General features: G+C 75.1%; 50 protein-coding genes, 3 tRNA genes and 1 riboswitch. Of the genes, 31 read left to right on the top strand and 22 right to left on the bottom strand.

The genetic code is table 11. From position 1 onward, the window contains the following. Positions 1-688: 688 nt before the first annotated feature. The 7 genes from SM793_RS23945 to SM793_RS23915 all read left to right on the top strand — a co-directional run bounded on the left by SM793_RS23945 (position 689) and on the right by SM793_RS23915 (position 8,930). Positions 689-2,116, top strand: coding sequence for an MFS transporter (locus tag SM793_RS23945; protein WP_320440339.1), 1,428 nt, complete (start codon positions 689-691; stop codon positions 2,114-2,116). Positions 2,117-2,254: 138 nt separating this feature from the next. Further along, complete coding sequence (lhgO, locus tag SM793_RS23940) at positions 2,255-3,493, top strand: L-2-hydroxyglutarate oxidase (protein WP_320440338.1); 1,239 nt, start codon at positions 2,255-2,257, stop codon at positions 3,491-3,493. Between the two features lie 112 nt (positions 3,494-3,605). After that, positions 3,606-4,436, top strand: a complete 831-nt coding sequence (gene trmB / locus SM793_RS23935) for a tRNA (guanosine(46)-N7)-methyltransferase TrmB (RefSeq protein WP_320440337.1) — start codon at positions 3,606-3,608, stop codon at positions 4,434-4,436. A 126-nt stretch (positions 4,437-4,562) separates the two neighbouring features. Continuing rightward, positions 4,563-5,999, top strand: coding sequence for a PrsW family intramembrane metalloprotease (locus tag SM793_RS23930; protein WP_320440336.1), 1,437 nt, complete (start codon positions 4,563-4,565; stop codon positions 5,997-5,999). A 50-nt stretch (positions 6,000-6,049) separates the two neighbouring features. Beyond that, a tRNA-Met gene (locus SM793_RS23925) sits at positions 6,050-6,123 on the top strand. A 202-nt stretch (positions 6,124-6,325) separates the two neighbouring features. After that, positions 6,326-7,123, top strand: coding sequence for a hypothetical protein (locus tag SM793_RS23920; RefSeq protein ID WP_320440335.1), 798 nt, complete (start codon positions 6,326-6,328; stop codon positions 7,121-7,123). Between the two features lie 625 nt (positions 7,124-7,748). Then, the gene (locus SM793_RS23915; protein WP_320440334.1) at positions 7,749-8,930 is read left to right on the top strand and encodes a hypothetical protein; all 1,182 of its coding nucleotides are present in this window, start codon (positions 7,749-7,751) and stop codon (positions 8,928-8,930) included. Positions 8,931-8,945: 15 nt separating this feature from the next. On the opposite strand, the gene SM793_RS23910 is transcribed toward SM793_RS23915, so the two are convergent. From SM793_RS23910 to SM793_RS23900, 3 genes are all read right to left on the bottom strand, one after another. Continuing rightward, entirely contained in the window at positions 8,946-9,722 is a 777-nt protein-coding gene (locus SM793_RS23910) for a hypothetical protein (protein WP_320440333.1), read from the bottom strand. A gap of 116 nt (positions 9,723-9,838) precedes the next feature. Then, on the bottom strand, positions 9,839-10,591 hold the full coding sequence (locus SM793_RS23905) for a sensor domain-containing protein (protein WP_320440332.1): 753 nt from the start codon (positions 10,589-10,591) through the stop codon (positions 9,839-9,841). A gap of 125 nt (positions 10,592-10,716) precedes the next feature. Then, complete coding sequence (locus tag SM793_RS23900; protein ID WP_320440331.1) at positions 10,717-11,301, bottom strand: GNAT family protein; 585 nt, start codon at positions 11,299-11,301, stop codon at positions 10,717-10,719. A gap of 43 nt (positions 11,302-11,344) precedes the next feature. Between SM793_RS23900 and SM793_RS23895 the strand changes: the two genes are divergently transcribed. Further along, entirely contained in the window at positions 11,345-12,316 is a 972-nt protein-coding gene (locus SM793_RS23895) for a hypothetical protein (RefSeq protein ID WP_320440330.1), read from the top strand. Positions 12,317-12,386: 70 nt separating this feature from the next. On the opposite strand, the gene SM793_RS23890 is transcribed toward SM793_RS23895, so the two are convergent. Next, positions 12,387-13,256, bottom strand: coding sequence for a M23 family metallopeptidase (locus SM793_RS23890; RefSeq protein WP_320440329.1), 870 nt, complete (start codon positions 13,254-13,256; stop codon positions 12,387-12,389). 12 nt (positions 13,257-13,268) lie between these two features. Beyond that, a riboswitch (cyclic di-AMP (ydaO/yuaA leader) is annotated at positions 13,269-13,439 on the bottom strand. A gap of 245 nt (positions 13,440-13,684) precedes the next feature. On the opposite strand from SM793_RS23890, the gene SM793_RS23885 reads away from it, so the two are divergent. The 3 genes from SM793_RS23885 (at position 13,685) to SM793_RS23875 (ending at position 15,660) form a co-directional block, all read left to right on the top strand. Next, complete coding sequence (locus tag SM793_RS23885) at positions 13,685-13,975, top strand: YiaA/YiaB family inner membrane protein (RefSeq protein ID WP_320440328.1); 291 nt, start codon at positions 13,685-13,687, stop codon at positions 13,973-13,975. Positions 13,976-14,165: 190 nt separating this feature from the next. Then, positions 14,166-14,993, top strand: a complete 828-nt coding sequence (locus SM793_RS23880) for an alpha/beta hydrolase (RefSeq protein WP_320440327.1) — start codon at positions 14,166-14,168, stop codon at positions 14,991-14,993. Positions 14,994-15,093: 100 nt separating this feature from the next. Next, a complete protein-coding gene (locus tag SM793_RS23875; protein ID WP_320440326.1) occupies positions 15,094-15,660 on the top strand; it encodes a TetR-like C-terminal domain-containing protein in 567 nt (188 codons plus the stop codon). 148 nt (positions 15,661-15,808) lie between these two features. Here the strand turns inward: SM793_RS23875 and SM793_RS23870 are convergent. Beyond that, positions 15,809-15,882 (bottom strand) — tRNA-Ile (locus SM793_RS23870). Positions 15,883-16,109: 227 nt separating this feature from the next. Between SM793_RS23870 and SM793_RS23865 the strand changes: the two genes are divergently transcribed. The 9 genes from SM793_RS23865 (at position 16,110) to SM793_RS23825 (ending at position 24,866) form a co-directional block, all read left to right on the top strand. Further along, positions 16,110-18,491, top strand: coding sequence for a SpoIIE family protein phosphatase (locus SM793_RS23865; RefSeq protein WP_320440325.1), 2,382 nt, complete (start codon positions 16,110-16,112; stop codon positions 18,489-18,491). A 153-nt stretch (positions 18,492-18,644) separates the two neighbouring features. Further along, positions 18,645-20,237 carry a sensor histidine kinase gene (locus SM793_RS23860; RefSeq protein WP_320440348.1) on the top strand — a complete coding sequence of 531 codons (1,593 nt, stop codon included), beginning with the start codon at positions 18,645-18,647 and terminating at the stop codon, positions 20,235-20,237. Next, complete coding sequence (locus SM793_RS23855) at positions 20,221-20,634, top strand: roadblock/LC7 domain-containing protein (protein ID WP_320440324.1); 414 nt, start codon at positions 20,221-20,223, stop codon at positions 20,632-20,634. The genes SM793_RS23860 and SM793_RS23855 overlap by 17 nt, the downstream gene beginning before the upstream one ends. After that, the gene (locus SM793_RS23850) at positions 20,631-20,981 is read left to right on the top strand and encodes a DUF742 domain-containing protein (RefSeq protein WP_320440323.1); all 351 of its coding nucleotides are present in this window, start codon (positions 20,631-20,633) and stop codon (positions 20,979-20,981) included. The genes SM793_RS23855 and SM793_RS23850 overlap by 4 nt, the downstream gene beginning before the upstream one ends. After that, the gene (locus tag SM793_RS23845; RefSeq protein WP_320440322.1) at positions 20,959-21,585 is read left to right on the top strand and encodes a GTP-binding protein; all 627 of its coding nucleotides are present in this window, start codon (positions 20,959-20,961) and stop codon (positions 21,583-21,585) included. The genes SM793_RS23850 and SM793_RS23845 overlap by 23 nt, the downstream gene beginning before the upstream one ends. Next, the gene (locus SM793_RS23840; RefSeq protein WP_320440321.1) at positions 21,582-23,129 is read left to right on the top strand and encodes a cytochrome P450; all 1,548 of its coding nucleotides are present in this window, start codon (positions 21,582-21,584) and stop codon (positions 23,127-23,129) included. Before SM793_RS23845 ends, SM793_RS23840 begins: the two co-directional genes overlap by 4 nt. Further along, positions 23,093-24,199, top strand: coding sequence for a cytochrome P450 (locus SM793_RS23835; RefSeq protein ID WP_320440320.1), 1,107 nt, complete (start codon positions 23,093-23,095; stop codon positions 24,197-24,199). Before SM793_RS23840 ends, SM793_RS23835 begins: the two co-directional genes overlap by 37 nt. Before the next feature lie 59 nt (positions 24,200-24,258). Continuing rightward, positions 24,259-24,525, top strand: coding sequence for a hypothetical protein (locus tag SM793_RS23830; RefSeq protein ID WP_320440319.1), 267 nt, complete (start codon positions 24,259-24,261; stop codon positions 24,523-24,525). Then, on the top strand, positions 24,522-24,866 hold the full coding sequence (locus tag SM793_RS23825; protein ID WP_320440318.1) for a hypothetical protein: 345 nt from the start codon (positions 24,522-24,524) through the stop codon (positions 24,864-24,866). The genes SM793_RS23830 and SM793_RS23825 overlap by 4 nt, the downstream gene beginning before the upstream one ends. Here SM793_RS23825 and SM793_RS23820 read toward each other — a convergent pair. Then, positions 24,856-25,677: an isocitrate lyase/phosphoenolpyruvate mutase family protein gene (locus SM793_RS23820; protein ID WP_320440317.1), complete on the bottom strand. Its 822-nt coding sequence runs from the start codon at positions 25,675-25,677 to the stop codon at positions 24,856-24,858. The two genes, SM793_RS23825 and SM793_RS23820, sit on opposite strands and share 11 nt — an antisense overlap. A 14-nt stretch (positions 25,678-25,691) precedes the next feature. After that, positions 25,692-26,198 (bottom strand): carboxymuconolactone decarboxylase family protein, encoded by a 507-nt coding sequence (locus SM793_RS23815; protein ID WP_320440316.1) that lies wholly within the window; start codon positions 26,196-26,198, stop codon positions 25,692-25,694. Positions 26,199-26,458: 260 nt separating this feature from the next. Here SM793_RS23815 and SM793_RS23810 point away from each other — a divergent pair, with 260 nt between their 5' ends. Beyond that, entirely contained in the window at positions 26,459-27,265 is an 807-nt protein-coding gene (locus tag SM793_RS23810) for an NRDE family protein (RefSeq protein WP_320440315.1), read from the top strand. Between the two features lie 102 nt (positions 27,266-27,367). On the opposite strand, the gene SM793_RS23805 is transcribed toward SM793_RS23810, so the two are convergent. Next, positions 27,368-27,868, bottom strand: coding sequence for a hypothetical protein (locus SM793_RS23805; RefSeq protein ID WP_320440314.1), 501 nt, complete (start codon positions 27,866-27,868; stop codon positions 27,368-27,370). Positions 27,869-27,983: 115 nt separating this feature from the next. Then, a complete protein-coding gene (locus tag SM793_RS23800) occupies positions 27,984-29,861 on the bottom strand; it encodes a serine/threonine-protein kinase (RefSeq protein WP_320440313.1) in 1,878 nt (625 codons plus the stop codon). Positions 29,862-30,004: 143 nt separating this feature from the next. Between SM793_RS23800 and SM793_RS23795 the strand changes: the two genes are divergently transcribed. Then, positions 30,005-30,586 carry a GNAT family N-acetyltransferase gene (locus tag SM793_RS23795; protein ID WP_320440312.1) on the top strand — a complete coding sequence of 194 codons (582 nt, stop codon included), beginning with the start codon at positions 30,005-30,007 and terminating at the stop codon, positions 30,584-30,586. A 121-nt stretch (positions 30,587-30,707) separates the two neighbouring features. Here the strand turns inward: SM793_RS23795 and SM793_RS23790 are convergent, their stop codons facing one another. From SM793_RS23790 to SM793_RS23775, 4 genes are all read right to left on the bottom strand, one after another. Then, positions 30,708-31,511, bottom strand: coding sequence for an alpha/beta fold hydrolase (locus SM793_RS23790; RefSeq protein ID WP_320440311.1), 804 nt, complete (start codon positions 31,509-31,511; stop codon positions 30,708-30,710). Further along, positions 31,508-32,848 (bottom strand): RNA polymerase sigma factor, encoded by a 1,341-nt coding sequence (locus SM793_RS23785; RefSeq protein ID WP_320440347.1) that lies wholly within the window; start codon positions 32,846-32,848, stop codon positions 31,508-31,510. Before SM793_RS23785 ends, SM793_RS23790 begins: the two co-directional genes overlap by 4 nt. Before the next feature lie 104 nt (positions 32,849-32,952). After that, positions 32,953-33,327 (bottom strand): YciI family protein, encoded by a 375-nt coding sequence (locus tag SM793_RS23780; RefSeq protein ID WP_320440310.1) that lies wholly within the window; start codon positions 33,325-33,327, stop codon positions 32,953-32,955. 219 nt (positions 33,328-33,546) lie between these two features. Then, on the bottom strand, positions 33,547-34,440 hold the full coding sequence (locus SM793_RS23775) for a sigma-70 family RNA polymerase sigma factor (protein WP_320440309.1): 894 nt from the start codon (positions 34,438-34,440) through the stop codon (positions 33,547-33,549). Positions 34,441-34,562: 122 nt separating this feature from the next. On the opposite strand from SM793_RS23775, the gene SM793_RS23770 reads away from it, so the two are divergent. After that, entirely contained in the window at positions 34,563-35,033 is a 471-nt protein-coding gene (locus SM793_RS23770; RefSeq protein WP_320440308.1) for a carboxymuconolactone decarboxylase family protein, read from the top strand. A gap of 6 nt (positions 35,034-35,039) precedes the next feature. Here SM793_RS23770 and SM793_RS23765 read toward each other — a convergent pair whose 3' ends face one another. Then, positions 35,040-35,918 (bottom strand): hypothetical protein, encoded by an 879-nt coding sequence (locus SM793_RS23765; protein WP_320440307.1) that lies wholly within the window; start codon positions 35,916-35,918, stop codon positions 35,040-35,042. A 165-nt stretch (positions 35,919-36,083) separates the two neighbouring features. Here SM793_RS23765 and SM793_RS23760 point away from each other — a divergent pair, with 165 nt between their 5' ends. After that, positions 36,084-37,853 carry a PLP-dependent aminotransferase family protein gene (locus tag SM793_RS23760; protein WP_320440306.1) on the top strand — a complete coding sequence of 590 codons (1,770 nt, stop codon included), beginning with the start codon at positions 36,084-36,086 and terminating at the stop codon, positions 37,851-37,853. A gap of 18 nt (positions 37,854-37,871) precedes the next feature. Here the strand turns inward: SM793_RS23760 and SM793_RS23755 are convergent, their stop codons facing one another. The 8 genes from SM793_RS23755 to SM793_RS23720 form a co-directional block, all read right to left on the bottom strand. Beyond that, positions 37,872-38,075 (bottom strand): DUF6126 family protein, encoded by a 204-nt coding sequence (locus tag SM793_RS23755; protein WP_320440305.1) that lies wholly within the window; start codon positions 38,073-38,075, stop codon positions 37,872-37,874. A 31-nt stretch (positions 38,076-38,106) separates the two neighbouring features. Next, positions 38,107-38,817 (bottom strand): XRE family transcriptional regulator, encoded by a 711-nt coding sequence (locus SM793_RS23750; protein ID WP_320440304.1) that lies wholly within the window; start codon positions 38,815-38,817, stop codon positions 38,107-38,109. Between the two features lie 85 nt (positions 38,818-38,902). Next, complete coding sequence (locus tag SM793_RS23745) at positions 38,903-40,615, bottom strand: pyruvate dehydrogenase (protein ID WP_413816023.1); 1,713 nt, start codon at positions 40,613-40,615, stop codon at positions 38,903-38,905. 171 nt (positions 40,616-40,786) lie between these two features. Then, positions 40,787-43,198 carry a glycoside hydrolase family 65 protein gene (locus SM793_RS23740; protein WP_320440303.1) on the bottom strand — a complete coding sequence of 804 codons (2,412 nt, stop codon included), beginning with the start codon at positions 43,196-43,198 and terminating at the stop codon, positions 40,787-40,789. Next, on the bottom strand, positions 43,195-43,977 hold the full coding sequence (locus SM793_RS23735; RefSeq protein WP_320440302.1) for an HAD-IA family hydrolase: 783 nt from the start codon (positions 43,975-43,977) through the stop codon (positions 43,195-43,197). Before SM793_RS23735 ends, SM793_RS23740 begins: the two co-directional genes overlap by 4 nt. A gap of 144 nt (positions 43,978-44,121) precedes the next feature. Continuing rightward, positions 44,122-44,907: a VOC family protein gene (locus SM793_RS23730; protein ID WP_320440301.1), complete on the bottom strand. Its 786-nt coding sequence runs from the start codon at positions 44,905-44,907 to the stop codon at positions 44,122-44,124. 262 nt (positions 44,908-45,169) lie between these two features. After that, positions 45,170-47,002, bottom strand: a complete 1,833-nt coding sequence (locus SM793_RS23725) for an LCP family protein (RefSeq protein WP_320440300.1) — start codon at positions 47,000-47,002, stop codon at positions 45,170-45,172. A 356-nt stretch (positions 47,003-47,358) separates the two neighbouring features. Further along, a tRNA-Lys gene (locus SM793_RS23720) sits at positions 47,359-47,431 on the bottom strand. Between the two features lie 430 nt (positions 47,432-47,861). Between SM793_RS23720 and SM793_RS23715 the strand changes: the two genes are divergently transcribed. From SM793_RS23715 to SM793_RS23685, 7 genes are all read left to right on the top strand, one after another. Continuing rightward, positions 47,862-48,773 (top strand): aromatic prenyltransferase, encoded by a 912-nt coding sequence (locus SM793_RS23715; protein WP_320440299.1) that lies wholly within the window; start codon positions 47,862-47,864, stop codon positions 48,771-48,773. A 173-nt stretch (positions 48,774-48,946) separates the two neighbouring features. Continuing rightward, positions 48,947-49,984: a mevalonate kinase gene (mvk, locus tag SM793_RS23710; protein WP_320440298.1), complete on the top strand. Its 1,038-nt coding sequence runs from the start codon at positions 48,947-48,949 to the stop codon at positions 49,982-49,984. After that, complete coding sequence (gene mvaD, locus SM793_RS23705) at positions 49,974-51,035, top strand: diphosphomevalonate decarboxylase (RefSeq protein ID WP_320440297.1); 1,062 nt, start codon at positions 49,974-49,976, stop codon at positions 51,033-51,035. The genes mvk and mvaD overlap by 11 nt, the downstream gene beginning before the upstream one ends. Then, a complete protein-coding gene (locus SM793_RS23700) occupies positions 51,032-52,264 on the top strand; it encodes a phosphomevalonate kinase (protein WP_320440296.1) in 1,233 nt (410 codons plus the stop codon). Before mvaD ends, SM793_RS23700 begins: the two co-directional genes overlap by 4 nt. Next, positions 52,261-53,343, top strand: coding sequence for a type 2 isopentenyl-diphosphate Delta-isomerase (fni, locus tag SM793_RS23695; RefSeq protein ID WP_320440295.1), 1,083 nt, complete (start codon positions 52,261-52,263; stop codon positions 53,341-53,343). Before SM793_RS23700 ends, fni begins: the two co-directional genes overlap by 4 nt. Next, positions 53,340-54,398 carry a hydroxymethylglutaryl-CoA reductase gene (locus tag SM793_RS23690; RefSeq protein ID WP_320440294.1) on the top strand — a complete coding sequence of 353 codons (1,059 nt, stop codon included), beginning with the start codon at positions 53,340-53,342 and terminating at the stop codon, positions 54,396-54,398. Before fni ends, SM793_RS23690 begins: the two co-directional genes overlap by 4 nt. A gap of 2 nt (positions 54,399-54,400) precedes the next feature. Continuing rightward, entirely contained in the window at positions 54,401-55,576 is a 1,176-nt protein-coding gene (locus SM793_RS23685) for a hydroxymethylglutaryl-CoA synthase (RefSeq protein WP_320440293.1), read from the top strand. Positions 55,577-55,790: the final 214 nt, after the last annotated feature.

The following is a 55,790-nucleotide window of genomic DNA, read 5'->3' as shown; positions in this document are numbered from 1 at the left end:
CCCGCGTCCGGCGCGCCGTCAGAGGACATGGTGCCACCGGTTGTGCGTCCGGTGACCGGAGTTGTCGTTTCCGGTGCGCGCGCGGGGCTGTTGCCGTAGGGGCCGGTCCTTCGGTCCGCCTCGGGCGGGGTCGGCGGTCGGCGGTCGGCGGTGACGGTACGGGGTTTCGAACGCCCGGACGAGCTTCTCCACCGGAGCGGCCCGGGCCTTCCCCTCCTCGGCCCGGACCGCCCCGCGGGTCGCCCTGTCATGGCCATCGCGAGATGGCCGAAAGGCGTCGCTCGGCCCGGGAGGGCATCCGCATGCCCTCCCGGACGTCGCCACCGCCCGCGGGGATGAAGGCGGCGGCATCCCCCGGCCCGCCGGGTCCTCGACGGCGGGCCGACCCACGACCACCAGCGAATCGCCGACCAGCCGGTCGGGCCAGGGGGCACGGCCGGGCGCACATCGACACGGGACCGGAGCACGACGCTCCGGCGCGCGGCCGGGAGACCGCCGGGCGGCCGGATCCCGGCGGTCCTGGCCAACTTCGCGACCCGCCCGCCGTCCGGCGCCGGGCGCGCGATCCCGCCATCCGGAATGCGGCCTCTTAACCCTCGGAACGCGTCCGACTACTCTAGGTACAGCAGCTTCGGCCCGGTGCCGCCCGGGCCCCGCGCACAAGGCCGCAGGAGGTGCCGCCGCCACCATGACCGTCAGCCCACGAGGACCGAACGAACGGCTCGGCACGCTCCTGACCCTGGCGCAGATCAGCAACGCGGGTCTGGCCCGCCGGGTCAACGACCTCGGCGCCCAACGCGGGTTGACGCTCCGCTACGACAAGACCTCGGTGGCCCGCTGGGTCAGCAAGGGCATGGTGCCGCAGGGCCCCGTGCCGCACCTGATCGCCACCGCGATCGGCGGCAAGCTCGGCCGGCCCGTCCCGCTGGAGGAGATCGGCCTCGGCGACACCGACCCGGCGCCCGAACTCGGCCTGGCCTTCCCGCGCGAGGTCCCCGACGCGGTCCGGTCCGCCACCGACCTCTGGCGGGTCGACCTCGACCTGCGCCGCGGCCCCGGCGGCGGGCGCTGGAGCGACAGCCTGGCCGGCACCTTCTCGGTCGCCGCGTACGCGACCCCGGTCTCGCGCTGGCTGATCAACCCCGCCGACGGCTCGGTGGCGCGTGAACCGCCGCGCGCCCCGGCCGAGTCGGGCTCGTACCGGGTCGGCCACTCGGACGCCGCCAAACTCCGCGAGGCCGCCCAGGAGGCCCGCCGCTGGGACTCCAAGTACGGCGGCGGGGACTGGCGTTCGTCGATGGTGCCGGAGTGCCTGCGGGTCGAGGCGGCGCCGCTGCTGCTCGCCTCGTACAGCGACGCGGTGGGCCGGGCGCTGTTCGGCGCGACGGCCGAACTCACCCGGCTGGCCGGGTGGATGGCCTTCGACACCGGCCAGCACGAGGCCGCCCAGCGCTACTACATCCAGGCCCTGCGGCTCGCCCGGGCCGCCGCGGACGTCCCGCTCGGGGGCTATGTGCTGGCCTCGATGAGCCTGCAGGCCGGCTACCGGGGCTTCGCCGAGGAGGCCGTGGACCTCGCCCAGGCCGCGCTGGAGCGCAACCGGGGCCTGGCCACCGCCCGGACGATGAGCTTCTTCCACCTGGTCGAGGCCCGGGCCCAGGCCAAGGCCCGGAACGCGGCAGCGTGCGCGACGGCGCTCGGGGCGGCGGAGAGCGCGCTCGAGCGGGCGCGCGCCGGGGATCCCGATCCGGCGTGGATCGACTTCTACGCCTACGACCGGCTCGCCGCGGACGCCGCCGAGTGCTTCCGCGACCTCGGGGTGCCCGCCAAGGTCCGCCAGTTCACCCGCGAGGCGCTGGCCCGCCCCACCGAGGGGTTCGTGCGCTCCCACGGCCTGCGGCTGGTGGTCTCCGCGATGGCCGAGGCCGAGGCGGGCAACCTGGACGCGGCGGTCGCGGCCGGCGAGCGCGCCGTCGACGTGGCCGGGCGGATCTCCTCCCAGCGCAGCCGCGAGTACGTGGTGGAGATGCTGCGCCGGCTGGAGCCCTTCCAGGGCGAGCGCCGGGTCCGCGACCTCACCGAACGCGCCCGCGCGGTGATCGTCGCCCCGGCCTGACCGGCGGCGCCCCGCGGGACCTTGCGCGGGTGCCGCCCGGGCCCGGCCGAAACGCCCCCGGGCCCCCTCGACCGGCCCCCGCCGCCGTGGCAGCATCGCGGACGGACGGGGGCGGTCGGACGAGGCGAGGAGCGGGCCGTGCGGTACGACGTCGACGTGCTGGTGGTGGGGGGCGGGATCGTCGGGCTGGCCACGGCCCACGCGCTGACCGGGGCCCGCCCCGGACTCCGGCTCACCGTGCTCGAGAAGGAACCCGGCCTGGCCGCCCACCAGACCGGCCGCAACAGCGGGGTGATCCACAGCGGCGTCTACTACCGGCCGGGTTCGCTCAAGGCCAGGTACGCGGTGGCCGGCGCCGCCGAGATGGTGGAGTTCTGCCGCGCCCACGGCATCCCGCACGAGATCACCGGCAAGCTGATCGTCGCCACCGGACCGGCCGAACTCGACCGGCTGCGCACCCTGGCCGAGCGCGGCCGGGCCAACGGCATCCCGGTCACCGAACTGGACCGCCGGGGCATCGCCGAGTACGAGCCGCAGGTCACCGGTGTCGCCGGCCTGCACATCGGGAGCACCGGCATCTGCGACTTCCCCGCCGTCGCCGCCGCCTACGCGCGCCTCGCCCGCGAGGCCGGGGCGGAGATCCGCACCGGCACCGAGCTGCGCGCGGTCGCCCGACGGGCCGACGGCGTCACCGTGCAGACCTCGGCCGGGGAGCTCCGCTGCCAGGTCCTGGTGAACTGCGCCGGCCTGCACAGCGACCGGATCGCCCGGCTGGCGGGCGACGACCCGGACCTGCGGATCGTGCCCTTCCGCGGCGAGTACTACGAACTGGTCAAGGAGCGCCGGGACCTGGTCCGCGGACTGGTCTACCCCGTGCCCGACCCGGCGTTCCCGTTCCTGGGCGTCCATCTGACCCGGGGCGTGCACGGCGACGTGCACGTCGGCCCGAACGCGGTGCCCGCGCTGGCCCGCGAGGGCTACGACTGGCGCACCGTCCGCGCCCGCGACCTGGCCGGCACCGCGGCCTTCCCCGGCACCTGGCGGATCGCCCGCCGGCACTGGCGCTACGAGGTGGGCGAGTTGCACCGCTCGCTGTCCAAGCGGGCGTTCACCTCGGCCGTCCAACGACTGCTGCCGGCCGTCGCCCCGGCCGACCTGGTCCGCGCCACCGCCGGGGTGCGCGCCCAGGCGGTCGCCCGGGACGGCTCGCTGCTGGACGACTTCGCCTTCGCCGGGTTCGACCCCGACGACCCGCGCTCCACCCGCCGCCTGGTACACGTGCTGAACGCGCCCTCCCCGGCGGCGACGGCCTCGCTGCCGATCGGCCGGGAGGTGGCCCGCCGGGCGCTCGCCGCGCTGGAGGCGGGCGGGCGGTGAGAGCGGGCGCGGGCGGGCGGTGAGAGCGGGCGCGGCCGGTCGCGGTGGCGGACGCGGGGCCCGTCACAGCGCCCTCGGCCCCCGCCCGGCGGCCCCGTAGACTCGGTTGATTGTGACTGCCACCGCCCCGATCCCCCAGCCCTCGCCCTCCGCCCGGCTCTCCGCGGCCCCCGCCGCCTACCCGGCGCCGATGTACCCGCACAAGGCCACCGAGGCCCAGCACAGCGAGCGGCGCATCCGCAGCTTCCAGCCGCGCCGGGGCCGGATGACCAACGCCCAGGCGGGCGCGCTGGACCGGAGCTGGGAGACCTACGGCATCGCGATCGACGGCACCCCGCTCGACCTGCCCGCGCTCTTCGACGGCCTGCCGGTCACCCTGGAGATCGGCTTCGGCATGGGCGAGACCACCGCCGCGATGGCCGCCGCCGACCCCGCCATGGGCATCCTGGCCGCCGACGTCCACACCCCCGGCCACGGCAACCTGCTCGGACTGCTGGAACGCGACGGCAGCACCAACGTCCGGCCCGCCGCCGGTGACGCCGTGATCCTGCTGCGCGACATGCTCCAGGACGCCTCGCTGGCCGGTCTGCGGGTCTACTTCGCCGACCCGTGGCCCAAGCCGAAGCACCACAAGCGGCGGCTGGTCCAGCCGTCCTTCCTGGAGCTGGTCCTCCCCCGGCTGGCACCCGGCGCGCTGGTGCACTGCGCCACCGACTGGGAGCCCTACGCCGAGCAGATGCTCGCCGTGCTGTCCGCCTCCCCGGAGCTGGAGAACCTCCACCCCGAGGGTGACGGCACCGGCTGGACGGAACCGGCGGACCACCCGGACGGCTCCGTCCCGGGTTACGCGCCGCGACCGGACTGGCGGCCGGTCACCAAGTTCGAACGGGCCGGCATCGCCAAGGGCCACGTGGTGCACGACCTGCTGTTCCGCCGGCGCTGACGCCGCGCCGGGCGTTCGACCCGGCGCGCCCGCGCGGGCCCCGACACCGCCGGCGGGCGCGTCCGGGGCGGACGGTTCCCCCCGACTCCGCCCGGCCGCCCGGCGGCTTGGCCTACCCTGTGCCGGGTGAGCACCCCGTCCGGCGATGGGTACCACCTCACCGTGCGGGCCGCCGACGACCGAGAGACGCCCACGCCCACCGCCGACACCCGGACCATCCCGGGGCCGCGGGGGCGCCGGGCCCAGCGGCTCGTGCCCCGGCCGGGCCGCACCGACCCGCAGGACCCCGGCACGCGCCCGGACGGCCCGACGGCGCCCGGACCGGCCCCCGGCAGCCGCCGCCCACTGCGCCCGGCCGCCTTCTCCGCGGTCACCGCGACGGCCGTACTGGCCCTGGCCGGCTGCGGGGTGCTGATCCTCCAGCTGGTCCGCCGCCAGACCGGCACCGCCGGACTGCTGGTCGGCCTCGGGCTGGCGACGGTCCCGCTGCCCTTCGTGCTCGGCGGGCTCGCCTGGCTCAACCGGACCGCCCGGGTGCCGCTGCGGCACACCGTGTTCTGCCTCGGCTGGGGCGCCTGCGCCGCCACCACCGTGGCCATCCTCGCCAACGGCTGGACCAGCACCTACCTGAGCGCCCACCAGGGCAGCCTCGGCGAGGCACTGGCCGCCGACCTGATCACCCCGGTGATCGAGGAGAGCGCCAAGGGCGCCGCCCTGCTCGTCCTGCTGCTGCCGATCGGCCGGCGGCCGCGCTGCGCGGCCGGGCCCGGCGGCCGCCCCCGCGCCGACGTGCCGCACCGGCTGCCGGGCCCCCGGCAGCCGCGCGGGTACGAGCGCCGGCTCACCGGGCCGCACGCGCGCGGCCGGCTGCGGCTGCGCCCCTACCCGCGCCCGCTGCCGCACCCGCCGGCCGCACCGGCCGCACCCGCCCTGGTGGCCGGTGGGCGGCCGTCGCCCACCGGCCACCGGCGGGCCCGGTCCCGGCCGCGCACCCTGGCGGCCGGGGTGGTCCTCGGCGGGATCACCGCCTGCGGCTTCGCCTTCACCGAGAACGCGCTCTACCTGGGGCGGGCGTTCACCGACGACCAGCAGCAGCGGCTGGACAGCATCGGCCTCGGCGAGTCGCCCAGCCTGCGGGACTTCGACAGCACCGTGCAGACCTTCGTCCTGCGCGGGCTGCTCTCGCCGTTCGCCCATCCGCTGTTCACCGCGCTGACCGGGCTCGGCCTGGCGGTCACCCTCACCACCGGGCGCCGCCTGCTGGCCCGGCTGGCGGCGCCGACCGGGCTGGTCCTGGCGATGACCCTGCACGGGACCTGGAACGCCGCCGCCGACCTCGGCACCCACGGCTTCCTGCTGGTGTACGCGGTGCTGATGGTGCCCTGCTTCGCGGCGCTGGTCTGCTTCTCCGCCTGGGCCCGATCACGGGCCGCCCGGCACCCCGGGCGGGCCGGGCCGCCGGCGCCGCGGGCCCGGGCCGGCGTGCGGACCGCCGCCCGCCTCGGACGGCGGTTCGCCGCCCGGCTCGAAGGGTGGCTCGGGGGGCCGGCCGGGGGCCCGTGAGGAACGGATTTCCCATCCGGGCGATCTCCCCGTATTGTTGGGTTCACCGACGCGGGGTGGAGCAGCTCGGTAGCTCGCTGGGCTCATAACCCAGAGGTCGCAGGTTCAAATCCTGTCCCCGCTACTCAGTAGCAACGAAGGCCCGGAGGATCCGTCCTCCGGGCCTTCGTCGTTCCCCGGCGGGCGTCCGCTCCGCGCCACGGTCCTGCCACGGAGCGGTAACAGCACCCCGGGTCAAGATCGACCCGCCGAGGTCGACGATCATACTGAGTGAAAAGACGACTCCTTTGGACGCGGACCGTCGCGCCGAGTTAGGACACACACTCATGCTGTCGAAGCGCCTTGCCAGCACCACCGCGATCGGCCTGCTGCTCGTGGCCGGGGCGACCGCCTGCGGCGACAACGACAAGCCCGCCGCCGCCGACAAGCCCGCTGCCGCCGGCAAGGCCGCCGCCGCGCCGGGGCTGGACACCGAGAAGCTCACTGCCGAGGAGATCCAGAAGCAGGCCAAGGACGCCCTGGCCGGCGCCACCTCGGTCAAGGTCGTGGGCAACGTCAACAAGGACACCGACGAGATCGCCGTGGACCTGGCGGTGGACACCAAGGGCCAGTGCAAGGGCACCCTGACCCTGCCGGGGGCCGGCAAGTTCGAGCTCCTCGGCGACGGCAAGCAGGTCTACCTGAAGCCCGACGCGGCGTTCCTGACCAGCGTCACCGAGGGGAAGAACCCCCAGGCCGTCGAACTCCTCAAGGGCCGCTGGATCGGCGGCGCGCAGGACGACCCGGACATGAAGGAAATCACCACCGCCTGCAACCTGAAGGAACTCACCAAGACCTTCGGCACCGGTGACGAGAGCAAGGCCACCAACATCACCAAGGGCTCGGCCGGCACCGTCAACGGCGCGAAGACCTTCAGCGTCAAGTCGAAGGACAGCTCCGGCGGCGAGGCCACCCTGCACGTGGCCACCGAGGGCAAGCCGTACCCGCTGCGGATCGAGAAGAGCGGCAAGGGCGGCGGCCAGATGGACTTCACCGACATCGACAAGGCGCTGACCGTCCAGGCCCCGCCGGCCGATCAGGTGATCGACTACTCGCTGTTCAAGGACAAGGTGCAGGCCGCCTGATCCGACGGCGATAAATCCGTTGCCCTCCCTCCGGGACGCTGCCTACAGTGGCGGCACACTGAAAGGAGGTGATCCTGAGTTGAGTTCCATCAGGATGTGTGAGGTGGCTGCTCGCTAGAGCCGCCCTTGCCTGCGCAGGGTGGGGCCCATGGTCCCCGGCAGGCGAATTCCCAGCAGTCACCCGGCCCGCGGGCTCACCGGTACATCCACGGTGCCTCGGCGCCCGGCCCCTCGCGGGTCCGGCCCCGAGGAGCAGCCCGCGGGCCGTCTGCGTTCCCGGGCGGGTTTCCACGACCGCCCGGGGGGCATCCCGGCTACGAGTCGGCTGGCCCCGGCAAGGAGCCGGCGCCCAGGTCGTCTCTTTCGGATCACGTCGGATCAGCGGGCGGCGTTGGAGTGCGTGCATCGGCGGTGCGGAGGACGGAGTCCATGCGGTGGGGGCACCTCCCGGCCGAAGGCCGGGGGCCATCGGCGACCGACGACAAGCCGGCGAGGGGGTACCTCCCGGCCGAAGGCTGGGGGCGTATGTGCTCCGGCGGCGACCGCCTGGCGTGATCCGAAAGAGACGGCCTAGAGTCGGCGCGCGCTCCGCAGGGGCGGGGTGCGGGCACTGGGGGTGTGGGCGATGGCGACACGGCGGACCGGCGGTACGGCGGCGGGGCGGACGGCTCGACGGGCGGCGGCGGGAGCGCTGCCGGGGGTGGGCCTGCTGGGGCTGGCGCTGTTCGCGCTGGGCCGGCCGCACCCGTGGCAGGCGCTGGGCGGCGGACTGGTGGTGGCCTGCGCGGCGGCCCTGGTCGGCGGGGCGCTGGGGTTCCTGTTCGGGGTGCCCCGGGTGCGCGGCGGCGCGGCGGGCGCCGAACCGCACGGCTCCTACGTGCCCAACACCAATCTCGAACAGGTCTCGGACTGGCTCACCAAGGTGCTGCTGGGCGTGGGCCTGACCCAGCTCGGCTCGATCGGCGAACGGCTCGACCGGCTCGGCTCGACCCTCGCCCCGGTCCTGGGCGGGGGCGCGGACGCCTCGCCGTTCGCCGCCGCGCTCGTCCTCTACTTCGTGCTGCTCGGCTTCCTGACCGGCTGGCTGCTGACCCGGCTGACGCTGCCCCGGGTGCTCTCGGACGCGGACCGGGCGCTGGACCTCTTCCTGGCCGGACAGGACCGGGACCGCAAGGGCGACCGGGTCGGCGCGGACGACCTGCGGATGCGGGCGATGCAGCGCCTGGGCCTGGTGGGCACCAGCACCGGCAAGCCTGGCGACCTGCCCGGGTCGATGCTGCCGGCCGACCCCGCGGGCGGGTCGGAGGGGCTGGTGGCCGAGGTCCGGTCGACGGCCCGGCGTTCGGCTCTGACGGCCGCGCAGGTGCGGGACCTGTTCGCGGACGGCTCGGAGGGGCGGCGGGTCCAGGCGCTGGCGCTGATGCAGGGCGATCCGGCGCTGGGCGACCTGCCGAGCGTGCTGGAGGCGATCGAGCACCCGCGCTCCGGGTTCGAGCAGTACCACGCGCTGCTGGCGGCGCGCGGGCTGCTGTCCCGGCTGCCGGCCGAGGAGACCCAGCGGCTGCGGGAGGCGGTGGCGGGCCGGCTGATGGCGCCGGACGGGATCCCCTACGGCTCGGACCGCAGCTGGCTGGCGGAGAAGATCCTCTCGCGGCTGGAGCCGGTGGTGTTCCTGCCGCAGCAGCAGGGCGGGCCGACGGTCGGCACGGGCGCACCGGCCTCGCCCGGGGTCGGCACCGACGCCGGTGCCGGTGCTGGTGCCGGTGCTGGTACTGGTGCCGGTGCTCCGGGGCCGGGCGCCGGATAGCCACGGGCCCGGTGGTCACCGGCGCGGACGACGCCCCGCGGTGGGCGGCGCGGGGGTGGAACGGGGGCAGCGCTCCCGGTGGTCCGCCCGGCGCAGCACGAGCATCCGGCGGGGGCGGCCGCCCTCGGTGGCCGGCGGGAGGATCCGGATCTCGCTGGCGATCCGGCGCTCGCCGAGCAGGTGCCGGACGGGGTCGAGGTGGTCGGCCCGGCGGCCCGTGCCGTCGAACAGCGGATGGACCCGGACCTCGCCGGCGGGCGCGGTGACCCGGACCAGCTCGGTCAGCGCGGCCAGTTGCCGCTCGGGCCCGAAGAGCGCGGGATAGGCGAACACCAGGTAGCCGCTGAGGGTGAGGGCGAAGGTGCCGTCCGCGAACGGGAGCCGGGGCAGCGCGGCGGCGACGTACTGCCCGGGGTGGGCCACGCGGTCGGCCGCGAAGAGCCGGCGGGCCCGGTCCCAGCTGCGCAGGTAGCGCTCGGGCGGGCGGTGGCGGCAGGACGGGTAGAGCTCGGGACGGGCGTCCATCGCGGCGGCCATGGCCGCCCGGGCGGCCAGCGCGCGGGCGGCGATCTCCTCGGGGGGCCGGGCGTACACCGGGTCGGTGGCGATGACCCGGCAGCCGAGCGGACGGGCCTCGGCGGCCAGGGCGGCGGCGCCGCCGGGGCAGTCGAGCAGCGGGCCCCGGAGGGCGGCGAGCGCGGCCCGGGTGAGGCCGAAGAGGCCGCAGTACTCGTCCAGTGGACGGGAGGTCACCAGGGCGGCGGCCGGGGCGGGGGAGGTTCGGTCGGCCATCGCGGCCATCCGAACACGGAGCGGCGGGGGCCGCATCCGCAGACGGCCGGCCGAGGATCGGCCGGCCGTGGACGGGGCGGGGACGGGCAGTGGGACCGGTTCAGCGGGTCGGCGGTTCAGCGGCCGAGCAGGCCGCGGGCGGCGAGGCGGCTGACGTTGGTCAGACCGCGCACCAGCTGCGGGGTGACGAAGACGAACAGCAGGCCGACCAGGCAGACGCCCGCGATCTGCAGCGGCGACTCGATGTAGTAGACGTGGTGGCCGGAGCCGTTGGTGTAGTCGAAGAGCCGGTAGCCGGGCCAGTCCGTCCAGCGCGGGAACACCCAGTGGTAGACGGGGTAGAGCGCGAGCGTCCAGCCGACGCAGAGGAAGACCAGCGACAGCGTCATGCTGAGGATCGCCCACGGGAACATCACCACCTGGTACAGCACGGCCTTCCAGCCGGCCGCGTCCGTCAGCCGGGCGGTGATGCCGCCCCAGAAGCCGGGCCGGGGCCGGACCGGCGCCGGACCGGGAACGTCCAGGGCCAGCAGGCCGCGGACCCGGGCCCGCTCCAGCCGGCCGAGGCCCCGGGCCACGGTGGTCAGACCGGCCAGGACCGGCAGGCCGAGCACCGTCACGAAGGTGCCGAGGCCCAGGGAGAACAGCGTCACGGCGGTGACGAAGCCGACGATCGCCACCGGCAGACCGGTCAGCGCGTAACCGACCTCGCGGTAGAAGTAGGAGCTGAACGGGGCCCGCCAGGCGTACGGCGGCTCCTCGGTGCGGTGGGCGGCGCCGGACCGGCGGTCGTCGGTGTCGTCCTTGGCGTACCCGGTGCGGCCGTCGTACGCCTCGTACTCGCTGCGCTGCATGGTGTGGGTGCTCATGGCCGGGTCACGGTCCCTCGGGTCGGTCCTGGTTCGGGCTCGTCGGGCGTCTCCTGCCGACCTCTGAAGCCTGTCAGAGCGCCCGTCCGCCGGACATCCGGTTCCCCGGCGAACCCGGGGTGGGGTTATCCCCCCTGCCCGGCGCCCCCGGCCGGCGGGTCGTCGGCGAGCAGGGCGTACTGCTGGGCGTCGCGCCAGCCGTCCGGGCCCCGGTAGTCGTGCCGGACCCGCCCCTCCAGCCGGAACCCCGCCCGCTCCAGCACCCGGATCGAGGCGGCGTTGTCGACGTCCACCCGGGCCTCCAGCCGGTGCACGCCGAGCGGGCCGAAGGCGAAGTCGCGCAGCAGGGCGACCAGCTCGCCCGCGTAGCCGGAACCCCACAGGTCGCGGCGCAGCGCGTAGCCGATCGTGGCGGCGCCGTAGGGGACGAGGCCGAGCGCGGCGGTGCCGATCGGGTCGGCGCGGGCCGGGTCGTCGGCGTCGGCACGGCGGGTGACGGCGAGCCGGTAGACCTCTCGGTGCTCCTTCTCGGCCTCCTCGACGAACTGGGCGACCTGGTCGGCGCAGGTGTCCAGGTCGCGCGGGGCGAACGGGAGGTAGCGGGTGGCCTCCGGGTCGCCGAACACGGCGTGCAGGGCGGCCACGTCCTCGGGGGTGTGGTGGAACTCGCGAACGGCAAGCCGGGGGCCGGTGAGTCGGACGGGGACCATGGCTCCCGACCCTACCCGCGACCAGCGGTTACGGTTCGTGGTTATGGAAGACGAAGACCTGCGGCTCGCCCCGCGCACCAAGGCCGCCGAGCTGCTCGCATGGGCGGAGGCGGAGGGCCGCGAGCCGGTCGCCGAGGGCCCGCTGCGAGCGGTGCTGGCGCTGTTGGAGCTGGGCGAGGGCAGGATGCACGACGGCTGGCCCGAACTCACCTCCGCCGCGGTGGAGCACCTGCTGTACGAGCGCCTGTACCTGTACGTCCAGCCGGAGCCGGAGCAGGACCCGCTGGCGTACGGCGCGGCGGTGCGGCTGCTCATCGACCACCGGCGGGCGGCGAAGCGGCTGAACGCCAAGCGGCAGGAGCGGCTGCACGCGGAGGCCGAGTGGCAGGGCGAGGTGGCGGCCGGGCTGCTGCGCCGGGCGGACCTGGTGACCTGGCCCCGGCTGTACACGCTGCTGCTGCGCGCGGCCGGGGTGGACACCGCGGACAGGGAGGCGGTACGGACCTGGCTGGAGGGGTTCCGGGAGCTGCCGGAGGAGGAGCGGTCGGCGGCGTTCGCGGCGCTGGAGGCGGACGGCGTGCTGGACCCGGTGGACGACGGGGGCTGGGAGGCCGGCGGCCGGATGCTGGCGGTCGGGATGGCCACGGACGGCGCGCGGCGGCTGCTGGAGCAGGGGCTGATGCGGCGCAGCTACCGGAACCTGGCCGAGCTGACGGCGCTGGGCCGGCCGATGCCGGAGGAGCTGGCCGGGGACTTCGGGGCGTTCGAGGAGGCGGCGGCGCTGGCGGCGCTGGAGCTGGCCGGCAGCTGGACGGTGCCGGGGCTGCCGGAGCTGCTGGTGACGGAGTTCCCGGAGCTGGCGCCGGAGCCGGGGCCGGCGGAGATCGAGACCTATCTGGCCGGGCTGGAGGCCGCGGACGGCGACGTACCGGCGGACGATCACGTACCGGCGGACGGGGACGCACCGGCGGACGGGAACGAGTGGGCGGACGGGGACGAGCGGGCGCCGGAGTAGGCGCGGAGGACGGCGAGGGACCCCGGCCGGTGCGGCCGGGGTCCCTCGTCCTGCTCGGGGGGAGGCGGGGTCAGGGGCTGACGCCGCGCTGCTCGAACCAGGTCTCCGGGTCGACCGGGGCGCCGCCGCCGGGGCGGACCTCGACGTGCAGGTGGGCGCCGGTGACGTTGCCGGTCGCGCCGACCTTGCCGATCTGCTGGCCGGGCAGGACCTTGCCGGAGCCCTTGATGATCGAGGAGAGGTGGCAGTACCAGATCTCGGTGCCGTCGGGCAGGGTCTCGACGATCCGGTAGCCGTAGGCGCCGGCCCAGCCGGCCGAGGTGATGGTGCCCTGGCCGACCGCGTAGACGGCTTCGCCCTGGTCGGCCGCGAAGTCGAGGCCGGTGTGCAGGTGGGCCCAGTAACGCGCGCTCTGGCCGTAGTGGGCGGAGAGCCGGTAGTCGCGCACCGGCAGCTTGATGGCCGCGAGCTTGGCCTTCTCGGCCTCCTCGGCGGTGCGCCTGGCCTGCTCCTGCTGGGCGACCTGGGCGGCGCGCTTGGCCTCGGCCTCCTGGGCGGCCTGGACCCGGGCGGTCTCCTCGGCCGCGGTGCGCTGGCTGTCGGCCTGCTGCTGGATCCGGGCGGCGAGCGCGAGGCCGGGGTCGGCGGAGAGCGCGACCGGGGTCTCGTCGGGGGTCTCCACGGCGGGCGCGGCGGCCGGGGTGGCGGAGGCGAAGCCGGTCGCGCCCAGGGTGGCGGCGACGGCGGTGACGCCGAGCAGCGGCGCCGTGCCGCGGGTCTGACGGGGCATCCGGTGCCGGCTGGTGTCGGCGGCCGGCGGGGCGCTCTCGTCGGCGGGGCCGCCGTAGGGGCCGTGGCCGGCGAACGGGCCCGGATGGTCGAGCAGCTGGGTGCCGGTGGAGGACCCGGCCGGGTGTGCCTGGGTGTGCGTCGACGCCACGGAGGCGCGCTCCTTTCCTTCCTTCGCGCCTACCGGGTTAGCTGACGGGTTCGGAGCAGGAAGGTCTCCTACGGCTGAGCCTGGGCGGTGCCCTGGCCCGGCCGATTCACCCCAGAGGAACGTGGTTCCCCGGCTCCCTGGCCTGCCCGAAGGCCGGCCGGCGGGATTAGGCGACGGCGCACGGTGCCGTCTGGGTACGGCGTTGCGGACCGCGCTGCGTTATCAAACGTTAATCCGAGAGTCTCCCGATTCCAAGCCATCCGTGGGTGACGACCGGACACGGACCGGACGCTACGGGGCCGGATGGGCGTTTTGTGACGTTTGATGACAACTGACACTACCGAACGTGAGAGGACGTCAACGAACGGCCTCCCATCTGAGTACGACTACTCATGTGCGGCCGGAGCCGCGCGGCCATTCTGGGCGCCATGAGCGCACCGATGCAGTCACGCACCACGGCCGCCTACTACATCCAGGCCGTCCTGTCCTTCGCCCTCTCCGGCACCGCCCTCGGCGCCGGGATCGCCTACCTCCCGGTCGAACCGTGGACCAGGGCCTTCCTCGCCGTCGGGCTGCTCTGGACGGTCACCTCCGCGTTCACCCTGGCCAAGGTGGTCCGGGACCGGCAGGAGACCACCGACCTCGTCGGCCGGGTCGACCAGGCCCGGCTGGACAAGCTGCTGACCGAGCACGATCCGTTCCGGGTGGAGGGGGTCTGACCGGCCCGGGCACGGCGCGTCGGCCATGGCGCGTCGGGGCACGGCGCGTCGGGGCACGGCGCGTCGGTCATGGCGGTCGGTCATGGCGGTCGTCATGGCGGGTCGCTCGGGAGGGCTTGACGGCTAAGGCTATTAGCCTTAGCTTTATGGCTATCGGCACTCGCCGACGACCCGCCCCGAGGAGGCACCCATGAACGGCACCATCGCCCCCGCCACCCGCTACCTCGACCTCCCCGGTGGCCGGATCGCCTTCGACGACACCGGGCACGGCGAGGGCGCCCCCGTCGTCCTGCTCCCCGGGATGCTCGACAGCCGGGCCGCGTACCGGCACCTGCGCCCGCTGCTGACCGCCGCCGGCCGCCGGGTGATCACCATGGACCTGCGCGGCTTCGGCGAGTCCTCGATCCTCTGGGAGGACTACTCCCCCGCCGCGATCGCCGGCGACGTCCTCGCCCTGCTGGACCACCTGGGCATCGACCGGGCCGTGCTGGCGGGCAGCTCCTACACCGGCGCCAGCGTGGTCAGGGCCGCCGCGGACGCCCCCGGCCGGGTCGCCGGGATCGTCCTGCTGGACGCCTTCGTCGAGAACGTGCCGCCCACCGCCCTGCAGCGGGCGATGGTCCGCGCGATGGGCGCGCTGCTGGTGCGCTCGCCCGGGTTCTGGGGGCTCTACCTGCGCAAGGCCGCCTTCCCCGGCCCCAAGCCCGCCGACCACGAGGAGTACGTGGCCGGACTGGTCTCCGCGCTGCGCACCCCGGGCCGGCGGGCCGCCACCCGCGGCTATGTGCGCGGGGACTCCTCGCCCGTCGGCTGGACCTCGGCCGTGCGCTGCCCGGCGCTGGTGGTGATGGGCTCCAAGGACCCCGACTTCGGCGACCCGGAGCTGGTCGCCGACCGGCAGGCCGCCGCGCTCGGGGCGCGCAAGGTGATGGTCGAGGGCGCCGGGCACTACCCGATGGCCGACCACCCGGAGGCCACCGCGGACGCCCTGCTGGGCTTCCTCGCCGAGCTGGCCTGACGCCGCGCGCGCCGTCCGCGCCGTCCCGCCCGGCACCCGCCGCTCGCCCGGCCGCCGCTCCCCCGCCCGCCGATCCGCCACACCCCCCAGGAGACCCACGATGCCCCGAGTCGGACTCACGCCCGAGCAGGTCGTGGACCACGCGCTCGCCCTCATCGACGAGCAGGGGCCCGAGGCCCTCACCCTGGCCGCCGTCGCCGCCCGCGCCAAGGTCGCCACCCCCTCGCTCTACAAGCACGTCAGCGGCGGACTGGCCGAACTGCGCCGGCTGATCGCCGTCCGGGTCACCGAGGAGCTGGCCGACCGGCTCGCCGGGGCGGCGCTCGGCCGGAGCGGGGACGAGGCGGTCGCCGCCGTCCTGCGGGCCTACCACGCGTACGCCACCGAGCACCCGTACCGGTACGCCGCGCTGCCGCAGGCCCCGCGGCCGGAGGACGACCTGGCGACCGCGGCCGCCCGGCTGGTCGGGGTGATCGTCGCGGTGCTCCGCGGGTACGGGCTGGAGGGCTCCGAGGCGATCCACGCGGCCCGCACCTTCCGCTCGCTGGCCCACGGCTTCGCCGCGCTGTCGACGGCCGGCGCCTTCCAGCTCGCCGTGAACCTCGGGGAGACCCAGGAGCGGATGATCACCGTACTGACCGCCGGGCTGCGCGGCTGGCCCCGCTGAGCCCGGACGGACACGGACGGGGCGGCGGGGCTCGGAGGGAGCGACAGCGGCGGGGCGGCAGCGGCAGGGCCCGACGAGCGGGAGGGCGCGGGGCGGCGGGAACGCCGAAGGGCCCGGAGCGTGCTGCTCCGGGCCCTTCGGACTGGTGTGGGGCTAACAGGACTTGAACCTGTGGCCTCTTCCTTATCAGGGAAGCGCTCTAACCGTCTGAGCTATAGCCCCGCGCCGTCACGACCCGCCACCGCGGGGGCGGCATGTCGTACGGAGAAGGGTACCGGACCCCGCGGGGACTCACACACATCAGGCGGCCCGGCCGCCCCGGGGCACACCGTTCGACTCTCCCCTCACCGGATTAAGAAATAAGGTATTAAGAATTAACTGCCCCATAAGGCGCCCGAGAGGCCGGCCACCCCATGGACCCGCGCAGCAGCCCCTCCGCGCGTAGTGCCATGCGCTGCGTCCGCTTACTGCTGGGCTGCGCCGGCGCCGCCGAACTGCTCGGTACCGTCCTCGCCGAGGGCCCGAGCTGGATCACCGGTGAGGGCTCGGCGCTGTACCTGCTGGACTCCACCGGCATGCTCCGGCTCACGGCCTCCCACGGCCTGCCCGACTGGGCCCACGAGCGCTACAGCGTGGTCGATCCGGCCGGGGACCTGCCCGCCGCGATGGCCCTGCGACTGCGCCGCCCCTATCTGCTGAGCCCCGAACGCACCAGCACCGACTACCCGAACCGGAACGCCGGGATGGGCACCGGGATGGTCGCCGTCGCCACCCTGCCGATGGTCGTCGACACCCGGCCGCTGGGCGTCCTCGCCCTCGCGCTCGCCCACCGGGGGACCGTCCCCCGGCGCGACCTGGACGTGCTGGAGACCCTCGCGGACGCCTGCGGGCACCGTCTCGGATACCTGTTGGAGCACGCCAGAGCCGGCACCGGGGCACTCGGCGGACCGGACGGGACCGGGGAGCGCTCGGGGCACGAGGGGCGCTCCGACCGGGGTGCGGCGAACGGGGTGCGCCCCGGCCCGTGCGCCGGTGCCGGTGCCGGTGCCGGTGATCCGGCCACCGCGACGGCCCACTCGATGCTCTCGCTCGCCGTCCGGGCCTCCGGGCACGGGGCCTTCGAGCGCGACCTGGTCACCGGCGAGACCCACTGGGACGCCCAGGCGCTGCGGCTGGTCGGCCGGTCGGCGCCGGAGGGCGGCGGCACCTCCCCCGCGCCCAGCCTGGACCTCGTGGTGCACCCCGAGGACCTCCCGGACGTCCAGGCCGCCATGGCCGAGGCGCTCGCCAACGGCGGCCCGTACCGGCTCCGCTACCGGGTGCCGCGCCGGGGCGGCGGGGTGATCCGGATCGAGGAGACCGGCGAGGTGATGCTGGACGTGCACCGTCGGCCGGTGCGGATCGCCGGCCTGATCGCGGACCTCGACCACGGCCGGACCCCCGGCGAACGCCCGCCCGGGGAAGGACCGCCCGGCGGGCGGGCCGCCGCCCCGTCCGGGACGGGCGAGGGGCCCGGCGGCACCACCGAGGGCGCCTCCGCCGCCGGGGCCCGGTCGGCGCTGCTGCTGGCGCTCACCCGGGCGCTGTCCCGGGCGGTCACCGTCCGGGACGTCACCACGGCCGTCACCGACATCTGCCGGCCGGCCTTCGGGGCGGCCGGCATCGTGCTGGACCTGGTCGACGAGGGCCGGCTGCTGCCCGTCTCGCACACCGTCTACGGGGGCGAGCGGCGCACCGAGCTGACCCGGCTGGCCGACCTCTCGGAGGGCGTGATGCAGCGCGCCCTGGCCCGGTCGGCCCCGCTGTTCAGCGAGCCGGCCCGGCGCGGGCGCGGGCGCGGGCCAGAGCGGCCGGTCGCCGCCGCCGCCGGGGAGGGCGACGGGACCGGCGGCCCGCTCGCCCCCGCCGCGTGGGCGGTGCTGCCGCTGATCGCCTCCGGCCGCCAGGTCGGCTCCTGTCTGATCACCTTCTCCACCGAGCGCGCGTTCGGGCGTGAGGACCGCACCCTCTACTCCTCGTTCGCGGGCATCCTGGCGCAGTCCCTGGAGCGGGCCCGGCTCTACGACACCCACCACCACCGGGCGACCGAGCTGCAGCGCGCGATGCTGCCGCGCACCCTGCCCCGGTTGCCGGGGATCACCAGCGCCGCCCGCTACCTGCCGAGCACCGAGGGCATGCAGATCGGCGGCGACTGGTACGACCTGCTGCAACTGCCGGACGGCCGGATCGGGCTGGTGATCGGGGACGTCCAGGGCCACAACGCCGAGGCCACGGCGGTGATGGGGCAGCTGCGCAGCGGACTGCGCGCGTACGCGACCGACGGGCACGACCCGGCCGCCACGCTCACCCGGACCAGCCGGCTGCTGACCGAGCTGGACACCGAGCTGTTCGCCACCTGCCTGTACCTGACCCTCGACCCGGCCGACGGCAGGCTGCGGGCGGCCCGCGCCGGGCACCCGCCGCCGGTCCGGGTCACCGCGGACGCCCGGGCGGTGGAGCTGGAGCTGCCCGGCGGCCCGCCGCTGGGCGTGGCCCCCGAGCGGCCGTACCCGCTGACGGTCGAGTACCTGCCGCCCGGCGAGACGCTGCTCGCCTACACCGACGGCCTGGTGGAGGACCGCGAGGAGGACTACGACGAGTCGGTGCACCGGATGCTCGGCGGGCTGGAGGTGTGGGCGCGCAACGCCGGGCCGGTCCGGGCCGAGCCGGGACCGGACCTGGAAAAGCTGGCCGATCTGCTCACCCTGAACGTGACCGAGCGGCGTTCGCGTCCGGACGACGTCGCGTTGCTCCTGTTGCACCGCTTGTCGGCTGTGCACCAGCGGGGCTGACGGGACACCGGTCGACTGCCCACGGACAGTCCGATCGTGCTCGAACCAGTGCGGATCGGCGCGGTATTGACGGGATATCGATGAGATCCGGTCAGCTGGCGAGATCCGGTCGCACCTTCGTAGGATCATCGCCCTAGAATTCGCCGCGTGACGATGACTCAGTGGTGCGCAACGGCAACAGGCGTGCTCGCCGCTCTCGCCCTGGTGGCCGCCGCCCGCTACCGCGCGGTCTCCACCACCCAGCGCCGCCGGGTCGCCCAGCAGCAGCACGAGATCACCCGCCTGAAGGAACAGCTCGCGGCCGAACTCTCCCGCCGCGGCACCGAACTGGCCGCCGCCCAGCAGGACCAGGAACTCAACGCCTCCACCCAGCGGGCCTTCCTCAGCGTGGCCCGCCGGATCCTCGTCATGGCGCACGACCAGCAGGCCCTGCTGGACGAGATGGAGCGCACCCACGACGACCCGACCCTGCTGGAGGGCCTGCTCAAGGCCGACCACGCGGCCGCCCAACAGGCCCGCCTCGCCCAGACCCTGGCCGTGCTCTGCGGGGCCCGGGCCGGCCGCCACTGGCCCGAGCCGGTCTCGCTGGAGGACGTCGTGCGCGGTGCCCAGTCGCGGATCCTGCCGTTCCAGCGGGTGATGGTCCGCAGCCGGATCGAGACCGCCGTCGTCGGCGCGGCCGCCGAGGCACTGATCCACGCCGTGGCCGAGCTGCTGGACAACGCCACCCGCTACTCCCCGCCCAGCACCCAGGTGTTCGTCACCCTGATGCCGGTGCACAACGGGGCCGTGATCGAGATCGACGACGGCGGTGTCGGGATGCCCGAACTCGCCGTCGGGAAAGCCGCCGACGCCCTGGCCGGCGGGTCCACGCTGGAGGTCTCCCGCCTCGGCGAGGTGCCCCAGCTCGGCCTGGCGGCGGTCGGCCGGCTCGCCGAGCAGTACGGGTTCCGGGTCACGATCGGCTCCGTGCCCTCGCCGTACGGCGGCGTGCGGGTCGTGGTGCTGCTGCCGAACGCGCTGCTCACCGAGCCGCTGCCGCCGACCGTTCCCGGCCTGGGCCGGGGCGACGCGGTGTTCGGGGGACCGGCCGCGCCCGCGCGGTCCGGGCCCCGGGGGAAGGCCGTCCCCCCGGCCCGCCCCGACCTGCCCGGTCCGGACGCGTACCCGGACGCGTACCCGGACGCCGCGGGGGCGTTCCCGGACGTCCCGGTGGACCGCCGGCACGCGCCCTACGAGCCGCACACGCCGTACGAGCCCTATCAGCCCTATCAGCCGTACGAGCCCCATCGGCCGCACTCGCCGCACTCCCCGTACGCGCCGCACTCCCCGTACCTGCCGCAGGAACCGCGCCCGCCGCAGGAGCGGACCCCGTACGACCTGGACGACCCCGCGCCGTACGACCCCGCGACGGCCACCGGATACCCGCCCCTGTACCCGCCGGTCGCCGGCTACCCGCCGTCCGGCGACGAACCGGACGCCGCCCCGCCGCCGCTGCCCCGCCGGAGCCACCGCCGCGGTCGCGCCGCCACCCGGCACGCCGCCAACGCCGCCCCCACCCCGCCGCCGGCCCCGCCGTACCGCTCGGCGCAGCAGGCCCAGGCGTTCATGTCGATGTTCCAGGCCGGCACCGCCGGCGGCCGCTCGGCCGCCCGGACCGGCTCCCAGGACCCGTACGACCCTTCCCTTCCCCCTTCCCCCCAGCTTCCCCAGCGCTCCGGAGAATTCCATGACCACCACCCCTGACCTCGGCTGGCTGCTCGCCGACATCGTCAACGTCCCGCAGGTCCAGCACGCCGTCGTGGTGTCCAACGACGGCCTGGAGATCGGGCGCAGCGAGGGCATCGTGCGCGAGGACGCGGAGCGGCTCGCCGCGGCCTGCTCCGGCCTCCAGTCGCTGGCCCGCGGTGTCGCCCAGGGCTTCGGCGGCCCCGGCAGCGCGACCCGGCAGATCGTCATCGAGTACGGCGGCGGCTACCTCTTCGTGGTCGCCGCCGGGGCCGGGGCGCATCTGGCGGTGGTGACCGGCGACAGCGTCGACGCCGGCCTGGTGGCCTACCAGATGCAGGTCCTGGTCGAGCGGATCGGCACCCACCTGACAAGCCCGCCGCGCGCCGATCTCGCGGCGGGGGGCCAGCGGTGAGCGGCGGTCCGGTCCGCCCCTACGTCATCACCGGCGGCCGCAGCCGGCCCACCCGCACCGAGCTGGCCTTCGAGAGCCTGGTCGTCGCGTTACCGGACCGGCCAGAACTCCCCGACCACGCCCTGCTCAACCGTGAGCACCGGCGGATCCTGGACCTCTGCCACAGCCTGCTGTCGATCGCCGAGGTGTCGGCCCACCTGGGGCTGCCGCTCGGTGTCGTCAAGGTCCTGGTCGGCGACCTCTGGGACCTCGGCACCGTCCAGGTGCTCCCGCCCGTTCCGCAGGCCGAACGCCTGCCCACCACTCTTCTGGAAGAGGTACTCGTTGGCCTCCGCCAACTCCGCTGACCCGGTCGCCGGCCCGCCCGCCGCACCGCAGTACCTGCCGCCGTCCGTCCAGGGCGCGGTGAAGATCCTCGTCACCGGCCCGTTCGGGGTCGGCAAGACCACCCTGGTCGGCTCCCTGAGCGAGATCTCCCCGCTGCGCACCGAGGAGACCATGACGGCCGCGAGCACCGGCGTGGACGACCTCACCGGGCGTGGCGGCAAGTCCACCACCACGGTGGCGCTGGACTTCGGCCGGATCACACTCAACCCCCGGCTCGCGCTGTACCTGTTCGGCACGCCCGGCCAGCAGCGGTTCTGGCCGCTCTGGGACGACCTGTCGCGCGGCGCGCTCGGCGCGATCGCCATGGTCGACCTGCGGCGTCCGGACGAGAGCTTCGACGTGCTCGGGCGGCTGGAGGAGCAGCAGATCCCGTTCGCGGTGGCCGTCAACACCTTCCCGGACACCCCGAGCTACCCGGAGGAGGAGTTGCGGTCGGCACTGGACCTGCTGCCCGGGGCGCCGATCCTGTACTGCGACGCCCGGGACCGGCGGGCCGCGTACGACCTGCTGATCGACTTCGTCGACCACCTGTACCGCACCGCCGTCCTGGAGCCGCAGCGATGACCGTTCCCGAACCCGGTACGACGGCCGTCCCGCCGCCCGGGTGCCCCGCGCACGCGGCCGGCGGCGCCCCCCCGGCCACCGCCCACGGCGGCACCGTGCCCGGCGGGCTGCCGGTCGGAGTGCCGCTCACCCCGCTCTACGGCTCCGCCGTCGCCGACGACCCGCACGGCCTGTACGCCCGGCTGCGCGCCCAGTACGGCCCGGTGGCACCGATCGAACTGGAACCCGGGGTCGAGTCCTGGCTCGTCCTCGGCTACCCCGAGCTGCTCGAACTCACCCGCAACGAGGCGCTGTTCTCCAAGGACTCGCGCCGTTGGCGGGTCCCCGCCGAGGGCCGGCTGGCCGCCGACTCGCGGCTCCAGCCGATGACCTCCTGGCGCCCCACCCTGCTCAACCTGGACGGCGCCGAGCACCAGCGGCTGCGCGCCGCCGTCGCCGACACCCTCGCCCGGGTCGACCACCGGCAGCTGCGCGAGACCACCGAGGCCGCCGCCGACGCGCTGATCGACAGCTGGGGCCCCGACGGCACCGCCGACCTGGTCGCCCAGTACGCGCGCCGGCTGCCGCTGCTGGTCTTCACCCAACTGCTCGGGCTGCCCGACGAGGCGGGTGCGCACCTCATCCGGCTGATCAGCCACATCGCCGACAGCGGTCCCGAATCGGTGCGCGCCAACCAGGAGTTCCAGACCCTCCTGGTCGACCTGGTGCGGCGGCGCCGGACCGCGCCCGGCGCCGACCTCACCTCCTGGCTGCTCGCCCACCCGGCCGCGCTGACCGACGAGGAGGCGGTGCACCACCTGGTGGTCCTGATGATCGCCGGGAACGAGACCACCATCTGCTGGACCGGCAACACCCTGCGGCTGCTGCTCACCGACCGGCGCTTCCGGGCCACCCTCACCGGCGGCCGGCTGACCGTCGCCGACGCGCTGGAGGAGGTGCTCTGGCGCGACCCGCCGACGCAGAACTTCCCGGGCCGGTGGGCTACTTCGGACACCGTGCTCGGCGGCCAGTTCATCGCCCGCGGCGACATGCTCGTCCTCGGTCTGGCCGCGGCCAACGCCGACCCGGCCGCCCAGGGCCCCGGCGCGCTCGGGCACGCGTCGATCGGGCACGCGTCGATCGGCGGCAACCGGGCCCACCTGGCCTGGGGTGCGGGCACGCACGTCTGCCCGGCCCAGCACCCGGCCCGGATCATCGTCGAGACCGCCGTCGAGACCCTGCTGCACCGCCTGCCGGACCTCCAACTCGCCGTCCCCCCGCACGAGCTGGCCTGGCGCCCGTCCCCCTGGTCGCGCGCCCTGATCAGCCTGCCGGTGCTCTACAGCGCCTTCACCCCGCCCCGCCCGCCAGCCCCCGAGAGGCCCTTCGCATGGACACCGCCGCAGATACCGCAGACTCCGGGGGCCTCCTCGGGGGCGGAGGAGTCGAGCCCGTCGCCCTCGACGTCTTCGGACGCGACCAGCACGGGGAGAACGCCCGGCTCCGGGGAGCCGGGCCGGCGGTCCTGGTGGAACTCCCTGGCGGGGTGGTGGTCTGGGCGATAACCCACCACGACACCCTCCAGGACCTCCTCGCCGACCCCCGCGTCGGCAAGGACCCCCGGCTGTGGACGGTGTTCCGGGAGGGGCGGCTCCCCGAGGGCTGGCCGCTGATCAACTTCGTCACCGTCCCCGGCATGATCACCGTCGACGGCGAGGACCACCGGCGGCTGCGCGGACTCGTCACCCAGGCCTTCACCCCGCGCCGGGTGGCCGCCCTGCAGCCCGCCGTCGAGGCCAGGACCACCGCCCTGCTCGACCGGATCGGCGAGCTGGACGGCGCGTTCGACCTGCGCGAGCACTTCGCCTACCCGCTGCCGATGCAGGTGATCGGCGAACTGCTCGGCCTGCCGGCCAAGCAGCAGGACGAGCTGCACGAGCTGTCCAACACCCTGGTCTCCAGCTCCGCCACCCCCGGGGCCGCCGCCGCCGCGCAGCAGTCGCTGTTCGCCCTGCTCGCCTCGGTGGTCGCCGCCAAGCGGGCCGAACCCGGTGACGACCTCACCACCGACCTCATCGCCGCCCGCGCGGAGGACGACCGGCTCGGCGAGCCGGAGCTCGTCGGCACCCTGCTGCTGATGCTGGTGGCCGGGCACGAGACCACGCTCAACCTGATCACCAACGCGGTGCGCGCCCTGCTCGCCCACCCCGAGCAGCTGCGGACGGTGCTGGACGGCACGGTGCCGTGGTCGGCCGTGGTCGAGGAGACGCTGCGGTACGACTCGCCGGTCGGCCAGTTCCCGCTCCGCTACGCCGTCGAGGACATCCGGGTCGGTGACGTGGTGATCCGGCGCGGCGAGGCGCTGCTCGCCTCGTACGCGGCCGCCGGGCGGGACGGGGCCCACTACCCCGACGCCGACCGCTTCGACCTCGGCCGGCAGCCGAACCGGCACCTGTCCTTCGGGCACGGCCCGCACTTCTGCCTGGGCTCGGGGCTGGCCCGGCTGGAGGCGGAGACGGCGCTGCGGTTCCTGTTCGAGCGCTACCCCGGGCTCGCGCTCGCGGACGGGCCGGAGCCGGAGCCGATCGCCTCGTTCGTCAGCAACAGCGTGCGCACGCTGCGGGTCACGGTCTGACCCGCCGGTCGCCGCGCGCGCCGCGGTGACCTCGGGGCGGCCGGGTCGTTGGGGGGTTCATGAAGAAACTCGCCGCCCTGGCCGCCCTCACCGTGGCCGGTCTCGCCGCCGCCGTGCCGTCCGCGTCCGCCGCCACCTCCACCGCGGCCTCCCCGGACGCGCTCGGCGGCCTGTCCAACGGGATGACCCTCTCCCCCGCCGACCTCCTGCTGCACGAGGCCAAGGACCTGCCGGTGGTCGGCGGTACGGCGAGCGAGATCGAGGCCATCGGCACCAACCAGATGAGCCACCCGGGTCTCAGCGGCGAGATCGGGCACGGCCTGTGAGCGGCGCGCGGCGGCCCGTCGCGCTCCTGCTGGCCGCGCTGGCGCTGGCCGCCGCGCCGACCGCCGCGTCCGCCGCGTCCGCCGCGTCCGCCGCAGGCGAGGAGGGCGCCGCACCGGGCTCGGGCACGGGCGCCGCATCGGGCCCCGGTTCCGGTTCCGGCGGGGCCGGCGGTGGCGCGGCGACCGGGCCGGACTTCGCGTCCGCCGCGGCCTGTCTGCAGGAGTTCGCCACCGTCCCGGCGCTCGGCAGCCACGGCGCCGGGCCCACCACCTGTTCCGACGGCGATGTCGTCAACCACGCCGTGGGCGCGGTCGGCGCACTCGGCGCGCTCACCGGCTGACGAACAGCCCCTGCAACTCCCCGTAGTCGAGCCCGCCGTCGAGCGCGGAGTACGTTCCGTCCCCGTACACCTCCTCGGCGGCGCGGCGCACCGCCGCGTACGCCGCCTTCGCCAGGCCGGGCCCCAGGCTGATCCGGGCCACGCCGAGCGCCGCCAGCTCCGGCACGGACCGCGAGCCCGGTCCGGCGAGCACGTTCAGCGGCGCCGGGACGGCCCCGACCAGTGCGGCGATCACCGCCGGATCGGACACCCCCGGGGCGAACACGCCGTCCGCGCCCGCCTCCGCGTAGGCCCGCAGCCTGGTCACCGCCTCGTCCAGCAGCTCCGCCCCGGCGGCACTCCCGGCGTGCAGGAAGACATCGGTGCGGCCGTTGACGAACAGCGGCACCCCGGCCGCGTCCGCGGCCGCCCGGGCCGCCGCGATCCGCTCGGCCGCCTCGGCGACCGGTCGGCCCCCGTCCTCCAGATTGACGCCGACCGCGCCGGTGGCGAGCAGTGCCTCGACCGTCCCGCCGACGCCCGCGGCGGTCTCGGCGAACCCGCTCTCCAGATCCGCCGTGACCGGCAGCGGGCCGGCCGCGCGGACGATCAGCTCCGTCTGTGCCAGCACCCGCGAGCGGTCGGCGCCCTCGCCGTCGGCGCTGCCGAGCGCCCAGCTGACGCTCGCGCTGGCCGTGGCGAGGGCGCGCGCCCCGGCCGCCGCGACCAGTCGGGCGCTCGTCGCGTCCCAGACGTTGGCGAGCACCAACGGCTCGCCCGGGCGGTGGAGTTCACGCAGGACGCGGGCCTTCTCCCGCTGCTCGACCGTCATCGTCCGCCGTCCCACTACTTCGCGGCCGGGCTGAGCCGGGTGCCGACGCCGATCCGGTTCCAGGCGTTGATGGTGATGATCAGCGCGATCAGCTGCGCCAGCTCGGCCTCCTCGAAGTGCGCGGCCGCCTCGTTGTAGACGGCGTCCGGCACATGGCCCTGGGTGAGCAGGGTGAAGGACTCGGTCAGCGCGAGGGCGGCGCGCTCCTTGGCGGTGAACCACGGGGTCTCGCGCCAGGCCGGGAGGGAGAGCAGGCGGTGGTTCTGCTCGCCGTTCCCGAGGGCGTCGGTGCTGTGCATGTCGATGCAGAAGGCGCAGCCGTTGATCATCGAGGCGTGCACCTTGACCAGCTCGGCGAGGACCGGGTCCACGCCCTGGCGGGCCCTGCGGTCCAGGCCGACCATCGCCTTGTAGAAGTCGGGGGCGAGGTCGGGGAGCGAGATGCGCTGGGCGGGCGCGGGGACCGGGGTGTCGGCGGGGGTGTCGGCGGGGGTGACGGGGGCGTTGTGCGTGGTCGTCATAGGGGCCAGCCTAGGGGCGTGGTGGCCTGGCGCTTCGGTACGTTCGCGCGCGGAAATCGTGGGCCACTCCGGCGGCGGGCAGCCCATTGCCGCGGGGGACGCGCGGGCGGATGCGCCGAGTGTGGCACGGCGGGGCGGCCGCGTCCCGCTCGTGCCCCGTGCCCCGTGCCCGTGCCCCGCCCCCTCCCGGGTGGCGAACGGGCGTGCGAGGATCGCGGGAGAGGGCGAGGTCAGGGGGACGGGACGTGTGTACGGCGTTCGTGAGCATCGAGCCGTCCGCGGCAGTGCCGGTACTGCTGCTGTCGGTGCGGGACGAATACCTGGGACGGCGCTGGTCGCCGCCCGGCCACCACTGGCCGGCGCAGCCCTCGGCAGTCGGCGGGCTGGACCTGGTCGCGGGCGGGACGTGGCTCGCGGTCGAGCCGGGCGGCACGGGCCCCCGGGGCTCCGCCGGTGCCGGACCGGTCGCGGCCTGCCTGCTCAACGGCTTCGGGACCTCGGCGCCGGAGGCCGCCCGGCTCTCGCGCGGCGAACTGCCGTTGCTCGCCGTCCGGGGCGGCCGGATCGACACCCTGGACCTCGACCGCTACGACCCGTTCCACCTGGTCGTCGTCCGGCCCGACGGCGCCCGGGTGCTGAGCTGGGGCGGCGGGCCCGGCGGCCGGCTCGTCGAGCTGGACCTGCCGACCGGGCTGAGCGTGGTCCTCAACGACGGGCCCGAGGGCCTGGCCGAGAGCCGCACCGCCTCCGAGCGGATCCGCGGGCTGATGGCCGCCCGCGCCGACCACTTCCGGGCCCGGTTCGGAGCCGTGCCCCGTCCGCTGCCGCTGCCCGGCGACCAGGGCACCGAGCGGGCCTGGGGCGCCTGGCTGCCGATCGTCACCGGGGACGGGCTGCCCCTCGACGCGCCCGCCGCCCTGGTCCAGCGACGCGACTTCGGGGACGGCCGGATCTGGGGCTCCTCCTCGATCTCCCTGCTCGCCCTCGGGCCGGCGGGCGTCCGCTACGACTTCGCCCCGGCCCCGGTGGGACAGGGCGGCAACGGCTGGCGGCGGGTGGAGCTGTGAGCGGCATCCGCCGCGCGCGCGGTGAGCGGTGCCCGGGCCGGTGGCAGGCGGACGGCGGGCTCCGAGGGGCGTTGACCGCCGCTCGGAGCCTTTAACAGCCGCTCACGCCTCGGCGCGGGCCTCGCGCCAGCGCCTCGCGACGACCTCGCTGACGTAGTACACGAATTCGCTGCCCCGCCCCTCGCCCGCGGGCACCTCGGTCCACCACATCGGCCAGAACTCCCGCTCGTAGTGGGCCTTCAGGACTCGGGTGAAGCCGGACAGCGCACCGCGCAGCCGGGTGCGGTCGAGCTGCAGCGCCCCGGCCAGGTCGCCGTAGCCGACCCGGGTGCCGGGCTGCTCGGCGAGGATGTCGAGGATGGCCACGACCACCTGGACGGAGTCGCGGCGGTCGCTGATCAGTGTGCGGAGGTCCGCGACGGTCCACTCGTCGCGGCGGCGCTGCTGCTCGCCCTGCGGGGACCTGATCGCGAGGTCCGCGGCGGTGCTCTCGGCGGCGGCGCCTGCGGTGATGCCGCTGCGCTCGGCGATGAAGGCGTACACGGCCGGGACGAGATGAGCCGGCACCGGCACCGACACGTACTCCGGGTTCTCCTGGGACATGACTGGGTCCTCCCCTCCTGCGACCGCCCCCTGCGGTCGGCCGCAGGACGATCCTGGCACAGCGTCAGCGCCGACGTCCAGCCCTTAACGGCCATTAATGGCTACTAGCGGGCCGCTAGGGGATGCGGAACTCCTGCGACTTGTTGCCGGGGGTGCAGGCGGTCATGGTGAGCTGGGCGCCGACTCCGTTGTCGGTCAGGCAGTTCTGACCCATGTAGTCCTTCAGGTAGAAGGCCCCCGGGGTGGTCGCGGCCGTGACCGTCCAGTTGGTGAGGAAGCTGAAGCCGCTGGACAGCGCCACCCGGCCGTCCATCTCCTGCACCAGGACGGGAGCGCTCAGCTTGCAGGGGTTGAACTGGTGCCAGCTGCTGGGGACGGTGTGCACCCAGCCGTAGGAGGTCGCACCGCCCATGACCACGGCCTGGCCACCGGCGAGGCCGTCCTGCGAGAGGCCCATCCGAAGGCCGTCGCCGACGTTGGTGATGTAGCCCCAGTTGGTGCCGCCGCAGCCGCTCGCCGGGGCCGCGCCGGGGGCGGTGGTCGCCGTGGGCGCGGGGGCCGGAGGTGCGGTGGTCGCGGCGGCGGACGGGGCCGCCGGGGTGGGCTGTTGGGCCTGGGCGGGTGACTGCTGGGGCGGCTGCGGAGCGTTCGGGGCGGCGGACGGGGGCCCGCCCGGCCGGGACGCGGAGGCCGGCGGCGGAGTCGTGGGCGGCGACGCGGTCGGGCTCGTGGGCTTCGCGGTCGGCGCGGTCGGAGCGCCGGGGGAGGCCGAACCGGACGGGGCGCCCGGCACGGTCGGGGCGGCGGACGGCGTCGGGGGCGGTCCCCCGGTCGGCGACGCGCCCGCCGGCCAGGCCGTCATGGTCACCGTGACCGCGGGCGGCGAACCCGGCTCCTGCGCCTGCGAGGTGAACGGCCCCCGGTCGACGAGCAGCACGGTGGCCGTACCGACCGAGATCACGATCGGCAGGACCACCGGCACCAGGAAGCCCCGCCTGCGCGTCCGCCTGGCCGGTTCCGTGCTCGCGACGGGCACAACGGCGGCGACGGCGGCGTCCGGCTCCGCGCCCTCAGGTTCCACGCCCTCAGGTTCCTCGGCCTCAGGCTTCCCGGGGGAAGGCTGCGCGACGGCGGGCACCGGAAGCGCCGGCGGCCCTTCGCCGTCCACCGCCGCCCGGGCCGCCGCCGCCATCACGGCCGCGTCGGCGAACCGCTCGCCCGGGTCCTTCGCCAGCGCCGTCGCGACGAACGCGCGCACCGCCGGCGGGATGTCCCCCGGCAGCTCCGGCGCGGGCTCGCGCAGATGCTTGAGCGCCACCTCCAGCATGCCCCCGCCGGTGAACGGCGGCCTGCCGACGAGCAGTTCGTAGCAGACCACGCCGATCGCATAGAGATCGACGGCCGGGGTGACGGCCTTGCCCTCGGCCTGTTCCGGTGCCATGTAGAGCGCGGTGCCGATCACCGCGTGCGAGGCCGTCAGCCTGGTCCCGGCCATGGACCGGGCGATGCCGAAGTCCGTGACCGTCACCCGGCCGTCGGCCCGGAGCATGAGGTTGGACGGCTTGACGTCGCGGTGCACGATGCCGCGCCGGTGGGCGGCGTGCAGGGCGTCCAACGCCTCGGCGAGCAGTCCGAGCGCCCGGGCGGGCGGGAAGGCGCCGTCCGCGGCGAGGACCCGGTCCAGCGGCCGGCCGTCGACCAGCTCCATCACCAGGTACGCGAGGCGGTCGCTGTCCGCGTCCGGCGGCTCCTCCTCGCCGTAGTCGTGCACATCGACGATGCCCGGGTGGTCCAGCAGGGCGAGCAGGCGGGCCTCGCGGCGGAAGCGTTCGGCGAAGGTCACGTCCGCCAGCAGCGCCGGGTGGAGGATCTTCACCGCCACCGGCCGCCCGAGCACCGAGTCCTCGGCCCGCCAGACGGCGCCCATCCCGCCGCCGCCGATGCGCGCGGTCAGCGTGTAGCGCCCGCCGAGCACGGCCCCCCGACCGCTCATGCCCGCCCCCGTGTCCTACTCGAACGAACTGCCCGTCGGCCGCCCAGTCTGCCACGCGCCCCTCGGGCACCGGCACCCCCATCGCCCTCCGGTGCCATGACTGCTGACCAGGCGTCGGTCCGACTTGCGGATACGATCCACCGATGAACGACACCGTGGTCCTGCACGTCGACGCCGCCCCGTCCGGCCCCGCTCTGGTGCTCCGGCCCTGGCGGCGCGAGGACGCCCCCGCACTGGTCGAGGCGTACCGGGACCCGGTGCTGCGCCGCTGGACGACCTCGGTCGTCGACGACGAGGCCGACGCGCTCCGCTGGGTCGGCGCCCAGCAGGAGGCCTGGACGGCGGGGCACCGGTTCGCCTTCGCCGTCCTGGAGGCGCGGCCGGACGCGGAACCGGGGCCGCCGCTGGGCAACCTCGTGCTCAAGCGGGTCTCGCCCGGCGGGCCCGTCGCCGAGGTCGGCTACTGGACGGCCGCCCCCGCCCGCGGCCGGGGCGTCGCGCCGCGCGCGCTGGAGGCGCTCACCGGCTGGGCCTTCGACACCCTGGGCCCGGGCGGGCTCCAGCGGCTCGAACTGCTGCACCAGGTGGACAACCCCGCCTCCTGCCGGGTCGCGGAGAAGAGCCGGTACGCCTTCGACCGCGTCCTCCCCGCGTCCCCGCCCGCCTACCCCGTCGACGGCCATCTGCACACCCGGCTGCGCACGGCGCCGCAACCGATCCGGTAGGGGCACGACGGGCCGGTGTCCGCTGCACAGGAAGTCGACGCCGCCGACTTCCCACGCGGCCCCACGGCACCGCACCCTCGCCTCCGCACCGCACGGCGGCCACCCGAAGCGAAATGGCGGGCTACCGGTGGGCGGCTCCGGCGGCGCAGAAGGCTTCGAGCAACTCCGCCAGGGCCTCCGGGCGTTCGAGGTGGAGGTCGTGGGTGGTGCCGGGGATGCCGACCAGGACGCTGTCGGGCCGGTCGCGGCGCATGCGGTCGAGTTGCTCGTCGTCGATGATGGTGGACTGCGCGAGGACGACCAGGGTGGGGCAGGCGATCCGGCCCCACTCGGGCCACCAGGGGCGGTGGGTGTTGTCGGTGAGGGCCGCGACCATGACGTCCGGGTCGAAGCGCGGGTGCCGGCCGTCGGCACGTTCTTCGAGCCCGGCCGCCCAGACCTCGCCGACCGGTCCGCCGCCCAGGAACTCGACGGCGGCCGACACCGAGGCGAACGGGGTGGGCCAGGAGTCGAACCAGGCGCCGATGTCGGCGACGGTCTCGGGAGTAGTACAGGCCGGTCCGGCCTCGACCATCACCAGGCGCTCGACGAGCCCCGGGTGCGCGGCCGCGACCAGCATCGCGGCGTGTCCGCCGTAGGACTGGCCGAGCAGGGTCACCGGACCGAGGTCCAGTTGTTCGATCACGGCGACCACATCGGCGACGTGGGCCGCCCGGGAGACGTCCGCCGGACGCCGGGTGCTCGCGCCGTGGCCGCGCTGGTCGACGGTGACCACCCGGAACCGCGACCCGAGCTGCCGGGCGAACGCGTCCCACTCGCCGCCGTACCCGGCCAGGCCGTGCAGCAGGAGCAGCGGCGGGCCGTCACCGCCCCGGTCGTGGCAGGCGAGGGTGACGTCGTCGCGGGTCACGGTGCGTTCGGTCATCGGCGGTCGGTCTCCGGTCGGTGGTCGGCCCCCGAGAGCTGGTCGGCCCCCGAAGACCGGTCGGCCCCCGAGAGCTGGTCGGTCTCCGAGGGCCGGTCGGCCTCCGACAGCTGGTCGGTCCCCGGAGGCCGGCCGGCCTCCAGTCGGCGGGCCCGCTCGGTGAGGTGGCGGCGTTCGGGGGCGCTGGTGGCGCGGCGGGCGGCCTCGCGGTAGACGGTGGCGGCCGTCGGGTCGCCGAGCAGCTCCAGCAGGTGGGCCCGGGTGGCGAAGAGGCGGTGGTGGCGCGCGAACCTCCGGTCCTCCTCCAGCGGGGCGAGCGCGGCCAGGCCGGCCGCCGGGCCGTCCACCAGGGCGAGGGCGACGGCGCGGTTGAGGGTGACGAAGGGATTCGCGCCGAAGCCCTCGAGCACGTCGTAGAGGGCCAGGATCTGCGGCCAGTCCGTCGACTCCGCGTCCGGCGCCTCGTCGTGGACGGCGGCGATCGCGGCCTGGACCTGGTACGGCCCGACCGGGCCGCGCGGCAGGGTGCGGCCGATCAGGGCCACGCCCTCCTCCAGCAGTGGTCGGCTCCACCGCGAACGGTCCTGCTCCGCCAGCGGCACCAGGACCCCGCCCGGGCCGGTGCGGGCGGGCCGGCGGGCGTCGGTGAGCAGCATGAGGGCGAGCAGTCCGGCGGTCTCGGGGTCTTCCGGGGCCAGCCGGAGCAGGAGCCGGGCCAGCCGGATCGCCTCGGTGGACAGTTCGGGGGTGGTCAGGTCCTCGCCGCCACTGGTGGTGTAGCCCTCGTTGAAGATCAGGTAGAGGACCTGGCGGACCTCGGCGAGGCGCTCGGCCGGCTGCCGGGCGGGCAGGCCGGAGGAGCGGACGGTCTGCTTCGCCCGGCTGATCCGCTGCGCCATCGTCGGCTCCGGCACCAGGAACGCGGCCGCGATCTGCGCCGTGGTGAGACCGCCGACGGCGCGCAGGGTGAGGGCGATCCGGCTGGGCGCGGACAGTTCGGGGTGGCAGCAGAGGAACAGCAGGTGCAGGGAGTCGTCCCGGTCGGCGTCGGACGCCGCGTCGGGGGCGGGGCCGAGCAGGGCCGACTGCGGGGTGGCGAGCGCGAGGGCGTCCTCGCGGCGGCGCCGGGCCGCCTCGCTGCGGACGGTGTCGACCAGCCGCCGGGTGGCGACCGTCACCAGCCAGCCGCGCGGGTTCTCCGGCAGGCCGTCGGCGGGCCACTGGGTGGCGGCGGCCAGCAGGGCCTCCTGCACGGCGTCCTCGCAGGCGTCGAACAGGCCCCGGCCGTAGCGGCGCACCAGCGCCCCGAGGGCCTGCGGCGCGAGTTCGCGCAGCAGGCCCTCGAAGCCGCCCGGTTCGGGGCGGAGCCCGCCGCCCGGTTCGGCGGGTGGGCCGCCCGGTTCGGGACGGAGGCCGCCCGGCTCGGCGGGTGGGCCGCCGCTCACACGTCCGCCGCGTCGGGGGACGGGGACTCGTGCAGGACCGGCCACAGCTCCACCGGGTCGACGTCCGCGTACGGCATGTCGGCGGCGATCCGCTGGGCGCGCTCCAGGCTCTCGCAGTCGAGGAGGTAGAAGCTGGCGAGGTACTCCTTGGTCTCCAGGTACGGACCGTCGGTGACGACCGGCAGCCCCTCGGCGCGGCGGACCAGTTGGGCGGCGGCCGCGTCGGCGAGGCCGTAGGCGCCGAGGAGTTCGCCGGTCTCGCGGTACCTGGTGTTGAAGGCCTCCTGCTTGGCGATCGCCGCCGGCCACTCCTCGGCCGGGAACGCGTCCCACTTGGCCTGGTTGCCGTAGATCATCGCGATGTACTTCATCTCGGGTGTCCTCCCGGTCCGTGCGCCCCGTTCGGCGCGCTCTCACCCTTCGGTCGGAGCGGGGCGCGAGCCCTCGACATCCCTGGACAAGATCTTTTCCGACATCCTGCCGCACGGGGACGACGGGGGGCAGGGGTGGCCGCCGACCGGGTCGTGGGGCGCCCCCACGACCCGGCCGGCGGCGGGCACGGCGTCAGCCGGCCGACCGTCGGCCGGCCGTCAGTCGGCCGACAGCCCGAGCCGCTCCAGCCGCTCCGGGTCGGTGAAGATGTCCAGCCCGACGACCCTGCCGCCGCGCACGGTGAACGCCGCGAGCGAGACCGGGCGGCCGTCGACGAAGCTGGCCACGGCCGGCTCCCCGTTGACCAGCACCATCCGGGCCTCGCCGGTGAACTGCGACCCGAACAGGCTCGCCCCGGCCGCCACCTCGGTCGCGCCGCGCCGGAACGTGGCGGGGCGCAGGACGCCGCCGTCGGAGCGGGCCACCACGTCGGGGTCGAGGACGGCGAGCAGCGCCTCGAAGTCCCCGCCCCGGGCGGCGGTCAGGAACGCGCGCACCACCTCGCGGCGCAGCGCCAGGTCGGCGTCCGGCGCGGGTGCGGCGCCCTGGACCCGTCGTCGGGCGCGGCTGGCGAGCTGGCGGGTGGAGGCGGAGGTGCGGCCGAGGATCGGGGCGATCTCGTCGAACGGCACCGAGAACATGTCGTGCAGGACGAAGGAGAGCCGCTCGGCCGGTGCCAGCGTCTCCAGGACGATCATCAGTGCGATGCCGACCGAGTCGGCCGTGAGTATCTCCTGTTCGGGGTCGAGGGCCCGGACTCCGCCGATGATCGGGTCGGGCAGCCGGACCTCCTGGCCGTCCTGGGGCTCCAGCGGGTCCTCGCGCCGGGCCACCCGCGAGCGCAGCAGGTCCAGGCAGACCCGTCCGACCACGGTGGTCAGCCAGCCGGCCAGGTTGGCCACCTCGCTCACGTCGGAGCGGCTCAGCTTGAACCAGGCTTCCTGCACCGCGTCCTCGGCCTCGCTCAGCGAGCCGAGCATCCGGTAGGCGACCGCCCGGAGATGGGGCCGGTGCTCCTCGAAGCGGGCCGCCAGAAAGTCTTCCCCGTCCACCTGTCACATCCTCGCGTCGGCATCCGTCAGTTCTTTGACGGACGTTAACCGCTCCGCGTGACGCGGACACGGACGACCCAGGCCCGGACACCGGGCCGGACCCAGACCCGGAGGATCCACCGATGACCAGCCACACCGCCCGTATGAAGAACCCCGCCATGGTCCTGCCGGACGCCATGAAGGGCATCCAGAGCATCTACAAGGCGATGCACCAGGGCGGGGTCCCGCCGCGGATCCTGGAGCTGGTGCACCTGCGGGCCAGCCAGATCAACGGGTGCAGCGCCTGCGTGTTCGCCGGCGTCACCGGGGCCAAGAAGGCCGGCGAGACGGACGAGCGGCTGCACGCCGTCGCCGCCTGGCGGGAGGCCCCGTTCTTCGACGAGGAGGAGCGGGCCGCGCTCGAACTCACCGAGGTGGCGACCCGGATCGCCGACCGTTCCGGCCAGGCGGTGCCGGACGCGGTCTGGAACGCGGCGGCGGACCACTTCGACGAGGAGCAGCTCTCGGCGATCATCCTGATGATCGGGCTGACGAACTTCTTCAACCGGATCAACGCGACCGTCCAGGAGCCGGCTGGCACGACCTGGAGCTGAGCCGGATCAGGGCCGGCGGCCGCGGGCGGAGGTCGGGGGGCGGCGCGGGCCGCGGGCGGACGGGGCCGGGCCGCCGACTGGGCGCGGAGGCGGTGTCCGGGCGGCGCCGAGGGCGGCCTGGCGGCGCTGGATCTCCCGCCAGATCCGCGGCGGGCACGGGCCCTGCGGGTGGTCGGAGAGGAAGCTCTCGTACGGCACCCGGCGCGGGGTCGTCCCGATCTCGACCCAGGAGGCCTTGCCGGTGCGGTCCCAGCCCTCGTTCTCCATCCGGATGTGGTCGTCCCGGTGGTCCTTGTCCTTGCTGGTGATCTGCAGCACCTCGGCGTAGCCGGACCGGGTGCCGACCACGACGCAGTAGTGCCGGGCGGCCTCCGCCCGGTCCCGGAACGGCACCATCGCCACCCAGACCTCCCCCGCCGACGGCCGGGAGACGGTGGTGGTGCGCGCGGAGGAGCGTCCGGCGCCGGTGCGGGCCGGGCGGACCGGCGGCCGCTCCAGCAGGTCGCCGGACCAGGCGCGGACCGAGGTCCGCCACCCCCAGGCGAAGGCGCCGACCGCGAGGCACTGCAGGGCGTAGCCGTTCGCCGAGGCCGGGTCCTGGGTGCCGAGGAGCTTCGGCGCCGCGTACGCGCCGACCAGGTGGGCGAGCAGCGAGCAGGCGCCGGCCAGTACGGCCGCCCGGGCGGGCACCACCCAGGGTGCGACCCGGCGGCGGCGCCGGGCCGCCTGCCCGTCCAGCAGCAGGGCGACCGCGTACGAGACGGCGGCCAGGGCCGCGACCTGCCCCGGGGTGATGTGCTGGGGCGGGCTCTGGGCCCTCATCAGGGCCGGCAGCAGTACCGGCAGGGCCAGCGGGTAGCCGAGCGCTCCGCAGCACAGCAGCATCAGGAAGGCCCCGAGGCAGCCCCCGCCACCGGGTCGCCTTCGTCGCCGCGGAACCGCCGAACTCCCGTACCGGTAAGCCATGTTCGCCACCCCCACCGCGGTCGTGCGTCCGGCGCAATGTACCGGAGATCCGCGGGCCGCGGGGGGTGCGGAGATAATCCCGCCATGAGCCGCCCCCGAACGACCCCCGGCCCCGTGCCGAGCGCCCCCCGGAACGCTCCCGGCACTCCCGGGAGCGCCCCCCGGGACGCCTCCGACAGCTCCCGCGACGCCTCCGACGGCGCCTCCCAGAACGCGACGCGTGACGCCCGCGGCGCCTCCCACGACGCGACGCGTGACGCCCGCGGCGGCCGGGCCCGCGACAACGCCCCCTGGACGGCGTTCGGCGGCGATCTGCATCTCGACCTCACCGAACGTCGCGCCGCCGGGGCCGGACTGCGTGCCGCCCTGGAGGACGCGCTGCGCGAGGCAGTCCAGGACGGGCGGCTCGCCCCGGGCACCCGGCTGCCCTCCTCCCGGGCGCTCGGCGAGGACCTCGGCATCGCCCGCAACACCGTCGTCGAGGCCTACGGGCAGCTCACCGCCGAGGGCTGGCTCGGCTCGCGGCCGGGTTCCGGCACCACGGTCGCCGGTCGCGCCGCGCCCCGGCCCGCCGCACGCCCTGCCCCCGTCGGCGCCGACCGCCGCCCCACCGGGCGGCACGACCTGCTCGCCGGGCGGCCCGACCTCTCGCTGTTCCCACGCAGCGCCTGGCTGGCCAGCGCCCGCCGGGCACTGGCCGTCGCCCCGCACGACGCCTTCGACTACGGCTCGCCCCTCGGCCGGATCGAGTTGCGGCGGGCGCTCAGCGACTACCTGGCCCGGGTCCGGGGCGTGCGCACCGACCCGGACCGGCTGCTGGTGTGCGCCGGCTTCGGCCAGGGCCTCGGCCTGCTGGCCGCCGCGCTGCGCGGGCGCGGGGCGGGCCGGATCGCGGTCGAGGGCTACGGACTGCCGCCGCAGCGCGAGGTCCTGCGGGCGGCCGGGCTCGACCCGGTCCCGCTGCCGCTGGACACCGACGGGGCCCGCACCGACCTGCTGGACGGCCTGGGCGGGGCCGGCGGGCCCGCGGACCGTCCCGGGGCGGTGCTGCTCACCCCGGCCCACCAGTTCCCCACCGGCGCCGCGCTGGCCGCCGACCGCCGGGCGGCGGCCGTCCGCTGGGCCCGCGAGCGGGACGGGTACGTGATCGAGGACGACTACGACGGCGAGTTCCGCTACGACCGGCAGCCGCTCGGGGCGATGCAGGCGCTCGACCCGGACCGCGTGGTGTACGGCGGCACCGCCGCCAAGAGCCTGGCCCCCGGTCTGCGGCTGGCCTGGCTGGCCCTCCCGGACGAGCTGGTCGAACCGGTCGCCCGGCTCAAGGCCCTGGCGGACACCATGAGTCCGGTGACCGACCAGCTCACCTTCGCCGAGCTGATCACCTCGGGCCGCTACGACCGGCATGTGCGGCGCTGCCGGCTGCACTACCGGCGCCGCCGGGACCTGCTGGTCGCGGCGCTCGCCGAGCGGGCCCCGCGGGTCCGGGTCACCGGTATCGCCGCCGGACTGCACGCCGTCCTGCAGCTGCCGGCGGGTTCCCGTCCGGAGGCGGAGCTGATGGAGCGGGCGCGCGCGGCCGGCCTGGTGCTCACCGGGCTCGACTGGTACCGGGCCGGGCCGGACGCCGAACGGGCCCTGGGCCTGCCCGCCGCGGCGGACGCCCGGCCGGACAACGAGCCGGCCACTGCACCGGACGCCGCACCGGACGCCCGGCCGGACAACGAGCCGGCCACTGCACCGAACACCGCACCGGACACCGCACCGGCCCTGGTCGTCGGCTACGCGACCCCGTCCGACCACGCCTTCCCGGCCGCCCTGGACGCCCTCTGCGGAATCCTCCGCGAGAGCTGAACCACCCCGGGCGGCGGGCTACTTGTTGCGGTTGCCCAGCTCGAAGAGGAGCAGGATGAAGCCGGCGAAGGCATGGGTGGCGACGGTGTAGATCACCAGGCGGACGCCGATGCGGCGGTTGGCCTGCTTGCCGGCGTCGATGGTCTTGGCCGGCTTCGCGCGTACGGGGGCGGGCACGGCGGCGGTCTCGGTCTCGGTCGCGGTAGTGGTGGGATCGGCCATGGGGATCTCCTCCGGATGTCCTGACGTCGGGTCAGTGATGCGGGGCGGCGGGGCCGCCGCCGAGGCAGAGTTCGCCACCGGGGCTCTGCAGCAGGGTGTGCATGAAGAGCAGCTCGACCCCGGAAGAGGAGTCGGCGGCGATGCAGTGCGGGGTGAGCGAGTCGAAGTGCGCCGAGTCGCCCTCGTCGAGCACGTGGACCCGCTCGCCGAGGGTCAGCCGGAGCCGGCCGCGGAGCACGTACAGCCACTCCTCGCCCGGGTGGACCCGGACCACCGCGTCCTGCACGCCCGGGGGGACGTGCACGCGCAGCGCCTGCATCGCCCGGCCGGGCGCGCCGGCCCTGCGGTAGCCCCAGCCGCCGGCCCGGCCCGGTTCGATCGCACCGCCGCGCACCACCGGGTCGGGCTCGGTGAACGCCTCGCCGAGCAGTCCGGAGACGGAGGTGCCGTAGGCGCGGGCGAGGCCGAGCAGGACGGGCAGGGAGGGCTGTCGGCGCCCGGTCTCCAGCCGGGACAAGTAGGCTGGGGAGAGGCCGACCCGGGCGGCGGCGACCTCCAGGGTGAGGCGGCTGCCGAGCCGGTGCTCGCGCAGCCGCACGGCGAGGCCGGCCACCTCCGGCGCCCCGGGGTCGTCCACGGGGGCGGCCGGAACGGCGGCGGGAACGCCGGGGTCGGCGGGCGGAGCGCCGAGGTCGGCGGGAACGCCGGGGTCGGCGGGCGGACCGGCTGGGCTGGTGGTCATGTGCCCAGTGGACACTCCTCCGTGCCGCCCGGGCAAACTTTTTGCCCACGAGGCAAACCGCCCGGAGGGGCAGGATCCCCGACGGCTACGGCCGGGGGATGTTCCGCAGATTGGACCGGGCCAGGTCGATCATGCGCCCGACCCCGCCCGACAGCACCGTACGGCCCGCGGCCAGCGCGAAGCCCTTCAGCTGGGCCGCCGTGATGTGCGGCGGGACGGACAGCGCGTTCGGGTCGGTGACCACGTCCACCAGGGCCGGGCCGGGCCGTTCCAGCGCCTCCGCCAGGACCTCCCGCACCCGCGCGGGCTCGGTGACCCGCTTGGCCGGGATGCCCATCGCCCGGGCGATCCCGGCGTAGTCGACGTCCCCGTTGTCGACCTCCGACTCCGGGTAGCCGGAGACCAGCATCTCCAGCTTGATCATGCCGAGCGCGCCGTTGTTGAAGACCACGGTCTTCACCGGCAGCCGGTGCCTGGCCACCGTGAGCAGCTCGCCGAGCAGCATCGACAGCCCGCCGTCGCCCGACATCGCCACCACCTGGCGCCCGGGGAAGGCGAGTTGGGCGCCGATCGCGTGCGGGAGGGCGTTGGCCATCGAACCGTGCAGGAAGGAGCCGATCACCCGGCGGCGCCCGTTGGGCCGCAGGTAGCGGGCGGCCCAGACGTTGTTCATACCGGTGTCGACGGTGAAGACCGCGTCCTCGGCGGCCACCTCGTCCAGCACCGAGGCCACGTACTCGGGATGGACGGGCAGATGCTTCCCGATGTCCCGGGTGTAGGCGCCGACGACGTCCTCCAGCGCCCGGCAGTGGCGGCGCAGCATGTCGTCGAGGAAGGACCGGTCGGTCTTCCGCTCCAGCAGCGGCAGGACCGCCCGCAGGGTGGCCGGGACGTCGCCGTGCACGGCCAGGTCCAGCGCGGTCCTGCGGCCGAGCCGGGTGGCGTCGTGGTCCACCTGGACGGTCCGGGCCTGGGGCAGGAAGGAGTCGTAGGGGAAGTCGGTGCCGAGCAGCAGGACGAGGTCGGCGGAGTGCAGGGCCTCGTGGCAGGCGCCGTAGCCGAGCAGTCCGCTCATCCCGACGTCGTACGGGTTGTCGTACTGGATCCACTCCTTGCCGCGCAGGGAGTGCCCGACCGGCGCGCACAGGGTGGCCGCGAGTTCCATCACCTCGGCGTGCGCCTCGCGGACGCCCGCGCCGCAGAACAGCGCCACCTTGGGCGCGGCGTTGAGCACCCGGGCCAGCTCCTGCACCTGGGACCAGGGCGGGGCGGCGACGGCCCGTTCGGTGAGGAAGTGGCTGGTGCCGGTCGGGGCGGCGGCGGAGAGCGCCGCCACGTCGCCGGGGAAGGCCAGCACCGAGACGTCCCGGGCCCCGAGGGCGTGCTGGATCGCGATCCGCAGCAGCCGGGGCATCTGGGCGGCGGTGGAGAGCATCTCGCACCAGCCGCTGCAGTCGGTGAACACCCGCTCGGGGTGGGTCTCCTGGAAGAAGCCGGTGCCGATCTGGCCGGACGGGATGTGCGAGGCCAGCGCGAGCACCGGGACGCCGCTGCGCTGCGCGTCGTAGAGGCCCTGGACGAGGTGGGTGTTGCCGGGGCCGCAGGAGCCCGCGCAGACCGCCAGCCGGCCGGTCAGCTCGGCCTCGGCGGCGGCCGCGAAGGCGCCGGCCTCCTCGTTGCGGACGTGCACCCAGCTGATGCCGTCCGTCCGGCGGATGGCGTCCACCACGGGGTTGAGGCTGTCGCCGACCACGCCGTAGACCCGCTCCACGCCGGCCTGCCGGAGCACCGCCACCATCTGTTCGGCCACACTCACCACGGGGATCTCCTGCTGCCGGGGACGCACGACACCAGCACCCTGCGCCGCCGCGCGTCCGCCCGCACCCGGGGTGGCCCGTCGGGGTGAGGGGCCGGCCCCGGGGCGGCGGACGCGCCGGGCCTACTCGGCGGGGCGGCGGACGCGCCGGGCCTACTCGGCGGGGAGGTGGTCCGGGCCGGAGGAGATGCGGCCGCCGGGGACGCCCGCCTGCGGCTGGCGGCTGGCCGGTTCGCGGCCGGGAGGCTGGCTGCAGCGCTCCTGGGCGGGCGGCGCGGTGGTCGGCAGCGAGACCGGCTCGCCGGCCTTCACCTGCACCTGCTCCCCGTCGTGCCGCAGGTGGATCACCTCGCCCCGGCGCAGCGTGTACGTGGTCTCGTCGTGGTCGATCCGCACCGCGAGCAGCTTCCCCCGGATCCGCAGCGAGAAGCCGATCCGGGTCAGCCCGGCCGGGAGCCTGGGCCGGAACCACAGCGTCTCGCCGTGGTCCCGCAGTCCGCCGAAGCCCGCCACCAGCGCGATGCAGGCCCCGGCGAGCGAGGCCATGTGCAGGCCGTCCCGGGTGTTGCCGCCGAGGTCGTGGAGGTCCATCAGGGCGGCCTCGGCGGTGTAGTCGTACGCGAGGTCGAGCTGCCCGACCTCGGCGGCGATCACCGCCTGGGTGCACGCGGACAGCGAGGAGTCGCGGACGGTCAGCCGCTCGTAGTAGGCGAAGTTGCGGGCCTTCTGCTCGTCGGTGAACGCGTCGCCGCGGACCTGCATGGCGAGCACCAGGTCGGCCTGCTTGACGACCTGCTTCCGGTACAGGTCGAAGTACGGGTAGTGCAGCAGCAGCGGGTAGTTCTCCGCCGGGGTGTGCTCGAAGTCCCAGACCTGGTGGTCGGTGAAGCCGTCGGCCTGCGGGTGGACGCCGAGGTCGGCGTCGTACGGGACGAACATCGCCGCGGCGGCGTCCCGCCAGGCCGCCGTCTCCTCGGTGTCGACGCCGAGCGCGGCGGCCTCGCGCGGGTGCCGGGCGGCGGACTCGGCGGCGGCGCGCAGGTTCGTCTGCGCCATCAGGTTGGTGTAGACGTTGTTGTCGGCGACGGCGCTGTACTCGTCGGGACCGGTCACGCCCTCGATCCGGAACCGGCCGGCGGCGTCGTGGTGGCCGAGCGAGCGCCACATCCGGGCCGTCTCGACCAGGAGTTCGAGCCCGTAGTCGCGCTCGAACGCGAGGTCCCCGCTGGTCCGGACGTAGCGGGCGACGGCGGACGCGATGTCCGCGCCGATGTGGAACGCGGCGGTGCCGGCCGGCCAGTAGCCGGAGCACTCCTCGCCGTGGATCGTCCGCCAGGGGAACACCGCCCCGGCGAGGCCGAGCTGGACCGCGCGCTCGCGGGCCATCGGCAGGGTGGTGTGCCGCCAGCGCAGGGCCTGGGCGACGGCGGACGGCAGGCAGTAGGTGAGCACCGGCAGGACGAACGCCTCGGTGTCCCAGAAGCTGTGCCCGTCGTAGCCGGGGCCGGTCAGCCCCTTGGCCGGGATGGCTCGCTCCTCGCTCCGGGCCCCGGCCTGGAGGACGTGGAAGAGGGCGAACCGGACGGCCTGCTGGAGTTCGACGTCGCCCTCGATCTCGACATCGCTGGTCTCCCAGAACTCCCGCAGGTATTCGGCCTGTTCGGCGACCAGGGCGTCCCAGCCGGTGTACCGGGCGGCGGTCAGCGCGGCCTCCACCTGGTCCCGGACGGCGGGCAGCGAGCGGGTCGCGGACCAGCCGTAGGCCATGAACTTCACCAGCCGCAGCCGCTCGCCGGGGCGGAGCACGGTGGTGACGCTGATCCGGCAGTGGTCGTCCTCCGCCTCGGCGACGGTGTCCAGCCGGTCCGGCCCCTCGATCACATGGTCCATGCCGGCGGCGACCCGGATGCCGCTGTAGCGGGTGCGGTGGACCAGCACCGCCTTCGTCCCACCGGCGTGGCTGGCCTCGGCGATCAGCGGGGCCTCCAGCACGGCGGCGGCCCTCGGGTCGCCCTCGGCGCCGCCGGGCAGCTGTTCGTTGGCCACGAGTTCGCTCTGCAGCACGATCCGGACCGGGCCGTCCACCGCCTCCAGGGTGTACTCGACCGCGGCGACCGCCCGCTGGGTGAGCGAGACCAGCCGGGTGGAGTCGACCCGGACGGTCCGCCCGGCCGGGGAGGTCCACTCGGCGGACCGCCGCAGCAGGCCGTCGCGGAAGTCCAACCAGCGTCGGTGGCTGACCAGTTCGCCGTAGCGGAGGTCGAACGGCTCGTCGTCGACCAGCAGTCGGACGATCTTGCCGTTGGTCACGTTGATGACGCTCTGGCTGGACTCCGGGTAGCCGTAGCCGCCCTCGCCGTAGGGCATCGGGCGCAGCTCGAAGACACCGTTGAGATAGGTGCCGGGCAGGCCGTGCGGCTCGCCCTCGTCGAGGTTGGCGCGCAGGCCGATGTGGCCGTTGGAGAGCGCGAACACGGATTCGGCGCGGGCCATCGAGGTGAGGTCGAGGCCCGGTTCGACGACCTGCCACGGGTCGACGACGAAGGGCTGCTCCTGGCCGGTCATGCCGGTGTCTCCTCGGACTTGCCGGGGGCCTGCGGGCCGTCGCCGGGGATCAGTTCGGCGAGGTCCCGGACCACCACGGTGGCGCCGTCGCGGCGCAGTTCGGCGGCCTGGCCGACCCGGTCCACCCCGACCACCGCGCCGAAGCCGCCGGCCCGGCCGGAGGCGACCCCGGCCAGCGCGTCCTCGAACACGGCGGCGTGCGGGGGCTCGACGCCCAGCGCCCGGGCGGCGGCCAGGTAGGTGTCCGGCGCGGGCTTGCCCGGCAGTCCGTCCCGGGTGGCGACGAGGCCGTCCACGATCACGTCGAAGTACCCCTCGATGCCCGCGGACCGCAGCACGTCACGGCAGTTGGCGCTGGACGAGACCACGGCGGTGGGCAGGCCGAGCGCGCGCAGCCGGCGCACGTAGTCGACCGAGCCCGGGTACGGGGCGACGCCCTGCTCGCGGATCATCCGCAGCACGGTGTCGTTCTTGGCCCGGCTGATGCCCTGCACGGTGAGGGCGCCCGGTGGGTCGGCGTCGGTGCCCTCGGGCAGCTCGATGCCCCGGCCGGCGAGGAAGGCGCGGGTGCCGTCGAGTCTGGGCCGCCCGTCCACGAAGGCGTCGTAGTCGGCGACGGCGTCGAAGGGGGTGAACGGCCCGCCGGTGCGGGCGGCTTCGGCGCGCAGGAAGGCGTCGAAGGTGTCCTTCCAGGCCGCGGCGTGCACCGTGGCGGTCTGGGTGAGCACCCCGTCGAGGTCGAACAGGAAAGCGCGGATGTCTTCCGGTAGCCCCAGCATGGGTGCAGTCTTACCCGCCGGAGCGGGTCCGGCCGCCCATTCCCGGCGGCGCGTCGCGGGAACGGGCGGCCCGGCCGTCACGGGCGGGCCGCCCGGGGCCCGGGGGGAGTCCGGGCCGTACGGGGATCGGGGGGACTGCGGGACTCAGGGGGAGTCCGGGGTGGCGGTCAGCGCGAAGACCGCGCCCTGCGGGTCCCGCACCACCGCCATCCGCCCGGCCTGCATGTCGAACGGCGGCTGGACCACCGAGCCGCCGGCCTTCACCAGCGCGTCCACCGTGGAGTCGGTGTCGTCCACCGAGAAGTAGGTCATCCAGTGCGAGGGGGTGCCCGGCGGCAGGTACCCGGCGACCGGCTGCATGCCGCCCACCGTGTGGTCGCCCACGTTGAGCGAGTAGAAGCCGTCCATGCCCTGCACGGTGGCGGGGCGCAGGCCGAGTGCCTGCTGGTAGAACCGGCCGGCCGCCGCGGTGTCCGTGGTGTTGAGCTCGTTCCAGACCAGCGCGCCGGGTTCGTTGACGACGCCCGCGCCGACGAACTCCAGCTTCTGCCAGACGCCGAAGACCGCGCCGGTCGGGTCCGCCGCGACCAGCATCCGGCCGGTGTCGCCCACGTCCGTCACCGGGTACACGATGGTGCCGCCGGCGCCGGAGATGGCCTGCCCGGCCGCGTCGGCGTCGTCGGCGGCGAGGTAGGTGGTCCAGGAGACCGGGGGCAGCGGCTGCCCCTCCGGGCCGGAGCGGGCCATGATCCCGGCGACCGGCCTGCCGTTGAGCGAGCACACGGCGTAGCCGCCGAACTCGGGCGGGCCGACTTCGCCCTGCCAGCCGAACAGGTCGCGGTAGAAGTCGAGCGCGGCCTGCTGGTCGCTCGCCATCAGGTCCACCCAGCACGGGGTGCCGGGCTTGTACGGTGCGGTGACTACGGGCATTCCTGGGCCTCCAAGCGATGGTCCTCCGCCGGACGGGCCACCGGGCGCCGGCCGCCTCGGGCCGCGCGGCCGGACGGCCGTACACCGCCCACGATCGCCGTGCCTCCGCGATCCCGCCACCGGACGGCGTCCCGGCGGGCCTCCGGCCGGCGCGGGGGCGGTGGAGCCCGGCGCGAGGGCGGTGGAGCCCGCCGCGAGGGCGGTGGAGCCCGCCGCGAGGGCGGTGGAGCCCGCCGCGGCCCCCGGCCGGGACCGGGGCGGGTCAGCCGCCGGAGCCGTAGGTGGTGTTGTCGCAGATGTTGTCGTCCGCCGAGCGGGCGTCGGCGACGAGGCTGCTGGGCAGCGGCTGGGGCACGGCGGGCGCGGACGGGCCCCCCGCCGGGGCGCCGGCGGAGGCGCCCGGGGTGGTGGCGCCGGCGGAGGCGCCGTTGGCCGCCGCGAAGTCCTTGCCGACGATCACGGTGATACCGGCCGAGGTGCCTGGCTCGACCACCGCGCCGGGGAACACCGCGGCGACCTTCTCCGCGTTCGCCTTCTGCCCCGAGCCGTACTGGACCATCGTGGTCGTGTACTTGAGGTTGTCGGCCCGGCCGACGGCGGTGGCGGTGAACTTGGCCGCCTTCAACTGCTCGGCCGCCTTGCCGGCCATGCCGGTGGCACTGGTGCCGGTGTAGACCGCCACCTTGATGCTCCTGGTGTCGGCGAGCGGGGAGCCGGCCGCGGCGGCGTGCGCCGTGGCCGCCGGGGTGGTCGCGGTGGTCGCCGCCACGGCCGGCGGGGCGGTCGGGGAGGGGGCCTCCGCCGGCTGCTCGCCGGTGGCGTTCTGGCCGTCGATGGTCTGGTCGGCCTTGAGGGTGTCCCAGAGCTTCTTGGCGTCCGCCTCGACGATGTCGATGTTCTTGTCCACGGTGCGGTAGCGCCAGGGCAGGGTGACGAACTTGAGGTCGTGCAGGTCGATGTTGCGCAGCGAGAGGCCGAAGGACATCAGCTTGTCGGCGCTGTCGAGGCCGGGGTCGACGGTGAGCGAGCTGGTGGCGGCGTTGGCGAGCGGCAGCAGGGTGGTCGGGTTGAGCCCCTGCTTCTTGATCTTGCTCGCCAGCGAGCTGATGAACGCCTGCTGGCGCTTCATCCGGCCGATGTCAGAGCCGTCGCCGATGCCGTGCCGCAGCCGCACGTAGTCGAGCGCCTGCTGGCCCTCCACCTTCTGCGGGCCCTTCTTCAGGACCACGGCGCCCTTCGCGGGCAGCTTGTCGTTGAGGTCCTTCTCGTGGATGTCCTCGGGCAGGCAGATGTCGACGCCGTCGACCGCCTTGGTCATCGCCGCGAAGCCCTGGAAGTCCACCACCATGGTGTGGTCGACCCGGATCCCGGTGAGCTTCTCCACGGTGTTCTGGGTGCAGGCGGGGTTGCCCTCGTCGGTGCCGCCGGTGGAGAAGGCCGCGTTGAACAGCTCGCTGTTCGTCCCCTTGGTCCACTTGCCGTTGGGCAGCTTGCAGGACGGTATGGCCACCATCGCGTTGCGCGGTATGGAGATGCCCACGGCGTGCTTGTGGTCGGCGTAGACGTGCAGCAGGATCGTGGTGTCCGAGCGGGCGCCGCCGTCCTCGCCACCGCCGAGGTCGGAGTTGTTCTTGCCCCGGCTGTCGGAGCCGATCAGCAGGAGGTTGACGGGCTTGTTGCCGTCCGCGTCGGCCTGCGCCTCCGGCGGGCGGTCCTTGGCTATCGCGTCCGCGTCGAAGGACTTGATGTTGCCGTTGAGCTGGTAGTAGATCAGCCCGCCGGCGGCCGCCAGCAGCACGAGTACCCCGGCGGCGGACCAGGCGACGACCTTCTTGACGTCCCGCTTCGGCTTACGGGCGGCGGCCCGGGCCGCGGCCCGTCCGCCGCCACCACCGGCCGGGGGCGGCCCGGGCTGGGGCGGCCCCACCTTGGCCTGGCCCGGCCTGCCCTGGGCGGCCCGACGGGCCTCGGCGCGGCCGCCGGGCCGGGGCCCGGGCACCGGGGCGCCGGGTGTGCCGTCGGCGGCACCGTCGGCCGTGAGCGCACCGGGCGCGTCGTCACCGCGAGCCGGACCCTCGCCCCACTGACCTGACATGCCTGAACCTTTCACCGGCGGACGCCGCGCCCACAACGGCCGGACGCACTGCACACAGAGAGACGGTCGAGACCGCCCCCGGGTTGCACGTACGACGGTCGCAATAACCGACGAACACCCCCGGCCGCGCCGTCCGCAGCCCTCCGTGCGGGTCCGATGTCCCCCAACGGACCCGCCTTGGATCATACAAACCGATCGTCAGAGTGCATCGTTCGCATACTCGGCGCCGCCGGCCGCGGGACACGGCCACAGCGCCGGTGCCGGTGCCGGTGCCGATCTGCGGACCGGCCGGGAACGGGGCCCGGAACGGCGAAGGCCCGGGTCGGAGGTGGTCCGGCCCGGGCCTTTCGCGTCGGTGGGGCGCCAGGGGCTCGAACCCTGAACCTACGGATTAAAAGTCCGCTGCTCTACCCATTGAGCTAGCACCCCGACACCGTGGACATCATGCCAGACCGGGCCGCCCGGTGCCGCCGAATACCGCCCCGCGTCCGGGGCCCCGGGGCGACCGGGGGAGGCGTGACCCAGGTCACTTTCGGGGGGGCTTGGCCCCCGGGCCGGGCGCGTGTCACTATTTCTGCACGCCCACCCTGCCCAAAACCCGTTCAGGGGGCGGGTGTTGAGTGCCAGAACCGCCGGTCCGCGCAGGTCGGACCAGGTCTTCGGTCGGCACAGTACTGGTTCCCCCTCGGTTCGTCCGTCATCCGCGTGCGCCTCGGCGTACGCACCCGCCCGGGGTCCGGCGCGGGTGCGCGGCCCGCGGCTGACGGCTGTGCGACGTCGCGGCGTGTACGACCCGCGACGAACCCCAGATCCAACCCCCGATCCACACAGACGCCACGATTGGACAGGTGGAAGAAGAATGTCGGAAAGCGCCTTCCTGGAGAACTTCTACGCGGCCGTCGAGGGAACCGCCCGCGTGGTGGACGTGCCCTTCGAGCGCGAGACGGTGTGGCCGATCCTGACCGCCTACCAGGACGTGCTGCCGGAGTCGGTGATCTCCTTCCGGGTGCAGAACAGCCCGCTCGGTGCCGATGACCTCGACTGCCGGTTCACCATGCTCCCCCGGGGCCTCGACCCCTACGCCGTCGCGCTGGCGAACGGCCTGGCCGAGAAGACCGACCACCCCGTCGGCAAGCTGCTGGCCGAGGTCCACGGCGAGCTCCCGATCGACAGCTGCGGCGTCGACTTCGGGGTCCGGGCCGGGTTCACCAAGACCTGGTCCTTCCCCACCATCGAGCGGCTGCTGACGGTCCGCGAGGTCGCCGCGCTGCCGTCGGCACCCGAGGGCATCACCGCCAACCTCGAGCTCTTCGACCGCTACGGCCTGTCGGACATCGTCAGCACCGTCGGCATCGACTACGGCAGCCGGACCGTCAACCTCTACTTCGGCGGCGGCGCCTCCGGCCGGGTGCCGCGGGAGACCTTCGCACCCGAGGGCGTCCGCTCGCTGCTCGCCGAACTGGGCCTGCCGGCCCCGAGCGAGGAGTTGCTGACGTTCAACGAGAAGGCGTTCGTCATGTACGCCACGCTGAGCTGGGACTCCCCGAAGATCTCGCGGATCACCTACTCCGTCATGACGCCCGAGCCGCTGGCGCTGCCGGTGACCGTGGCCCCGCAGATCACCCGGCTGGTCCAGGACGCCCCGTACAGCACCGAGGGCCGCAACTTCGTCTACGGCGTGACGGTCACGCCCAAGGGCGAGTACCACAAGATCCAGTCGTACTACCAGTGGCGGCGGCCGGTCGAGAAGATGCTCGTCGCCGAGTCGTAGCACGCGGCACCGCACCACCCGGGTCTGCCGGGGACCGAACACGGTCCCCGGCGGGCCCTTTTCCGTCCCGGCCCGGCCCGCGCGCCGCGTCCGCCGCCGCGCGCGGGCCCGGCCGGGGATTCCCGCCCGCCACCGGATTCCTTCCTTCCGAGAACTCTGGATGAGCGATCTCCATGCAGAAACGAAACGGGGAGCTGAGTTCGTTGTCCCTACCCGCCGCACCCGAGGGGTTGTCGGAGAGCCGCGGCGCCCGGCCGGTCGGCACCGGCCGGGCCCGGGCCAAGGCGATCGTGCTGGGTGAGCACGCGGTCGTCTACGGAGCCCCGGCGCTCGCCCTCCCGCTCCCGCAGCTGGGCGTCACCGCCACCGCCGGCTGCTCCGCGCAGTCCCCGGACGACCCGGACGACTTCTCCCTCACCATGACCGGCTCCGAGTCCCGGCCGAAGGCCGCCCAGGCCTCCGGCGGACTGCACCGGCTGACCACCGAGTTCCGGGCCGCCATGGGCGTGCCCGACAGCCTGCACCTCGACGTGATCATCGACTGCGCGATCCCGGTCGGCCGCGGCCTCGGCTCCAGCGCCGCCTGCGCGCTGGCCGTGGTGCACGCGCTGGCCGACCTGTTCGGGCGCGAGGTCACCCCGCGGCTGGCGTTCGACCTGGTGCAGACCGCCGAGAACGTGGCGCACGGGCGGGCCAGCGGCGTCGACGCGATGGCCGTCGGCGCGACCGCCCCGCTGCTGTTCCGGGCCGGCCGGGCGGAGGAGCTGCCGATCGGCTGCGACGGCCTGTTCATCCTCGCCGACAGCGGCGTGGCGGGCCGGACCAAGGACGCCGTCGAGCTGCTCCGCGAGGGCTTCCGGCAGCGGCCGGGCACCCAGGAGGCCTTCCTGCGCCGGGCCTCCGAACTGACCGGGACCGCCCGGCTGGCACTCGCCGAGGGCCGGCCCGAGCAGCTCGGCGCCCAGCTCACCGACTACCACGAGCTGCTCCGCGCGGGCGGCCTGAGCACCGACCGGATCGACGGGATGGTCTCGGCCGCGCTGGCCGCCGGCGGCCTCGGCGCCAAGATCACCGGCGGCGGCATGGGCGGCTGCGTGATCGCGCTGGCGTCCGAGGAGCGGGCCGCGGAGGTCACCCGCGCGCTGCTCGCCGCCGGAGCCGTCCAGACCTGGTCCGTACCGCTGAGGGAGTACCCCGGCCATGGCCGCTGAGCAGCCGACCGCCACCCCCCGCCCGCGCCCCGGCACCGGGAGCGCCACCGGGGACGCCACCGCCGTCGCCCATCCGAACATCGCGCTGGTCAAGTACTGGGGCAAGCGGGACGAGCGGCTCGTCCTCCCCTGGACCGACAGCCTCTCGATGACCCTGGACGTGTTCCCGACCACCACCCGGGTCCGGCTCGACCCCGGGGCCGGCGAGGACACGGTGGCGCTCGACGGCACGCCCCTGGAGGGCGAGCCGCGCCGCCGGGTGACCGCCTTCCTCGACCTGGTCAGGGAACGCGCCGGGAGCCCGCTGCGGGCCGTCGTGGACACCCGCAACACCGTCCCCACCGGCGCCGGCCTCGCCTCCTCCGCGAGCGGTTTCGCCGCGCTGGCCACCGCCGCCGGCGCCGCGTACGGGCTCGGCCTGGACGCCACCGGGCTGTCCCGGCTGGCCCGGCGCGGCTCCGGCTCGGCCTCGCGCTCCGTCTTCGGCGGCTTCGCGATCTGGCACGCCGGACAGCCGGACCGCGGCGGCGACCCCGACCTCGGCTCCTACGCCGAGCCGGTCCCGGTGCCGGTGACCGCGCTGGACCCGGCGCTGGTGGTCGCGGTGGTCGACGCCGGCCCGAAGGCGGTGTCCAGCCGCGAGGCGATGCGGCGCACCGTCGCCACCTCGCCGCTGTACCGGCCCTGGGCCGCCTCCAGCCAGGCCGACCTGGCCGAGATGCGGGAGGCGCTGCACCGGGCCGACCTGGACGCGGTGGGCGAGGTCGCGGAGCGCAACGCGCTCGGGATGCACGCCACCATGCTGGCGGCCCGCCCGGCGGTGCGCTACCTCTCGGCGGCCACCCTGACCGTGCTGGACGCGGTGCTGGAGCTGCGCCGCGCCGGGGTGTCGGCCTGGGCGACCATGGACGCCGGCCCCAACGTCAAGGTGCTCTGCCGGCGGTCCGAGGCGGACCGGGTGGCCGGGGTGGTCCGCGAGGCCGTCCACGGCGGTTCGGTGCACATCGCCGGCCCCGGACCGGGCGCCCGGCTGCTGGACGCGGACGCGTGACCACCGGCCGCCCGCCGGTGGTCCGGCGCGCGCCGGGCAAGCTGTTCGTCGTCGGCGAGTACGCGGTGGTGGAGCCGGGCAACCAGGCGGTCCTGGTGGCGGTCGACCGCCGGGTCACCGCCACCGTCACCGAGCCGGCCGGGGCCGGGACGGTGGTCTCCTCCGACCTCCTCGCGGCGCCGGTGCGCTGGCTCCGCCGGGGTGACCGGCTCGACCCGGTCGGGGTCGAGGACGCCGACCGGGCCCGCCGGGAGCTGGCCCACGTCCTCGCCGCGCTCCGGTCCGTCACCCGACTGCTGGCCGAACACGGGCGCCCGGCACCGGAGTTGGACATCTCGATCAGCAGCGAGCTGCACCAGGGCGGGGTCAAGTTCGGCCTCGGGTCGAGCGGTGCGGTGACGGTGGCGACCGTCGCGGCGGTGGCCGCCCACTGCGGTCTGACGCTGTCGGCCGAGGAGCGGTACCGGCTGGCGCTGCTGGCCTGCGCCGAACTCGACCCCAAGGGTTCCGGCGGTGACCTGGCCGCCAGCACCTGGGGCGGCTGGATCGCCTACCGGGCGCCCGACCGGGCCGCCGTGCTCGACCTGGTCCGCCGGCGGGGGGTGGCCGAGGCGCTGGCGGAGCCCTGGCCGGGCTTCGAGGTGCGCCGGCTGCCGCCGCCCCCGGGGGTGGCGCTGGAGGTCGGCTGGACCGGCACCCCCGCCTCCACCACGGAGCTGGTGTCCGGGCTGCACCGCAGGGCCTGGCGCGGCACCCCGCCCCACCGCCGGTTCGTGGCCGCCAGCGCCGACCTGGTGCGGGCCGCCGCCGACGCGCTCGACCACGGCGACCGGCCCGCGCTGCTGGACAGCGTCCGGCGCGCCCGCCGGGAGCTGTCCCGGCTCGACGAGGAGGCCGGACTCGGCGTCTTCACGCCCGCCCTGACGGCGCTGTGCGACACCGCCGAGGCCGTCGGCGGCGCGGCCAAGCCCTCCGGCGCGGGGGGCGGTGACTGCGGCATCGCCCTGCTGGAGGTGCCGCCCGCACCGGAAGCCCCGCCCGCACCGGAAGGCCCGCGCGCCCCGGAAGGCCACGCCACCCGGACCGCCCCGGCCGCCGCCGGGTCCCCCAACTCCCACGCCGGGGCCACCGCAGCCTCGCCGGACATCGACCACCTACGGCAACGGTGGGCCGCGGCCGGGGTGCGACCCCTGGACCTGCGTCCCGCCACGGAAGGGAACGAGGAATGATCTCTCAACGCAAGGACGACCACGTCCGGCTCGCGGTCGAGCAGCAGCACGGCCACGTCGGGCGCAACCAGTTCGACGAGGTGTCGTTCGTCCACCACGCCCTGGCCGGGATCGACCGGCCGGCCGTGTCGCTGGCCACGGAGTTCGCCGGCTTCTCCTGGCCGGTCCCGCTGTACATCAACGCGATGACCGGCGGCAGCGAGATGACCGGCAGAATCAACCGGGACCTCGCGATCGCCGCCCGGGAGACCGGGGTGCCGATCGCGTCCGGCTCGATGAGCGCCTACTTCAAGGACGAGTCCTGCGCCGGCACCTTCAGCGTGCTGCGCGAGGAGAACCCGGACGGCTTCGTCCTGGCCAACGTCAACGCCACCGCCTCGGTCGACAAGGCGCGCCGCGCCGTCGACCTGCTGAAGGCCGACGCGCTGCAGATCCACATCAACACCGTCCAGGAGACGGTGATGCCGGAGGGCGACCGCTCCTTCTCCGCCTGGGTGCCGCAGATCGGCCGGATCGTGGAGGGCGTGGATGTCCCGGTCATCGTCAAGGAGGTCGGCTTCGGCCTCAGCCGGGAGACCGTCCTGGTCCTGCGCGACCTGGGCGTACGGGTGGCCGACCTCGGCGGCCGGGGCGGCACCGACTTCGCCCGGATCGAGAACGGCCGGCGCGACCTGCGCGACTACACCTTCCTGGAGGGCTGGGGCCTGTCCACCGCCGCCTGTCTGCTGGACAGCCGGGACGTGGGCCTGCCGGTGCTGGCCTCCGGCGGCGTGCGCCACCCGCTGGACGTGGCCCGCGCCCTCGCGCTCGGCGCCAACGGCGTCGGGGCGTCGGGCACCTTCCTGCGCACCCTGATGGACGAGGGCGTGGAGGCGCTGGTCACCCAGCTGTCCAGCTGGCTGGACCAGTTGGCGGCGCTGATGACCATGCTCGGCGCGGCCACCCCGGCCGCGCTGACCGGCCGGGACCTGCTGATCCAGGGCACCCTGCGCGAGTTCTGCGCCGACCGCGGCATCGACACCGCGCAGTTCGCCCGGCGTTCCGCCGCCGGGACCACCACCACCGGAGGCATCCGATGACCGAGGACCACGCCATCGCCGGCGTCCCGATGCGCTGGGTGGGCCCGGTGCGCATCTCGGGCAACGTCACCACCACCGAGACCCATGTCCCGCTGGCCACCTACGAGTCGCCGCTGTGGCCGTCGGTGGGCCGGGGCGCCAAGGTCTCGATGCTCACCGAGCACGGCATCGTCGCGACCCTGGTCGACGAGCGGATGACCCGCTCGGTGCTGGTCGAGGCGACCGACGCGGGGACGGCGCTGGCCGCCGCCCGGAGCATCCAGGCCCGCTTCGAGGAGCTGAAGGAGGTGGTGCGCGGCTGCAGCCGGTTCGCCGAACTCATCGGCGTCCGGCACGAGATCAACGCCAACCTGCTGTTCGTCCGGTTCGAGTTCAGCACCGGCGACGCCTCCGGGCACAACATGGCCACCCTGGCCTCCGACGTCCTGCTGCAGCACCTGCTGCGGACCGTCCCCGGCATCTCCTACGGGTCGATCTCGGGCAACTACTGCACCGACAAGAAGGCCACCGCGGTCAACGGCATCCTGGGCCGGGGCAAGAACGTGGTGACCGAGCTGCTGGTGCCGCGGGAGGTCGTCACCGGGGTGCTGCACACCACCGCGGCGAAGATCGTCCAGCTGAACATCCGCAAGAACATGCTCGGCACCCTGCTCGCCGGCGGCATCCGCTCGGCGAACGCCCACTTCGCGAACATGCTGCTCGGCTTCTACCTGGCCACCGGCCAGGACGCGGCCAACATCGTCGAGGGCTCGCAGGGCGTCGTGATGGCCGAGGACCGCGACGGCGACCTGTACTTCGCCTGCACCCTGCCCAACCTGATCGTCGGCACGGTCGGCAACGGCAAGGGGCTCGCCTTCGTGGAGACCAACCTGGCCCGGCTGGGCTGCCGGGCCGACCGCGAGCCCGGCGAGAACGCCCGCCGGCTCGCCGTGATCGCGGCGGCGACCGTGCTGTGCGGCGAGCTGTCGCTGCTCGCGGCGCAGACCAACCCGGGCGAGCTGATGCGCGCCCACGTCCACCTGGAACGCGGCAACACGGAGAAGGTCGGGGTGTAGTGATGGCCACCGGTACCACTGTCGGAATCCACGATCTGTCGTTCGCGACCACCGAGTTCGTGCTGCCGCACACCGCGCTGGCGGAGTACAACGGCACTCCGGTCGGCAAGTACCACACCGGTATCGGCCAGCGGTCGATGAGCGTGCCGGCCGCCGACGAGGACATCGTCACCCTGGGCGCCGCGGCCGCCGCGCCGATCGTCGCCCGGCACGGCACGGACGGGATCCGGACCCTGGTGTTCGCCACCGAGTCCTCGATCGACCAGGCGAAGGCCGCGGGCGTGTACGTCCACTCGCTGCTCGGCCTGCCGTCGGCGACCCGGGTGGTCGAGCTCAAGCAGGCCTGCTACGGGGCCACCGCCGCCCTGCAGTTCGCCCTCGGCCTGATCCACCGCGACCCGTCCCAGAAGGTCCTGGTGGTGGCGAGCGACGTCTCCAAGTACGAGCTGGACAGCCCCGGCGAGGCGACCCAGGGCGCCGCCGCCGTGGCGATGCTGGTCACCGCGGACCCGGCGCTGGTGCGGATCGAGGACCCCTCGGGCCTGTTCACCGCGGACGTGATGGACTTCTGGCGGCCGAACTACCGCGACGCGGCACTGGTCGACGGCCAGGAGTCCATCGGCGCCTACCTCCAGGCGGTGCAGGGCACCTGGAAGGACTACTCCGAGCAGGGCGGCCGGCCGCTGGAGGACTTCAACGCCTTCTGCTACCACCAGCCGTTCACGAAGATGGCCTACAAGGCGCACCGGCACCTGCTGAACTCCGCCGGGCACGACACCGACGAGGCGCTGGTCGAGCGGGCCCTCGGGCGCACCACCGGGTACAACGCGGTGATCGGCAACAGCTACACCGCGTCGGTGTACCTGGGCCTGGCCGCGCTGCTCGACGGGGCGGAGGACCTCGACGGGCAGGCGGTGGGCTTCCTCAGCTACGGCTCGGGCAGCGTCGCGGAGTTCTTCGCCGGGACGGTGGTGCCCGGCTACCGGGAACACCTGCGGACGGAGGCGCACCGGGCGGCGGTCGAGCGGCGGCAGCCGATCGGCTACGACCGCTACCGCGAGCTGCACGAGTGGGGCTTCCCGACCGACGGCGGCGACCACCCGACCCCGGCCGGCACCACCGGGCCGTTCCGGCTGGCGGGCATCAGCGGGCACAAGCGGATCTACGAGAAGCGCTGACGGCAAGGGGTTGTCCGACAATTCGCGTCGCATCAGCGCGCGGCGTTGGGCGCCCGGCTGGGCGTGCCGCCGGAGCGTCCTCGTACTGGACGTACTTGGACGATTCGGCGGTGCGTTCAGGCGGGATGCCCGGCGTCGCGCGCGCGGCGGGAATTGTCGGACAACCCCTTGGGCCCGGGGGGGCGGCCCCCCCGGGGAGCCACCCCCCCACGGC

Source organism: Kitasatospora purpeofusca (assembly GCF_034043715.1).
Classification (GTDB): Bacteria; Actinomycetota; Actinomycetes; order Streptomycetales; family Streptomycetaceae; genus Kitasatospora; species Kitasatospora purpeofusca_A.
This window is presented reverse-complemented; position numbering and strand designations above follow the sequence as displayed.

Excerpts from the sequence above, each read along its gene's own strand:
- SM793_RS23765 (WP_320440307.1), bottom strand. The coding sequence starts at position 35,918 with ATGCTGCTGTGCTGCGGAGCGCTCGGCTACCCGCTGGCCCTGCCGGTA.
- SM793_RS23820 (WP_320440317.1), bottom strand. The coding sequence starts at position 25,677 with ATGACGGTCGAGCAGCGGGAGAAGGCCCGCGTCCTGCGTGAACTCCAC.
- SM793_RS23725 (WP_320440300.1), bottom strand. The coding sequence starts at position 47,002 with ATGTCAGGTCAGTGGGGCGAGGGTCCGGCTCGCGGTGACGACGCGCCC.
- SM793_RS23740 (WP_320440303.1), bottom strand. The coding sequence starts at position 43,198 with ATGACCGGCCAGGAGCAGCCCTTCGTCGTCGACCCGTGGCAGGTCGTC.
- SM793_RS23910 (WP_320440333.1), bottom strand. The coding sequence starts at position 9,722 with ATGGCCGACCGAACCTCCCCCGCCCCGGCCGCCGCCCTGGTGACCTCC.
- SM793_RS23895 (WP_320440330.1), top strand. The coding sequence starts at position 11,345 with ATGGAAGACGAAGACCTGCGGCTCGCCCCGCGCACCAAGGCCGCCGAG.
- SM793_RS23735 (WP_320440302.1), bottom strand. The coding sequence starts at position 43,977 with ATGCTGGGGCTACCGGAAGACATCCGCGCTTTCCTGTTCGACCTCGAC.
- SM793_RS23815 (WP_320440316.1), bottom strand. The coding sequence starts at position 26,198 with ATGACGACCACGCACAACGCCCCCGTCACCCCCGCCGACACCCCCGCC.
- mvaD (WP_320440297.1), top strand. The coding sequence starts at position 49,974 with ATGGCCGCTGAGCAGCCGACCGCCACCCCCCGCCCGCGCCCCGGCACC.
- SM793_RS23945 (WP_320440339.1), top strand. The coding sequence starts at position 689 with ATGACCGTCAGCCCACGAGGACCGAACGAACGGCTCGGCACGCTCCTG.
- SM793_RS23900 (WP_320440331.1), bottom strand. The coding sequence starts at position 11,301 with ATGGTCCCCGTCCGACTCACCGGCCCCCGGCTTGCCGTTCGCGAGTTC.
- SM793_RS23885 (WP_320440328.1), top strand. The coding sequence starts at position 13,685 with ATGAGCGCACCGATGCAGTCACGCACCACGGCCGCCTACTACATCCAG.
- SM793_RS23755 (WP_320440305.1), bottom strand. The coding sequence starts at position 38,075 with ATGGCCGATCCCACCACTACCGCGACCGAGACCGAGACCGCCGCCGTG.
- SM793_RS23905 (WP_320440332.1), bottom strand. The coding sequence starts at position 10,591 with ATGAGCACCCACACCATGCAGCGCAGCGAGTACGAGGCGTACGACGGC.
- SM793_RS23715 (WP_320440299.1), top strand. The coding sequence starts at position 47,862 with ATGTCGGAAAGCGCCTTCCTGGAGAACTTCTACGCGGCCGTCGAGGGA.
- SM793_RS23920 (WP_320440335.1), top strand. The coding sequence starts at position 6,326 with ATGCTGTCGAAGCGCCTTGCCAGCACCACCGCGATCGGCCTGCTGCTC.
- SM793_RS23855 (WP_320440324.1), top strand. The coding sequence starts at position 20,221 with ATGACCACCACCCCTGACCTCGGCTGGCTGCTCGCCGACATCGTCAAC.
- SM793_RS23865 (WP_320440325.1), top strand. The coding sequence starts at position 16,110 with ATGCGCTGCGTCCGCTTACTGCTGGGCTGCGCCGGCGCCGCCGAACTG.
- SM793_RS23760 (WP_320440306.1), top strand. The coding sequence starts at position 36,084 with ATGAGCCGCCCCCGAACGACCCCCGGCCCCGTGCCGAGCGCCCCCCGG.
- SM793_RS23800 (WP_320440313.1), bottom strand. The coding sequence starts at position 29,861 with ATGAGCGGTCGGGGGGCCGTGCTCGGCGGGCGCTACACGCTGACCGCG.
- SM793_RS23770 (WP_320440308.1), top strand. The coding sequence starts at position 34,563 with ATGACCAGCCACACCGCCCGTATGAAGAACCCCGCCATGGTCCTGCCG.
- SM793_RS23685 (WP_320440293.1), top strand. The coding sequence starts at position 54,401 with ATGGCCACCGGTACCACTGTCGGAATCCACGATCTGTCGTTCGCGACC.
- SM793_RS23875 (WP_320440326.1), top strand. The coding sequence starts at position 15,094 with ATGCCCCGAGTCGGACTCACGCCCGAGCAGGTCGTGGACCACGCGCTC.
- mvk (WP_320440298.1), top strand. The coding sequence starts at position 48,947 with ATGCAGAAACGAAACGGGGAGCTGAGTTCGTTGTCCCTACCCGCCGCA.
- SM793_RS23840 (WP_320440321.1), top strand. The coding sequence starts at position 21,582 with ATGACCGTTCCCGAACCCGGTACGACGGCCGTCCCGCCGCCCGGGTGC.
- SM793_RS23805 (WP_320440314.1), bottom strand. The coding sequence starts at position 27,868 with ATGTCCCAGGAGAACCCGGAGTACGTGTCGGTGCCGGTGCCGGCTCAT.
- SM793_RS23795 (WP_320440312.1), top strand. The coding sequence starts at position 30,005 with ATGAACGACACCGTGGTCCTGCACGTCGACGCCGCCCCGTCCGGCCCC.
- SM793_RS23915 (WP_320440334.1), top strand. The coding sequence starts at position 7,749 with ATGGCGACACGGCGGACCGGCGGTACGGCGGCGGGGCGGACGGCTCGA.
- SM793_RS23860 (WP_320440348.1), top strand. The coding sequence starts at position 18,645 with ATGACTCAGTGGTGCGCAACGGCAACAGGCGTGCTCGCCGCTCTCGCC.
- SM793_RS23780 (WP_320440310.1), bottom strand. The coding sequence starts at position 33,327 with ATGAAGTACATCGCGATGATCTACGGCAACCAGGCCAAGTGGGACGCG.
- SM793_RS23880 (WP_320440327.1), top strand. The coding sequence starts at position 14,166 with ATGAACGGCACCATCGCCCCCGCCACCCGCTACCTCGACCTCCCCGGT.
- SM793_RS23790 (WP_320440311.1), bottom strand. The coding sequence starts at position 31,511 with ATGACCGAACGCACCGTGACCCGCGACGACGTCACCCTCGCCTGCCAC.
- SM793_RS23750 (WP_320440304.1), bottom strand. The coding sequence starts at position 38,817 with ATGACCACCAGCCCAGCCGGTCCGCCCGCCGACCCCGGCGTTCCCGCC.
- SM793_RS23745 (WP_413816023.1), bottom strand. The coding sequence starts at position 40,615 with ATGGTGGCGGTGCTCCGGCAGGCCGGCGTGGAGCGGGTCTACGGCGTG.
- fni (WP_320440295.1), top strand. The coding sequence starts at position 52,261 with ATGATCTCTCAACGCAAGGACGACCACGTCCGGCTCGCGGTCGAGCAG.
- SM793_RS23830 (WP_320440319.1), top strand. The coding sequence starts at position 24,259 with ATGAAGAAACTCGCCGCCCTGGCCGCCCTCACCGTGGCCGGTCTCGCC.
- SM793_RS23690 (WP_320440294.1), top strand. The coding sequence starts at position 53,340 with ATGACCGAGGACCACGCCATCGCCGGCGTCCCGATGCGCTGGGTGGGC.
- SM793_RS23730 (WP_320440301.1), bottom strand. The coding sequence starts at position 44,907 with ATGCCCGTAGTCACCGCACCGTACAAGCCCGGCACCCCGTGCTGGGTG.